The organism is Microbulbifer mixtoriginis (SeqCode), assembly GCF_052466715.1.
In genome coordinates, this window is sequence record NZ_CP174288.1 from 3,305,515 (window position 1) to 3,363,185 (window position 57,671).

General features: G+C 51.2%; 52 protein-coding genes and 3 tRNA genes (2 of these 55 only partly in view). 31 read left to right on the forward strand and 24 right to left on the reverse strand.

The window, feature by feature from the left end:
- The 8 genes from ACJJH9_RS14650 to yjgA form a co-directional block, all read left to right on the forward strand.
- A protein-coding gene (locus ACJJH9_RS14650) for an RNA polymerase factor sigma-54 (protein WP_444923212.1) crosses the window boundary here: on the forward strand, positions 1-410 show its final stretch. Its footprint begins 1,036 nt before the window's first position; only the last 410 of its 1,446 coding nucleotides appear in the window; its start codon lies beyond the left edge, outside the window; its stop codon occupies positions 408-410.
- 181 nt (positions 411-591) lie between these two features.
- Complete coding sequence (gene hpf / locus ACJJH9_RS14655) at positions 592-882, forward strand: ribosome hibernation-promoting factor, HPF/YfiA family (protein WP_252083002.1); 291 nt, start codon at positions 592-594, stop codon at positions 880-882.
- 3 nt (positions 883-885) lie between these two features.
- Entirely contained in the window at positions 886-1,347 is a 462-nt protein-coding gene (gene ptsN, locus ACJJH9_RS14660; RefSeq protein WP_444884027.1) for a PTS IIA-like nitrogen regulatory protein PtsN, read from the forward strand.
- Between the two features lie 126 nt (positions 1,348-1,473).
- The gene (gene rapZ / locus ACJJH9_RS14665; protein WP_444923213.1) at positions 1,474-2,373 is read left to right on the forward strand and encodes an RNase adapter RapZ; all 900 of its coding nucleotides are present in this window, start codon (positions 1,474-1,476) and stop codon (positions 2,371-2,373) included.
- A gap of 124 nt (positions 2,374-2,497) precedes the next feature.
- The gene (locus ACJJH9_RS14670) at positions 2,498-3,466 is read left to right on the forward strand and encodes a class I SAM-dependent methyltransferase (protein WP_444923214.1); all 969 of its coding nucleotides are present in this window, start codon (positions 2,498-2,500) and stop codon (positions 3,464-3,466) included.
- Between the two features lie 469 nt (positions 3,467-3,935).
- Entirely contained in the window at positions 3,936-4,205 is a 270-nt protein-coding gene (locus tag ACJJH9_RS14675; protein ID WP_444923215.1) for an HPr family phosphocarrier protein, read from the forward strand.
- Between the two features lie 106 nt (positions 4,206-4,311).
- Positions 4,312-5,679 (forward strand): magnesium transporter, encoded by a 1,368-nt coding sequence (mgtE, locus tag ACJJH9_RS14680; protein ID WP_435583621.1) that lies wholly within the window; start codon positions 4,312-4,314, stop codon positions 5,677-5,679.
- 64 nt (positions 5,680-5,743) lie between these two features.
- Positions 5,744-6,253, forward strand: a complete 510-nt coding sequence (gene yjgA / locus ACJJH9_RS14685; RefSeq protein WP_444923216.1) for a ribosome biogenesis factor YjgA — start codon at positions 5,744-5,746, stop codon at positions 6,251-6,253.
- Between the two features lie 150 nt (positions 6,254-6,403).
- Here the strand turns inward: yjgA and msrB are convergent, their stop codons facing one another.
- The 7 genes from msrB to ACJJH9_RS14720 all read right to left on the reverse strand — a co-directional run bounded on the left by msrB (position 6,404) and on the right by ACJJH9_RS14720 (position 16,058).
- Positions 6,404-6,937 carry a peptide-methionine (R)-S-oxide reductase MsrB gene (gene msrB / locus ACJJH9_RS14690; protein WP_444923217.1) on the reverse strand — a complete coding sequence of 178 codons (534 nt, stop codon included), beginning with the start codon at positions 6,935-6,937 and terminating at the stop codon, positions 6,404-6,406.
- Between the two features lie 106 nt (positions 6,938-7,043).
- On the reverse strand, positions 7,044-11,315 hold the full coding sequence (locus ACJJH9_RS14695; protein ID WP_444923218.1) for a YhdP family protein: 4,272 nt from the start codon (positions 11,313-11,315) through the stop codon (positions 7,044-7,046).
- 78 nt (positions 11,316-11,393) lie between these two features.
- A complete protein-coding gene (rng, locus tag ACJJH9_RS14700; protein ID WP_444884024.1) occupies positions 11,394-12,881 on the reverse strand; it encodes a ribonuclease G in 1,488 nt (495 codons plus the stop codon).
- On the reverse strand, positions 12,878-13,489 hold the full coding sequence (locus tag ACJJH9_RS14705) for a Maf family protein (RefSeq protein ID WP_444923219.1): 612 nt from the start codon (positions 13,487-13,489) through the stop codon (positions 12,878-12,880). The genes rng and ACJJH9_RS14705 overlap by 4 nt, the downstream gene beginning before the upstream one ends.
- 96 nt (positions 13,490-13,585) lie before the next feature.
- Positions 13,586-14,065 carry a rod shape-determining protein MreD gene (gene mreD, locus ACJJH9_RS14710; RefSeq protein WP_252083011.1) on the reverse strand — a complete coding sequence of 160 codons (480 nt, stop codon included), beginning with the start codon at positions 14,063-14,065 and terminating at the stop codon, positions 13,586-13,588.
- A complete protein-coding gene (gene mreC, locus ACJJH9_RS14715; protein ID WP_444923220.1) occupies positions 14,052-14,894 on the reverse strand; it encodes a rod shape-determining protein MreC in 843 nt (280 codons plus the stop codon). Before mreC ends, mreD begins: the two co-directional genes overlap by 14 nt.
- A gap of 129 nt (positions 14,895-15,023) precedes the next feature.
- On the reverse strand, positions 15,024-16,058 hold the full coding sequence (locus ACJJH9_RS14720; RefSeq protein ID WP_020412569.1) for a rod shape-determining protein: 1,035 nt from the start codon (positions 16,056-16,058) through the stop codon (positions 15,024-15,026).
- 355 nt (positions 16,059-16,413) lie between these two features.
- On the opposite strand from ACJJH9_RS14720, the gene gatC reads away from it, so the two are divergent.
- From gatC to ACJJH9_RS14750, 6 genes are all read left to right on the forward strand, one after another.
- A complete protein-coding gene (gene gatC / locus ACJJH9_RS14725; RefSeq protein WP_444884020.1) occupies positions 16,414-16,701 on the forward strand; it encodes an Asp-tRNA(Asn)/Glu-tRNA(Gln) amidotransferase subunit GatC in 288 nt (95 codons plus the stop codon).
- A 71-nt stretch (positions 16,702-16,772) separates the two neighbouring features.
- A complete protein-coding gene (gene gatA / locus ACJJH9_RS14730) occupies positions 16,773-18,218 on the forward strand; it encodes an Asp-tRNA(Asn)/Glu-tRNA(Gln) amidotransferase subunit GatA (protein WP_444923221.1) in 1,446 nt (481 codons plus the stop codon).
- Positions 18,219-18,229: 11 nt separating this feature from the next.
- Entirely contained in the window at positions 18,230-19,681 is a 1,452-nt protein-coding gene (gene gatB, locus ACJJH9_RS14735) for an Asp-tRNA(Asn)/Glu-tRNA(Gln) amidotransferase subunit GatB (RefSeq protein WP_444923222.1), read from the forward strand.
- A 64-nt stretch (positions 19,682-19,745) separates the two neighbouring features.
- Complete coding sequence (locus ACJJH9_RS14740; RefSeq protein WP_252083016.1) at positions 19,746-20,045, forward strand: PA4642 family protein; 300 nt, start codon at positions 19,746-19,748, stop codon at positions 20,043-20,045.
- Positions 20,046-20,077: 32 nt separating this feature from the next.
- A complete protein-coding gene (gene cysZ, locus ACJJH9_RS14745; protein WP_252083017.1) occupies positions 20,078-20,911 on the forward strand; it encodes a sulfate transporter CysZ in 834 nt (277 codons plus the stop codon).
- A gap of 148 nt (positions 20,912-21,059) precedes the next feature.
- Positions 21,060-22,163, forward strand: coding sequence for a glycosyltransferase family 4 protein (locus tag ACJJH9_RS14750; protein ID WP_444923223.1), 1,104 nt, complete (start codon positions 21,060-21,062; stop codon positions 22,161-22,163).
- Positions 22,164-22,200: 37 nt separating this feature from the next.
- Here ACJJH9_RS14750 and ACJJH9_RS14755 read toward each other — a convergent pair whose 3' ends face one another.
- The 3 genes from ACJJH9_RS14755 to ACJJH9_RS14765 all read right to left on the reverse strand — a co-directional run bounded on the left by ACJJH9_RS14755 (position 22,201) and on the right by ACJJH9_RS14765 (position 25,796).
- A complete protein-coding gene (locus ACJJH9_RS14755; protein ID WP_444923224.1) occupies positions 22,201-23,331 on the reverse strand; it encodes a hypothetical protein in 1,131 nt (376 codons plus the stop codon).
- Between the two features lie 265 nt (positions 23,332-23,596).
- Positions 23,597-25,129 (reverse strand): ATP-dependent RNA helicase RhlB, encoded by a 1,533-nt coding sequence (gene rhlB / locus ACJJH9_RS14760; RefSeq protein ID WP_444923225.1) that lies wholly within the window; start codon positions 25,127-25,129, stop codon positions 23,597-23,599.
- Positions 25,130-25,178: 49 nt separating this feature from the next.
- Positions 25,179-25,796: an HvfX family Cu-binding RiPP maturation protein gene (locus ACJJH9_RS14765; RefSeq protein ID WP_252083021.1), complete on the reverse strand. Its 618-nt coding sequence runs from the start codon at positions 25,794-25,796 to the stop codon at positions 25,179-25,181.
- A 126-nt stretch (positions 25,797-25,922) separates the two neighbouring features.
- Between ACJJH9_RS14765 and ACJJH9_RS14770 the strand changes: the two genes are divergently transcribed.
- The 3 genes from ACJJH9_RS14770 (at position 25,923) to ACJJH9_RS14780 (ending at position 29,833) form a co-directional block, all read left to right on the forward strand.
- On the forward strand, positions 25,923-26,636 hold the full coding sequence (locus ACJJH9_RS14770; protein ID WP_444923226.1) for an alpha/beta fold hydrolase: 714 nt from the start codon (positions 25,923-25,925) through the stop codon (positions 26,634-26,636).
- A 216-nt stretch (positions 26,637-26,852) separates the two neighbouring features.
- Positions 26,853-28,244, forward strand: coding sequence for an MATE family efflux transporter (locus ACJJH9_RS14775; protein WP_444910311.1), 1,392 nt, complete (start codon positions 26,853-26,855; stop codon positions 28,242-28,244).
- Positions 28,245-28,330: 86 nt separating this feature from the next.
- Positions 28,331-29,833, forward strand: coding sequence for a succinylglutamate desuccinylase/aspartoacylase family protein (locus ACJJH9_RS14780; RefSeq protein ID WP_444923227.1), 1,503 nt, complete (start codon positions 28,331-28,333; stop codon positions 29,831-29,833).
- A gap of 4 nt (positions 29,834-29,837) precedes the next feature.
- Here the strand turns inward: ACJJH9_RS14780 and ACJJH9_RS14785 are convergent, their stop codons facing one another.
- The 4 genes from ACJJH9_RS14785 to hemA are packed head-to-tail and all read right to left on the reverse strand — an operon-like array spanning position 29,838 to position 34,008.
- Positions 29,838-30,743: a cation diffusion facilitator family transporter gene (locus tag ACJJH9_RS14785; protein WP_444886984.1), complete on the reverse strand. Its 906-nt coding sequence runs from the start codon at positions 30,741-30,743 to the stop codon at positions 29,838-29,840.
- A 39-nt stretch (positions 30,744-30,782) separates the two neighbouring features.
- A complete protein-coding gene (gene prmC, locus ACJJH9_RS14790; protein ID WP_444923228.1) occupies positions 30,783-31,613 on the reverse strand; it encodes a peptide chain release factor N(5)-glutamine methyltransferase in 831 nt (276 codons plus the stop codon).
- Positions 31,614-31,651: 38 nt separating this feature from the next.
- Positions 31,652-32,734, reverse strand: coding sequence for a peptide chain release factor 1 (gene prfA, locus ACJJH9_RS14795; protein ID WP_252083027.1), 1,083 nt, complete (start codon positions 32,732-32,734; stop codon positions 31,652-31,654).
- Positions 32,731-34,008 (reverse strand): glutamyl-tRNA reductase, encoded by a 1,278-nt coding sequence (gene hemA, locus ACJJH9_RS14800; RefSeq protein WP_444884013.1) that lies wholly within the window; start codon positions 34,006-34,008, stop codon positions 32,731-32,733. The genes prfA and hemA overlap by 4 nt, the downstream gene beginning before the upstream one ends.
- Before the next feature lie 234 nt (positions 34,009-34,242).
- Between hemA and ACJJH9_RS14805 the strand changes: the two genes are divergently transcribed.
- From ACJJH9_RS14805 to ACJJH9_RS14855, 11 genes are all read left to right on the forward strand, one after another.
- Positions 34,243-36,051 (forward strand): tetratricopeptide repeat protein, encoded by a 1,809-nt coding sequence (locus ACJJH9_RS14805; RefSeq protein WP_444923229.1) that lies wholly within the window; start codon positions 34,243-34,245, stop codon positions 36,049-36,051.
- The gene (gene lolB / locus ACJJH9_RS14810; RefSeq protein WP_252083030.1) at positions 36,035-36,673 is read left to right on the forward strand and encodes a lipoprotein insertase outer membrane protein LolB; all 639 of its coding nucleotides are present in this window, start codon (positions 36,035-36,037) and stop codon (positions 36,671-36,673) included. The genes ACJJH9_RS14805 and lolB overlap by 17 nt, the downstream gene beginning before the upstream one ends.
- 64 nt (positions 36,674-36,737) lie before the next feature.
- The gene (ispE, locus tag ACJJH9_RS14815) at positions 36,738-37,640 is read left to right on the forward strand and encodes a 4-(cytidine 5'-diphospho)-2-C-methyl-D-erythritol kinase (RefSeq protein WP_444923230.1); all 903 of its coding nucleotides are present in this window, start codon (positions 36,738-36,740) and stop codon (positions 37,638-37,640) included.
- 10 nt (positions 37,641-37,650) lie between these two features.
- Positions 37,651-37,725 (forward strand) — tRNA-Gln (locus tag ACJJH9_RS14820).
- A gap of 363 nt (positions 37,726-38,088) precedes the next feature.
- Positions 38,089-39,018 carry a ribose-phosphate pyrophosphokinase gene (locus ACJJH9_RS14825; RefSeq protein WP_286037025.1) on the forward strand — a complete coding sequence of 310 codons (930 nt, stop codon included), beginning with the start codon at positions 38,089-38,091 and terminating at the stop codon, positions 39,016-39,018.
- Between the two features lie 188 nt (positions 39,019-39,206).
- A complete protein-coding gene (locus ACJJH9_RS14830) occupies positions 39,207-39,830 on the forward strand; it encodes a 50S ribosomal protein L25/general stress protein Ctc (protein ID WP_252083033.1) in 624 nt (207 codons plus the stop codon).
- 5 nt (positions 39,831-39,835) lie between these two features.
- On the forward strand, positions 39,836-40,432 hold the full coding sequence (pth, locus tag ACJJH9_RS14835; RefSeq protein ID WP_444884009.1) for an aminoacyl-tRNA hydrolase: 597 nt from the start codon (positions 39,836-39,838) through the stop codon (positions 40,430-40,432).
- Positions 40,433-40,637: 205 nt separating this feature from the next.
- The gene (gene ychF / locus ACJJH9_RS14840) at positions 40,638-41,729 is read left to right on the forward strand and encodes a redox-regulated ATPase YchF (protein ID WP_252083035.1); all 1,092 of its coding nucleotides are present in this window, start codon (positions 40,638-40,640) and stop codon (positions 41,727-41,729) included.
- Positions 41,730-41,792: 63 nt separating this feature from the next.
- Positions 41,793-42,749 (forward strand): DMT family transporter, encoded by a 957-nt coding sequence (locus ACJJH9_RS14845; RefSeq protein WP_444923231.1) that lies wholly within the window; start codon positions 41,793-41,795, stop codon positions 42,747-42,749.
- 87 nt (positions 42,750-42,836) lie between these two features.
- Positions 42,837-42,913 (forward strand) — tRNA-Met (locus ACJJH9_RS14850).
- Between the two features lie 39 nt (positions 42,914-42,952).
- A tRNA-Gln gene (locus ACJJH9_RS14855) sits at positions 42,953-43,027 on the forward strand.
- Between the two features lie 138 nt (positions 43,028-43,165).
- On the opposite strand, the gene ACJJH9_RS14860 is transcribed toward ACJJH9_RS14855, so the two are convergent.
- From ACJJH9_RS14860 to ACJJH9_RS14880, 5 genes are all read right to left on the reverse strand, one after another.
- The gene (locus ACJJH9_RS14860; protein WP_444923232.1) at positions 43,166-44,233 is read right to left on the reverse strand and encodes a sulfite exporter TauE/SafE family protein; all 1,068 of its coding nucleotides are present in this window, start codon (positions 44,231-44,233) and stop codon (positions 43,166-43,168) included.
- A gap of 151 nt (positions 44,234-44,384) precedes the next feature.
- Positions 44,385-45,092 carry a SapC family protein gene (locus ACJJH9_RS14865; protein ID WP_444884007.1) on the reverse strand — a complete coding sequence of 236 codons (708 nt, stop codon included), beginning with the start codon at positions 45,090-45,092 and terminating at the stop codon, positions 44,385-44,387.
- A gap of 414 nt (positions 45,093-45,506) precedes the next feature.
- Positions 45,507-46,889, reverse strand: a complete 1,383-nt coding sequence (locus ACJJH9_RS14870) for a S41 family peptidase (protein ID WP_444923233.1) — start codon at positions 46,887-46,889, stop codon at positions 45,507-45,509.
- 126 nt (positions 46,890-47,015) lie between these two features.
- Positions 47,016-47,828: an alpha/beta fold hydrolase gene (locus ACJJH9_RS14875; RefSeq protein WP_444923234.1), complete on the reverse strand. Its 813-nt coding sequence runs from the start codon at positions 47,826-47,828 to the stop codon at positions 47,016-47,018.
- Between the two features lie 43 nt (positions 47,829-47,871).
- A complete protein-coding gene (locus ACJJH9_RS14880; protein WP_444886992.1) occupies positions 47,872-49,053 on the reverse strand; it encodes an MFS transporter in 1,182 nt (393 codons plus the stop codon).
- A gap of 406 nt (positions 49,054-49,459) precedes the next feature.
- On the opposite strand from ACJJH9_RS14880, the gene ACJJH9_RS14885 reads away from it, so the two are divergent.
- Entirely contained in the window at positions 49,460-50,479 is a 1,020-nt protein-coding gene (locus tag ACJJH9_RS14885) for a Vgb family protein (protein WP_444923235.1), read from the forward strand.
- A gap of 989 nt (positions 50,480-51,468) precedes the next feature.
- On the opposite strand, the gene ACJJH9_RS14890 is transcribed toward ACJJH9_RS14885, so the two are convergent.
- Complete coding sequence (locus ACJJH9_RS14890; RefSeq protein ID WP_252083044.1) at positions 51,469-52,218, reverse strand: zinc metalloprotease; 750 nt, start codon at positions 52,216-52,218, stop codon at positions 51,469-51,471.
- Positions 52,219-52,246: 28 nt separating this feature from the next.
- Here ACJJH9_RS14890 and ACJJH9_RS14895 point away from each other — a divergent pair, with 28 nt between their 5' ends.
- Together ACJJH9_RS14895 and ACJJH9_RS14900 are read left to right on the forward strand one after the other, a co-directional pair.
- The gene (locus tag ACJJH9_RS14895) at positions 52,247-52,393 is read left to right on the forward strand and encodes a hypothetical protein (protein ID WP_444923236.1); all 147 of its coding nucleotides are present in this window, start codon (positions 52,247-52,249) and stop codon (positions 52,391-52,393) included.
- A 454-nt stretch (positions 52,394-52,847) separates the two neighbouring features.
- Positions 52,848-53,411, forward strand: coding sequence for an MAPEG family protein (locus ACJJH9_RS14900; protein ID WP_444923237.1), 564 nt, complete (start codon positions 52,848-52,850; stop codon positions 53,409-53,411).
- A 461-nt stretch (positions 53,412-53,872) separates the two neighbouring features.
- Here ACJJH9_RS14900 and ACJJH9_RS14905 read toward each other — a convergent pair whose 3' ends face one another.
- The 4 genes from ACJJH9_RS14905 to ACJJH9_RS14920 all read right to left on the reverse strand — a co-directional run.
- Positions 53,873-54,529: a hypothetical protein gene (locus ACJJH9_RS14905; protein WP_444923238.1), complete on the reverse strand. Its 657-nt coding sequence runs from the start codon at positions 54,527-54,529 to the stop codon at positions 53,873-53,875.
- A gap of 864 nt (positions 54,530-55,393) precedes the next feature.
- A complete protein-coding gene (locus ACJJH9_RS21200; RefSeq protein WP_507021898.1) occupies positions 55,394-56,092 on the reverse strand; it encodes a hypothetical protein in 699 nt (232 codons plus the stop codon).
- Positions 56,093-56,203: 111 nt separating this feature from the next.
- The gene (locus tag ACJJH9_RS14915) at positions 56,204-56,425 is read right to left on the reverse strand and encodes a hypothetical protein (RefSeq protein ID WP_444923240.1); all 222 of its coding nucleotides are present in this window, start codon (positions 56,423-56,425) and stop codon (positions 56,204-56,206) included.
- A gap of 395 nt (positions 56,426-56,820) precedes the next feature.
- Positions 56,821-57,671 carry the 3' end of an RHS repeat-associated core domain-containing protein gene (locus ACJJH9_RS14920; RefSeq protein WP_444923241.1) on the reverse strand. It continues 4,297 nt past the right edge of the window, so only the last 851 of its 5,148 coding nucleotides appear in the window; the start codon falls outside the window, past its right edge — the gene reads right to left on this strand; the stop codon is at positions 56,821-56,823.

The window sequence follows — 57,671 nt, forward strand, 5'->3', positions numbered from 1 at the left end:
AAGTAGCCAACTGTATTGTCGAAAAGCAGCAAGGTTTTTTTGAAGAAGGCCCGGAAGCCATGCGACCTATGGTGCTGGCAGATGTTGCTGAATCTATTGGCATGCATGAATCGACCATATCCAGGGTGACCACCCAGAAATACATGCTCACGCCTCGCGGCGTGTTTGAGCTCAAGTATTTCTTTTCGAGCCACGTCAGCACAGACTCCGGTGAGGATGCCTCTTCAACCGCTATCCGCGCACTGATCCGCAAGCTGATTGACGCAGAGACCCCTCGCAAGCCGCTCTCAGATAACAAAATTACCCTAGAACTCGATAAACAGGGTATTAAAGTAGCCCGCCGCACTGTGGCGAAATACCGCGAGTCAATGGGAATTCCCTCCTCCAGCGAGCGAAAACGCTTGGTCTAAAGGGGCCGCTTGGGTTTCGACTCATGAGGTAGGCCAAGTCATAACCTGGCACCAATTACTACACTTTCGCAACCGAACTCCAAACTTTGAGTGTATCCTTCCATTCTGGGCCACTTCCTAGTAGGGTTGCGACCCGAAAGGAGGCTCGCCGTAATGTGATGCACCTGGTAAGGAGAAATCCATGCAGATCAATATTAGTGGTCACCACGTCGACGTTACCTCGCCAATGCGCAGCTACTGTGAGAACAAGCTGGAAAAGCTCTCAAGGCATTATGACAATATAACCAACGCGCAAGTCATCCTATCCATAGACAAGCTGATCCAGAAAGCCGAAGCCCGAGTACATATCAATGGTCACGATCTTTGCGCGGGTTCGGAAGACAAGGACATGTATGCGGCCATTGATTCGCTTACAGACAAACTGGACCGCCAACTGAAGAAACACAAAGAGAAGTTGCAGAACCACCGCTGAACTATGACACTGGAAGCTTTACTCTCTCCCCGCCTCAGCCTTTGCCATCTGGCGGGGAGCAGCAAAAAAAAATTGCTGCTCAATATCGCCCAGGCTGTAGCCGAACAATATCCACAGCATGACTCTGACACCATATTCAACCAACTGATTGCACGCGAGCGTCTAGGCTCCACAGGAATTGGCGAAGGTGTGGCTATCCCCCACTGCCGTCTTCCTGGATGTGAGCACCCCATTGGCGTGCTCTGCACTACAGAACCCGCCATAGATTTCGACGCTATCGACCGACAGCCTGTCGATCTGCTCTTTGTCTTGCTGGTCCCTGAAGATTCGGAACAACAACATCTAGATACACTGGCAGAAATCGCTGCGCTCTTCTCTAACACCCAGGTCCGGGACAAGTTGAGGCAGGCTGACACTAGCGACGCACTCTACGCCCTAGCTATAGATTCAGCCGCAGCGGCCTGATTCTTGCTTTGCGCCCATACCTGGTAATCCGATTCCGGAGTCACGACTTATAAATTACCGCCAGGAATATAAATACCATTTAATTAACTATTAAATGATATAAAGAGCTAAAAAGAGGGGGTCCCCATGCGCTTGATTATCATCAGCGGCCGCTCCGGCTCTGGTAAAAGCTCCGCACTTCAACTACTCGAAGATGCGGGCTTTAACTGCATCGACAATCTGCCGATTAGCCTGCTACCCGAACTCATCAAGCGGGCTGAGCAACAAACGACTAAAGGGGATACCCCCCTTGCCCTGGGAATAGACGCTCGCAACCTCTGGCAGGATATCAAACAGGCCCCCCGTGTTATTGAAGCCCTGCGCAGTACCGGCGTAGAGTGTGATGTAATCTACCTGGACGCCCGCGAACCTGTACTGGTACAGCGCTTCAGCGAGACCCGCCGCAAACACCCCCTAAGTAATGATTGCACCCACCTGCTCGAAGCCTTGAAACAAGAAAGAGAGCTACTAACACCCGTCTCAGCCATGGCGGATATGGTGATAGATACCAGTAGCCTCGGTTTGCACGAGTTACGGGAGCTGATTAGAAGCCGCGTAGTGGGCGGACATTCGGAAGGGATGGCAATACTTTTCCAGTCTTTCGGCTTTAAATATGGGGTGCCAGTGGATGCCGACCTGATGTTCGACTTGCGCTGCTTACCAAACCCCTACTGGGAGCCCAATCTTAGGAAAAAAACCGGATTGGACCATGAAGTAGCCGAATTTTTACGCTCCCACCCCAAAACTAACAAGATGGAAGCAGATATCACCGGTTTCCTTGAGAGCTGGCTACCCTCTTTCCAGGAGAGCAATCGCAGCTACACCTGCATCTCCATTGGCTGCACCGGAGGGAGACACCGCTCAGTTTATATGGTTGAACAACTGGCACGCACTTTTCTCCACAAATTTGGCAATATTCAAGTCCGTCACCGCGAACAACAAAAGAATAACTTTCAAACACTAAACAACATATCAGGTATGAAATAGCAGTAAAGCATTAAGAGCACAGCATTAAAAAATACGATAAACAGCCCTTGATAAACAATAGAGAGATTGATTACTTTGATAATAATTGGCACGATAGCAAACCTCAATATACGGAGGTACGCATATGGAAAACCTAGAACAGTGGTCTAGATTCTGGCAACAAGGTTACCCAACCTCTTTCTCTCAAGAACTTCCTGATAGCTATTGTGGAGCTATAGGCCTCTACTGGAGAAGCTTGGCATCCAAGCTTGAAACTCAAGCTCACATCTTGGATATTGCATCCGGCAATGGAGCAATCGCCATTTTAATAGCCCAAGAGGCCTTAGAAAACAAACGACACATCATTGTCCACGCCGCTGATGCAGCTATGATTAATCCACAAGAGACAAACAAAAATCCCCGACACAAAGATATTCTTGAAACAATAAAATTTCACCCAGAAATGCCTATAGAAAAAATCCACTTACTAAATGAACAGTTTGATTTGATAACCTCCCAGTATGGCCTTGAATATTCCAACATAGAAAAAAGCGCCCCAAGCATAGCGCACTGCCTTAAAGTTGGCGGAACGCTCAAAGCGATCTGCCACAGCAAGGACTCAGAACTTTCAAAAAGTAGCGAAGAAGAGCTTTCAGCATATTATGAATCCAAAGAAAAGCTGAAAATTTTAGATCAGACCAAATTATTCCTTGAACATATTGGCACCATTCACTCTATTCAGCAGCTCGAAAGAAAAATTGTATCCACTTCAACCAAATTAGAAAGCCTAGTAAACTGCATCGAAGAGTTAATCAAAAGGCATCCAAAAGCTGCTATTACAAGCTTCCTTAGAAACTCCATCAACAATTTTTTTTCAACGAGACTAATCTCTGACTCAACAACCAAAGAAAAATTCATATCTTTCCTTGAGTCTGAGCTCGACGCCTCAGCAGCCCGCTCCAAAGACCAACAAAAAGCAGCCCTAACAGCAGGAGAAATGAACGATGTATTAGGCATCTTTTCAAAAAATAGATTTAAAACCTTAAAATTTCAATCATTTAATGACGACCATAACAAAAATATTGGGTGGTTGATTGAACTCGAAAGACTCTAAGAACCCCAACTATTTATACTCATTATTTTGACAGCTTTATTTAGGGCAAAGATCAGCTGTCTAGCTTAAGGTATAGCAGGAATTCATCAACCTTAATACCAAAAAGTAGAAAAGGAAAGGGTAAAACAAGCGGGTATTTGACTGCGTTTATAAAGTATATTATGAGCTTTACAAGCAAATTACAGAAAGACCCTCATTTAAATTACTAAGCACTTAAAGGAGGTCAAGAAACAGCTATTGCTAAGAGCTCCAGGCAAAATCATTATTGTTTACTCACTTAAAGCTCCTATCTTACAATTAAATATACCGACCCACCTGCACAATGATAAAATCCACAGTCTATTGCAACATTTGATAAATCCTACTCAGGTAAGGCCGAATACCTAATATATAGTTTCAAAAGTAGATTACTAATCTCAATTAAAATTCTTGCTAAAATTAATTAGCTTTCCCTTGTGGGTGGCACGTAATGCAAAAAAAGCACCTTACCATCATTAACAAGCTCGGGCTGCACGCCCGCGCAGCCAGTAAGTTTGCCCAAACCTCTGCCCGCTTTTCCTCCAACATCAAAGTGCACTGTGGCGATAGATCGGTGGATGGCAAGAGCGTTATGGCGCTTATGTTACTCGCCGCCGGGCAGGGTACAGAATTGGAGCTGGAGATTGAGGGCCGTGATGAGAGTGATGCACTCGGAGCTATCTGTACTCTCGTCTCAGAGCGCTTCGGTGAAGCCGAGTAATTTGCAAAGGCGAGCGGCTCTGGATAGAGTCCGCCATGGCGTAATAACGCCGCGACTTTCTTATGGTCTCTACTCCCTAAACACCGCTGAGCAGTAAGGATTTATCGTGTCCAGCCCACCCCAAGCCGAAATCAAGTTCCGCGCGCAAAACCAGCTCAGCGAGTTGTTCGCCGCCCTCGATAGTGGCACCGGGCAGGAAGTCCGGCGCATGCTCAAAACCCTGACCCCGCAGAGTATTGCACAGCTATTGGAAAGCTCCCCCCCGCGTATTCGCCAGGTTCTGTGGAACCTGATTGATCGCGATGTCGAAGGTGAAGTACTGCAAGAGCTCACCGATGAAGTGCGCAGCCAAATCCTCGATACCATGGATACCGAGGAGATGGTGGAGATTATGGAGGGGCTGGATGCGGACGATATCGCCGATATCCTTCAGCAGCTCCCCGAACGCGTCGTCTCTGAAGTCCTCTCAGCAATGAGCGAAACCGACCGCCTGCGGGTGGAAAGCGTACTCGCTTACGATGAGAATACCGCTGGCGGCTTGATGGACACCGATACTATCTCGGTGCGCCCCAACTTAAGCCTGGATGTGGTGCTGCGCTACCTGCGCCGCCATGAGCAGCTGCCGGAATCCACCGATAGCTTATTTGTAGTCAACCGACGTGGCCAATATATCGGGCTGCTACCGCTTTCAAAGCTTCTCACCACAGACCCCTCTGTCACGGTACGCGAGGTCGTCAATACTGATGTGGAGCCAATTCCCGCGGATATGCGCGATACAGAGGTAGCCCGGCTGTTTGAAAAGTACGACTGGATCACCGCACCAGTAGTGGATGAACACAACCGCCTGCTGGGTCGAATTACAATCGACGATATCGTCGATGTTATCCGCGAAGACGCCGACCACTCCCTGATGAGTATGGCGGGCCTCGATGAAGAAGAGGACACCTTTGCTCCGGTAAGGCGCACTGCGCGCAGGCGCGCCCTCTGGCTCGGTATCAATCTGCTCACAGCCCTTCTGGCCTCATGGGTAATCAGTCTGTTCCAGAATACGCTGGAAAAGGTCGTTGCCCTGGCGGTATTGATGCCGATTGTCGCAAGTATGGGGGGTGTGGCCGGCAGCCAGACACTCACCGTGGTGATCAGGGGTATGGCTCTGGGCCAGATAGGCAAAAGTAACCTCAGTTGGCTACTCTCGCGGGAGCTCGGCTCTGCATGCCTTAATGCCCTGCTTTGGTCTCTGGTGATGGGGCTAATCGCTGCACTCTGGTTTGACGACATTACCATTGCGGTCATTATTGTTGCGGCCATGGTAATCAATTTGATTGTGGCAGCGATGGCAGGAGCAATCTTACCGGTTGTATTGCGGGCAATAAAAATCGATCCGGCATTAGCCGGTAGTGTCGCACTGACAACCGTCACCGATGTGGTGGGGTTCATGTCCTTCCTTGGCCTCGCCACCTGGTATTTTGGCTGAAAGGCAATACACTCCCCGCTCAAACAGAGCCGGTACGATCCGGAACTTTTATACGGAACTGAAGATGTACGAATACGACGATGAAGACCTGCCCAAGAGCAAGACGCAGGTAAAACAGGAGATGCACGAGCTGCAGGCCCTGGGGAAGCAATTAACCGAACTATCTAAAGCCCAGCTCGCCGAGGTGCCCATTGATGAGGATATGCGCGAGGCAATAGACACCTTGGGGCGAATCAAGTCCAACGAGGCTCGCCGTCGCCAAATGCAGTATATTGGCAAGCTGATGCGCAGTGCAGATCACGAAGCGATAGCAGCCGTGCTGAATAAATTTAAAGAGCGAGACCAGCAGCACCTGCGCTTCGATAAAATGGCCGAAGACTGGCGCAGACGCCTACTCGAAGAAGGTAATAGTGCCCAGGGTACCTTTTTTGACCAGTACCCCCAGGTAGACCACCAGCATTTACGGCAGTTGGTACGCGACTCCCTGCGTGAGATCAAAAACAGCAAACCACCCAGCAATCAGCGCAAGCTGTTCCGCTACCTGCGTGATTTCTTTATTCAGGCATCACAGTAGTTCTCATTCACCCACCGCATGTCACACGGGCGGTTCTGCTCCGCCCATAAACTCCATTGAGTTATACCAAAGCCAAATTGCATCAATTAAAACTACAGAAGAGTCTCGCTCAAACCAAAAATCAGACAAAGATAGTATGAGATCTAGCGATTATTGTTTGACATCCCCGGCCGGCTCAAAATCTAAGGCCAGCGAGTTCAAGCAATACCGCAGGTTTGTCGGTGGTGGACCATCCTTAAACACATGCCCCAGGTGCTCTCCGCATTTGGACAATACCTCTGTGCGCCTGAGCCCCCAACTGAAATCATCCTTTAATACGATATTCTGCGGAAAGGCCACATCCCAAAAGCTGGGCCAACCAGTACCCGATTTAAACTTGTGTTTTGAACTAAAAACCGGCAGACGGCAGCCTGCGGTGACATAAACACCTTCTTTTTCGTTGTATAACAATTTGCCACTAAAAGCCCGCTCCGTATCTCCCTGCCAGAGAACCTTGTAACGGTCCTCGGGGAGTAGCTGCTTCCATACCGACTTGGGGATCTGCTCTAGCCCTCTGCCTTCAGCTATACGTGATTTGGCTTCCGCCACTGTCATATTCTGGATTCTTTGGTCATCAGCCTCAGAGCAGGCCGATAGAATCAGGGCAAACACCAACAGGGGCCATAAGGCCGGGGACCTCACCATCTTGCAAACTCCTGTCCTCACTCAGTTATACCTACCTAATAGGATAGAGAACTAGATGCACATGCAGTTGAGCTCTTTCTGGAAATGTATCCTCCCAATAAGCAGGCTAAGAGCCCGCTTCATCCGCCAAAGGAGGCGTTGGTGCACGACTGATTCCCTGATCCGGTTTTGCCTGTTTCCCAGCAGCCTCAGAGGCGGCCCCCTGACGCTCGGCACCATCTCCATCAAAGAGTCTCTCAAAACGCATTTGAGGGTCAGCCCAGTCACCGCTGATGCGATAACTTACACTGGCCATCTTCTTCACCTGCTTTTTAAACGCTTTACTAATGAGATAAACGCCTGCCGCAGCCGGCAATCCCCCAGCAAGAGCGGCAACCAGGGCTAGGTTGTTACTTACTGGCAAAGTCGCCACCAGGGTCAAATCCAAATCTTCCCGCAATAAATTGACCCTTCCCGCCATCTGCAGCTCACTGGTTGGCCCCTCAACCTGAATAGGCACTGCAATCAACAACTGCCCATCCCCTTCGAACACGACCTCTCCACGCACTCGGTCGAAAGCCATACCACTCTTATAAAGGTCGGAGAAATCCAATCGCAAGCGGCGCGCCCAGGTATCGAAATTAAACAGCGATAACAAGCGCAAGACCGTTGAGCCAGCAGTACCGGTGGAACGAAGGAAGCGGCCATCGCGAATATCTATTTTCAAATCTCCCGAGAGCAAACTACCCTTGGCCATGGCCGGAGACCCATCCCAGCGCAAGGCTGTATCAAAGGTCGCAGACTTACTTTCAATAAGCGGTTCATGCCCCATCTCACGCTGAATATCAGCGAGATCATCGGCTGCCAGGCGCCCAATAAATTGAGAGGAATTATTGCCCTCCGCATCACGCATCCACATCAATTGCGCTCCCAAGGCTTTTTCACCACCACCACGCCCCTGCAGGTGAAACCCGCGGACACTACCGCGAATATCGCTTAGAACCAGGCGGTCTTCGGATGGCCGAACGTCAAAAGACCAGCGCCCGAGCTCCTCATCCCCCACTCGCAGACTTTCCGTACTGAAATCCAGGGCTGGCAACGTCTGAAAATTAAAATCGGCCCAGGGGTCCAACAACTCTTCCGCAAAGGGCTGCTCAGCCAATGTAGCGCCGGAAATAGTCTGCCTCTCTTCAGGAGCAGGAAGGCGTAAATGCGCCAACTTTAAACGCAGAGGTTTTTGCCCACCGAGCATTCCCGAAAGTCTTCCCGCCGCCATTTCACTATCAAAATCTAACTGCCACTTTGAACCCGCTCCTCCGCCAGTGACATGAATATGCTCAATAGCCACTGTTCCCAATTGCAGGCTATCTGTGCTTAGGTCGAGACTAATCGGCAGTGGACTGGAAACATTGTCAGTTGTCTGTCCACTTTGGGGAAGTGCAGTCAGGCCATCCAGGTTGCCTGCTTGCACCTTATGAATCAGTGATGGTGCTTGTTCGGGCCGAGCGGATGACTCTTCGAGAACCGATAAGTCATCTCGGTAAACGCCCAGTAGCTTTTCCCAGCGGGGTAAATCAACATTGGAAATGTCGCCAAGGATACTCACCCCTCTTTCTTCAGGTAATTTCGCCTCGGCATTGAGCGCAATAGCCGCTCGCTCAAGAGCTCCGTCCACCAGCCAAAACTGCCCTTGCAGGTGCTCACCGTAATTCAGGTGAAATAAGCTGCCCTGATCACCAATGGGGGCACGCAATACAAAATTCGTTTTACTTTCAGAGGGCTTAGCCAGGGGCTCCGGAAGGTTTACCGCCACACCAGCAAGATTTGAGGTCAGCTCGAAAACTGCAGCATAGGGAGCCTCTTTAGATTTTGCTGGGATGGTAATAAATGCCTGATAACCCATGGTACCTTCAAGCCATCTCAGCTCGGGACGCTGGCTCCAGCTGTAGATCGACTCAGTACTGGCACTGCCATCCACGACCACCTGCGTATCGCGCACATCGGCATCACCTATATGACGGATGCTCGCATTTATTGGCCGCCCCCAGAGCTGACCTTTCAGCTTAGTACCTTCGAGTCCTGTATCGCTGTCAAAAATGACATCACCAGCCAGAGCCTCAGCATGCAAGCGCAGATTTTGCAGCTGTAAATCACCACGACTCAACTGCAATTCAACTCTTTGAGCTGGTGATACTGAAGCGCCACCCAGGGGCTGAGTGAGGTTCAGCTGCCCGCGAATATCTCCCGACAACAACCACTCATCAAAAGCATTGCCGAGCTGTTTGCGCAAAGGGGATTCGCGCAACAAGCGCAAACCATCAGCAGCCGGCCCCTGAAGCTGGGCGGTCACATCCAGACGTGAGCCTTTATCTTTCAGTGGGGTTACTTCCACTAATACTTTATGCGCATCCACTCCCCAAACACGGGCCTTGTCTGCGCTGACAGAAACATTGCCATCATCCAGCCTGAGTAGGCCATCAACAGACTGAACCTTAGGCCATTCGTCGGCATACTTAAGATTGGCGCCAGAAAAGTCTGCAGCCAACTGTACTGTTTGACGCTTATTGTGAGCCCCCAGCGCACGTAATGACTCATCCTTGCCATTTTTGCGATAACTGCTGCCACGGTAAATAAATGCGGCAGTCTCAACCCGACCAGGATTTCCGTTGCCCAGCCCCTCATTCAACCAACTGCGCAAGTCTTCACTGACATTTGTCGGCACCAGCTTCTCTTGAACGCCAACATCCGCATCACGCAGAGAAAGCGACAGGAGTAAATCCGTTGGACGACTCTGAGGATGGAAAGGCAGGGACAACAAAAACTGCCCGCGAACTTCGCCCAGATTTCCATCTAATAGCAAAGGGCCAGAGAAGACATTGATTTCATTCGAATCCTTACTAAGGCTCCAGGCCAAAGTACCGCTGGCTTGCTCAAAAGAGAATGCCTCGGAGTAAAGATTTGGAAACCCTGCTTGCAAGTTCGAGCCATCCAATTCCACCCGGCCATCGTTACCGGCAAACTCCATGTAGCCACTCAAGCCGGCCACTGATGGCGCACCGCGGAATGCCTGTGTGCTGATATTGTGCAAATTGGCACTCAGGCTCACCGCACCTTGCGCTTCTTTGCGCAGCTGCACGCGTCGCAACTGGCCAGAAGGCTTCAGGGACGTCAACCACTCGCCTGCAGCACCCTGCAAAACATCCAGCCGAGTGAGAATATCGCTCCATCCCGCTAAATCGATCACATCTGCGGACAGTGCTACTCCCCGAAGGTCGTTACTAACCTGCAGGTTTAGCGGCGGCATCTGCAAGCCCTGCCAATCGATTTGGGTATCCTGTAAAGCCAAACGCCAATGTTCACCGGGCAGCCAGCGACCAGAAATATCTCCAGAAAGCGCCCGTAAAGGTGCCATTATGTGATCTCTGTTTTGTACCAGATCACTACTTTCATGCTGACTTTTGCCCTGGCTGCTTTTCTTCGGCGCCTCTTCTGGCTGATCCAAGTTTGATACCTGAGCAAGGTCTACTCGTCCGACCAACCGATAACCACTGCTCGCATCGCTGTGCAGCCACAGGCGTCCATCCGCCCACTTACGCCCACTCCAATGAAATCGGTCGGGTAGCGGGGTCAACTGATGGAGTAGTGACACAATATCCTGGTCCAACAGCAGCTCATTGAGCTGCATATAACCTCGCAGTGAAAATTGTTTTTTATTGCGCGGGTTACCACGCCCCTCCAACACCAGGCGGAGAGTCTCAGTGTTGCTAGCCTGCTCTTCGCCTTCGCGGGAGATAAAAGCGCGGGCCGTAAGACGATGAAAATCACCTCGGTTTTCCAGAGAGATTTGTGGCAAGTTGAGCTCGGCAACCTGCTCATCAGGCAGCCTGACAGTGATTGCCGCATCGCTGATCCAGACCTTGGGGCTCAACTGGAAAAGTCGTGCCGGGTCCGCTGCCTTGGGATTGGACACAACCCTGCCGTCAGGCTTTAGGGAGATATCGGGGAAGCCGTCCAGACGCCACTCGCCCTGCTCATCCCGGCTGAGTCCAGCAGTAAAGGCGTGCATTTGCAGGTCTTTCCACACCAGCTCACGATTCCATAGGCTGGCGAGCAAATCCAGTTGGAACAGGCCGTGCCCCATACGCAACTCGCCCTTCTGCCCCAGGCGCAGTCCGTCGAGCTGTAATGAGACTTGCAGTGCTTCCCAGCGCAGGGAGATACGGTCCATCTGCACCGGAACTCCCAACTGGCCGCTGAGCCAACGGCTGATCTGCGGGCGATATTCCTCAACTTGAGGCGATAGCAGGCGTCCGGTTTGTACAAGGATCGCCAGGGCAATCACCAAGCTTACCGATAACAACCAGAACTTTCGCGCAAGCCAGCGCAATAGGATCATCATCACCCCCACTCTTCCATGGTGCTGTCGCAGGCATCGCAACGACCAACATCGAAAAACTGCGAGGAGGCTAATAATGATTTACACAAGAACAATGTCGTACTGCTCCTGGTTGTAAATGGGCTCTACTTGGAACTGTATGGGCCTGCGAATAAATTCCTCCAGATCGGCGACATTCGCCGACTCTTCATCCAGCAGCAGATCGATTACCACCTGACTGGCCAAAACCATGATTTTTTCACTATCGTAGGCGCGCGCCTCACGGATAATTTCCCGGAAGATCTCAAAGCAAACTGTTTCCGCACTCTTTAAGGTGCCGCGCCCCTCACACACAGGGCAGGGCTCGCACAGGATTTGCCCTAGAGATTCCCGCGTACGTTTGCGGGTCATCTCTACCAAACCGAGTTCGGAAACCCCGGTAATACTCGACTTAGCGTGATCCCGTTCAAGGGCCTTCTCCAGGGTGCGCAATACCTGACGTTGATGCTCAGGGTCTTTCATGTCGATAAAATCGATAATGATGATTCCCCCGAGGTTGCGCAGGCGCAGCTGGCGGGCGATTGCCGTTGCCGCCTCCAAATTCGTCTTGAAGATAGTCTCTTCCAGGTTGCGGTGACCTACAAATGCGCCGGTATTGACGTCAATTGTACTCATCGCCTCGGTTTGCTCGACAATCAGATACCCCCCGGACTTTAGCGTCACCTTATGCTGTAGGGCGCGGCGGATTTCCTCCTCAACCCCATACAGATCAAACAGGGGGCGCTCACCGGGGTAGTGCTCGAGTCGTCCAGCTATTTCTGGTGCATACTTGCCTGCAAATTCTGCCGCGCGACCGTGCGCCTCGCGGGAGTCTATACGAATCTTCTCGGTATAAGGGCGCGCAAGATCACGTAGGGCACGCATAAATAGCGGCAAATCCTCGTAAATTACGGAGGGCACTGCCCGCTCCTTGATGCGCTGCTCCAACTCCCCCCAAAGTTTGTAAAGAAAGGGGATATCCCGTAACAACTCCTCCTCGCTAACACCCTCAGCCACGGTGCGTAAAATAAAGCCTCCATCAGCGGAAAGGCCATCTTCGGCGAGACGTGACGAGGCGGCCTCCACCAGCTGACGCAAGCGCTCACGCTCGCCCTCATCCTCGATGCGATTGGAGATCCCGATATGACGAGTTTGCGGCATATAGACGAGATAGCGGGCAGATACTGACAAGTGGGTGGTCAGTCTCGCGCCTTTACTGCTAATAGGATCTTTTACTACCTGAACGACCAGGGGCTGCCCCTCCCGCACAAGAGCACGAATATCTGCAACTTCAGCATCCCTGGACTCCATCCCATCATCATCCAGGGGGGCGATATCAGAGGCATGGATAAACCCGGCGCGCTCCAGGCCAATATCCACAAAAGCCGCCTGCATCCCCGGTAATACCCGAATCACCTTGCCCTTATAGATATTGCCAACAATGCCCCGACGTGCACTGCGCTCCAGGTAGACCTCCTGTAGCACACCATTTTCTACCAGTGCCACTCGGGTCTCTGTTGGGGCAACATTGATCAGCAATTCTTCACTCAAGACTTGGCCTCCTGCCAGTAAGAAATCCCGGCCTGTTCCAGCATCGGAACTAACGCCTCCAAGGGCAGGCCAACCACATTGCTATAACTGCCGCTGATAGACTCCACTAACGCGGCTCCCATTCCCTGAATACCGTATCCTCCAGCTTTATCGGCGGGCTCACCGGTGTGCCAGTAGCCTTGAATACTCTGGACTGATAATTGGCGAAAGCGCACCCGGGTTTCCACCAGACAGCTGAATTGCCTGTGCTGACTGCGAAGACAAATCGCAGTCAGCACAGAATGCTCTCTGCCCGATAGGGCCGACATCATGGACTCAAAGTCAGTAAAATCCCGCGGTTTCTCCAGGAGACGCTCACCACAAAGTACGACTGTATCGGCCCCCAGGGCCCAGAGCCCGGCCTGTTCTGGTGTCGCCAATAACCCGGCCACAGATTTTTCCTGCGCCAAGCGCTGAATATATTCTTGGGGAGTCTCTGAAGCTTCTTTCTGCTCAGGCACCCAGGGCGGGCATTGGGAAAACACAACGCCTATTTGCTCCAGCAATTCGGCTCGACGTGGCGACCCCGAAGCAAGAAGAAGGCGATTCGAAGAGGTGATATTTGTCACTGTACTACATATTCCCTGTGGGCCAGCGGCTGATTATAGCGATACTGATCGAAAAATGATCAGAATTTTACATTGATTTACAGACTGACGAGACGCTCAACGAACCTGCAGCCGACTGCAGAGACGATGCAATAGCGGAGCAACCCAAGGCCATAGCAGGGCCGTGGTGAGTGCCGGCCATAAGAAAGTCAGGCCGGGAACGGTTTTTCCCTCCAAACCATGTACCCAGTTACCCACAACCTGGTGGATACCCACCAAAACGAACACCCATAGAAGCTGCTGAGCTGGATTAAAGGCCCTGGTACGCTGGTAGGTTAACAGGCTGAAATAGGCCAAAACTGCCAGAGCCAATGCATGGGTACCGAGACTGGCTCCGCTGATCAGATCTTCCAGGATACCCACCAGCCAGGCAAAACCAACGCCCAAGGCCTGAGGCATACGAGTAACCCAGAAAATAACCAATAGCGCCGGAAACGCGGGGCGGAACCACAGCCACTGCTGTGGTAAGGGCATAACCACAAGTAACATCGAGAGAAAGAGCGTGAGCGTGATAAACCAGCGATTATTCGCTTGCAAGGCCCTGCCCCCCACTCCCGATTACCGCCAAAACAAAGCGGCTGCGACTCATACGCCCGCGCGGGAGCACTTCCGCCTCGGCAAATGGTTGACCCGGGTCTCGGGAGACCGACATAACCTCGCCCACCGGGTAGCCTGCGGGAAAACGTCCACCGAGACCGGAACTGAGTAGCAGATCACCCTCGCGGATATCGCTGGTATTCGCAAGATGCCTGAGCTTGAGGCGATAGAGGTCACCGGTGCCCTCAACGACGGCACGCATACTGTTGCGTAACACTTGGACAGGAATTGCGTGGCTGGAATCAGTGATCAGGAGAATCCGGCTGAACGCATCCCCAGCCTCAATCACCTGCCCGAGCAAACCACTCGCATCCATCACCGGTGTGCCCACATCAATACCATGATCGCGCCCCTTATCGATCAACAGCACATGCTCAAGGGGGTCCGGTGAGACACCGATAACCTGGGCCACCAGCACCCGGTCATCAACCATTTCTGCCGAATTCATCAGCTCCTTCAAACGCGTATTTTCCGCCTTAACCGCAGCCAATAATTGGCTACGCTGCTCCAACAGCAATACTTGACGCTTGAGACGGTCATTTTCTTCAAGCAGCTCCTCGCGAGAGCGAAACTGCTCTCCAGCCCAATCGCCAACACGCTCTGGAGCACCAGTGATCCAGTAAAGAGGCGCTGTAACACCAGAAAGACGCTCGCGAGTAGACTGGAACCAATTGGTGTAGTGGTCTGCAACAATCAAGGCGATTGCTAGCGGCACCAATAATAGAAGGCGGAACTCAGGGGAGGGGCCGCGGGTAAAAAGCGGTTTCAAGGGCAGCCACCTTTGTACAGGTCAATGATTATTGATCTCACAATATATCGGATGTCACTGAAACGTGAAACTAACCGCCGGCAGGGCTACCTCATTAATTGTTAGGAAAACCCGCCAGCTTCAATCCACTCAGTTGGACATCAGGTACAAACGGCTACGATCCAACATATCCAGGGCCTTGCCGCCACCGCGGGCAACACAGGTAAGGGGGTCATCAGCAACGATCACTGGCAGACCTGACTCTTCCATCAGCAGGCGATCCAGGTCCCGCAGCAAGGCTCCACCACCGGTTAATACCATGCCGCGCTCAGCGATATCCGAAGCCAGCTCGGGGGGAGATTGCTCTAGGGCACTTTTCACCGCTTGTACAATACCAGTTAGCGGCTCTTGTAAGGCCTCAAGAATTTCATCGGAATTCAGAGTAAAACTACGGGGCACCCCTTCCGCCAAGTTGCGGCCGCGTACATCGATCTCACGAACTTCACTGCCCGCGTAGGCACAGCCTATTTCTTCTTTAATACGCTCAGCAGTGGCATCACCGATTACGCTGCCGTAGTTGCGGCGTACATAGTTGACGATGGCTTCATCAAAGCGGTCGCCACCAATGCGCACAGAGTCGGAGTAGACCACGCCATTGAGGGAGATAATGGCAATTTCAGTCGTACCACCACCGATATCCACCACCATAGAGCCGCTGGCCTCCTCCACGTTCAGGCCAGCACCAATCGCCGCCGCCATCGGCTCTTCGATCAGAGATACTTCGCGGGCGCCGGCACCCAGAGCAGATTCACGAATCGCACGACGCTCCACCTCGGTGGACTGACAGGGTACGCATACCAGCACACGGGGGCTTGGGCGCATCCAGCTGTTTTCATGCACTTTCTTGATAAAGTGCTGCAACATTTTTTCAGTCACTTGGAAATCGGCAATCACCCCGTCCTTCAGTGGGCGAATCGCTGTGATATTACCGGGGGTGCGGCCGAGCATACGTTTGGCTTCCACTCCAACTGCCTCAACGATTTTCTGGCCATTGTAGTGGCGGATCGCGACGACAGAAGGCTCGTCGAGTACTACGCCGCGATCGCGAACGTAAATCAGCGTATTGGCGGTTCCCAGGTCAATGGAGAGGTCACTGGAGAACATGCCCCGCAAACGTTTAAACATGGAATTCGATTACCTTGTACTAATTGTCAGCCCCCAGATCGGGCACTGCGGGCGCGGCTTATTTTATGGATACAAATCCTAGTTAGTCCGCGCAAATAATTCTGAGTTCCGAGCCGCATTTCGAATCGGAATTTACGCAATACGCCGGAGTCTCTGAGCGCCCGGCAGGATTGGGCAAACTCTAACAACGGCACCGGTTCAGGGCAAGGCTGAAGCCCGGCTAATCGATTGCAGATTTCCCCCTACAGCTGAGCCGGTGAGAATAGCGGCCTATTGTGCTAAATTTGCCGGCCCTGCCCCGTCCTTATACGGAGCAACCCAGATTCGCAACTGAAGCCGGAGGAGCTCTATTGCCATGGCTGTGGATACGCAAACCGTAGAGAAGCTGGCGGAACTCGCTCGCATCGCCATATCCGAAGAAACCATTGAGGAAGTCAGCGGCCGCCTCGGCGATATTCTTCAACTGGTGGACCAGTTACAGGCCGTCAACACCGATGGGGTCGCACCCATGGCGCACCCACTTGATGAAGTGCAGACCCTGCGAGCCGACAAGGTAACAGAGACTGACCAGCACCAGAGTTTCCTGAACTTGGCCCCCCAATCTGAAGAAGGGCTTTATCTAGTCCCCAAAGTCATCGACTGAACAGGCCCCCAGGCAAGCACCCAATTATTCGATTTCGCCCTGAGCCCGCCCAAAGCCTTTAAGGGAATAACATGCACCAGCTTACTATCGCCGAGATGATCCGCGGCCTGCAGAGCAAGGCATTCTCCAGTATGGAGTTAACTCGCCATCTACTTGCACGAATCCAACAACTAGACAGCAGCTATAACAGCTTTATTACCGTAACCGAAGAACTCGCCATATCGCAGGCCGAAGCCGCCGATCAACGTATTGCCAAAGGCGAAGCACCCACCCTGTGCGGAGTGCCAGTTGCTCATAAAGACATCATCTGCACCAATGGCATACGCACCAGTTGTGCTTCAAAGATGTTGGACAATTTTATTCCGCCTTACGATGCCACCATAGTGGAAAACCTCAACGGCGCCGGCACCGTAACTCTGGGCAAAACCAATATGGATGAGTTCGCCATGGGCTCCTCCAACGAAAGCAGCTATTACGGCCCAGTAAAAAACCCCTGGAATACCCGTTGTGTACCGGGCGGCTCATCCGGAGGTTCCGCTGCAGCAGTAGCGGCGCTGCTAGTACCTGGAGCCACGGCCACAGATACCGGCGGCTCCATTCGACAACCCGCCGCGTTGACCAATACCACCGGCCTTAAACCTACATACGGCCGTGTATCCCGCTGGGGTATTGTCGCCTATGCTTCCAGCTTGGATCAGGCAGGCCCTATTGCGCGCAATGCGGAGGATGCCGCTTATCTGTTGTCTGCTATGGTCAGCCACGACCCAAAAGATTCCACCAGCCTGAACCGTCCGCATGAAGACTTCACCGCGGGACTGAGCGACTCTATCGCCGGCCTCAAAATCGGAGTCCCTAAAGAGTACTTTGGGGAAGGCTTGAATGCTGAAACAGCCGCCCGCGTACAAGATGCCCTTAAGGAGTTTGAAAAACTCGGAGCTGAGCTGGTGGATATCAGTCTGCCACATACTGAGTTGGCTATTCCCGCTTACTACGTCATAGCCCCAGCCGAGGCCTCCGCCAACCTATCCCGCTTCGATGGGGTGCGCTATGGCCATCGCTGTGAAAACCCCAAAGATTTGCGAGATTTATATATGCGCTCCCGCGGTGAGGGCTTTGGCGAAGAAGTCCAGCGCCGCATTCTGGTTGGCTCCTACGCGCTATCCGCTGGCTATTACGATGCTTATTACAATAAGGCCCAGCAGGTGCGCCGACTGATCAAGCAGGATTTTGTACAGGCCTTTGAAAAAGTCGACGTAATTATGGGGCCCACCACACCCTCCCCAGCGTTTGAGTTGGGAGCCAAGGGGGCTGATCCGGTAGCCATGTACCTGGAAGATATCTATACCATCGCCACCAATTTGGCGGGCCTACCAGGCATGTCTATCCCCTGTGGATTGGTAAACAATTTGCCTGTAGGGCTTCAGATTACCGGTAACTATCTGGACGAATCCCGCATGCTCAATGTTGCGCATCAATACCAACAGGTTACCGACTGGCACCAAGCCAGCGCCGTATAAGGAGATCTATCGTGGAATGGGAAATCGTTATCGGGCTGGAAATTCACGTGCAGTTATCCACCCAATCCAAACTTTTTTCTGGCGCTAGTACCCGTTTCGGTGCGGCACCGAATAGCCAGGCCTGCGCCGTAGACTTGGCCATGCCCGGTACCCTGCCTGTCCCTAATGAGGAAGCCTTTCGCTACGCGGTTATGTTTGGCCTGGCGATGAATGCGGATATTGGTAAACGCTCTGTTTTTGAGCGTAAAAACTATTTTTACCCAGATCTCCCCAAAGGCTACCAGACAACCCAGTTGGAGCAACCTATCGTTGGGGCTGGCGAAGTTGAAATTCATCTAGAGGATGGCAGTAGTAAAAAAGTACGCTTGCACCACGCCCACCTAGAAGAAGATGCGGGCAAATCCTTGCATGAAGACTTCCACGGCATGTCTGGAATCGATTTAAACCGCGCGGGCACACCACTGATAGAAATTGTCTCAGAGCCCGATATGCACAGCGCCGCCGAAGCGGTTGCCTACCTGAAAAAAATCCACAGTATCGTCACCTATTTGGGCATCTCCGATGGAGATATGTCTCAAGGCTCTCTCCGCTGTGATGCCAACGTCTCTGTGCGATTAAAGGGAGAGGAAAAGCTGGGCACTCGCACCGAGCTTAAAAACATCAACTCCTTCCGCTTTGTTGAGCGAGCTATCAAGGTTGAAGCCGAGCGTCAGATCGATATTCTCGAAGATGGTGGCAGCATAGTGCAGGAAACCCGACTGTACGACGCAGATAAAAATGAAACCCGCTCCATGCGCAGTAAAGAAGTTGCCAATGACTATCGCTATTTCCCCTGCCCAGACCTACTACCCGTAGTGCTCACCGATAACTATGTCGAGCAACTGCGTGAACTACTTCCTGAGCTGCCCGATGCCAAAGCCGAGCGCTTCCAGTCAGAGTACAGCTTATCTGCCTACGACGCTGATCAACTCACTCAGGAGCGCGCCAGCGCCGACTACTTTGAAACAGTATGTAAATCCTGTGGGGAACCCAAACTGACCGCTAACTGGATTACCGGTGAGTTAGCCGCACTGCTGAACCGTCAGGAAATCTCTATACAGGAATCCCCGGTTAGCGCCCAGCAACTCGCCGGGTTAATCATGCGTATCAAAGACAACACCATCTCCAGCAAGATTGCCAAACAGGTTTTTGAAGCTATGGCACAGGGAGAGGGTAGTGCGGATGAGGTTATCGAAAAGCGTGGTCTCAAGCAGGTATCTGATACCGGCGCCATAGAAAAGATGGTAGAGGCAGTTATTGCTGCAAGCAGCGTACAAGTAGATAACTACTGCAAAGCCGACGAATCCAAGCGGCCCAAGATGATGGGCTATTTTGTCGGCCAAATCATGAAAGCCTCGAAGGGCCAGGCGAATCCACAGATGATCAACAAGATCCTCAAGGATAAGCTCGACGCTCTCCTTTAAACCTTTTTAACATGCGGCCAGGTTCAACCTACCTGGCTTTTTTCACAGAACTAAGGAAAAGATTTTGAGCCTAAAAAAAGACAAACAAAAAGTCCTCGGTGAAGTATTCGACGAGGAGCGAATTGCCGGCTTCCTGGTGGGAGAAGCACCAAAAAATACCAACCGGGATTTCCATTTGCTTGAGCGCGCCTACCGCAGTATGAAAGCGGAGAGTTTTGCCACTTTTGTACAACTATTTCTCGCCGAAGGTCACGACCTCAACAGTATGGATCCGGATGGAAAAACCTTATTAACCCGCATTAGTGAACACCGCCAGAGCAGCGAGTACATAGAAATACTAAAAGCCGCCGGTGCTAAACACTGATTGGCCGCCGCGCACCTGCGAGAGGTAACTTTATGACTTCAAATCCAGTCCATGGTATTGACGCGCTAATGCGCGGCGCCCGCCTATTAACCAAGCGTGAACTACGCCCCTTTATCCTGGTTCCCCTGCTGATCAACCTAGTGTTATTTATCGTGATCAGCGGCATCATGATTACCCAACTCGGTGGTCTCAGTGAGTTTATCAGCAGCCTGCTGTCACACACCCCAGTGGACACTACCAATATGTCCTGGTGGGAAGCCGTGATGGCCAAAGGTGCCGCCTGGACCGCCAGCGTTTTTCGTTGGCTCGCCTGGATCATTGCAATTTTGGTGCTGTTTTTATTTTTCCTCGCCTATGGCTATTTGTTTGGGATAATCACCAATATTATTGCGGCCCCTTTTAATGGCCTACTGGCCGAGAAAGTTGAAGAACTTCTCACCGGTAAAGCACCTCCTGCAGAACCAATGATACAGATGGTATGGCGCACACTGGGACGGGAACTGCGCAAGTTAGGTTATTTTATTTTCTGGGGAGTGATCATTTTTCTGATATCCACAGTAACCAGCTGGACCATAATTATCCCTGCCGTATTAGCTGCAGTTTGGGGTGCCTGGTGTATGGCAATACAATATGTTGACTACCCTCTCGATAACCACCAGCGTCCTTTTGACGAACTAAAGAGCGTACTACGCAGGCGCAAACTAACCAGCCTCGCCTTTGGTGGAAGCGTAATGCTGGCCAAGATGGTGCCCATTTTGAATATCTTCGTAATGCCTGCGGCAGTGGCAGGGGGTACCGCACTCTGGGTAGAGCGACTGCGCAGGGAGGGAGATCCTGGCACAAACTCTCACCAATACCCGGCCTAGATAGGAACAAGGTAATTGTCTGTCTCTTGATCTCTAGATGAATGTTTCTTTAACTCCAGTGAGTGGCAGAATGAGTCTGCTTCTCACTAAAAATGCATCACACTGGCTAGGCAGTTACTCACCCACCTAATTATTAGTACAAGCGTTAATGAATATCCTAATGGTTACCAATGAATTCCCACCCTCCATCGGTGGGGTTCAGACTCATGTGCTCGAACTCTCTAGAGCGCTTGCCAAGCTTAATCACTCAGTACACGTACTGACCAGAAAGCCTTATGAGAACACTCCCGAAACTGACTGTTTTGACGATGTAACTGTTGAGCGCCTGAAGTTGCCAGACAGTCACCTACTCTACGACTGGCTATTACGCAGAAAAATTCGCCAACAAGTACGTGAACGTAAAGTTGACATTGTGCATGTGCACGGCATGCGTCCTTTAAATGCCTGCAAGGGGCTAGATGTTCCCGTTATTTTCACCAATCACACCTCCTCATTTGTCAAAAGAGCACAAAAAGGGAAGAAAGCGCTCAAGAAGATGCGCAAACAATTGGATATTACTTCTAGCATACTTGCTGTCAGTGAAACCCTTATTGCCAACACTAGAGAAACGGGTTACCAAAAACCGATAAGCTTTACCTGTAATGGTGTAGATACTTCTGTATTTCATCCGGGAGAATCCTCCCTCAGAGAACAATTATCGATTCCAGAAAGTGCTTATGTTATTGCTATCGGCTGCCGACTCGAACGGGTAAAAGGTGTGCGTTTTTTGGCTGCGGCAGTTGCAGCGATTGATGACCCTCAACTGTATCTGGTTGTTGCTGGTGAAGGTAAAGAGTCAGCAGAAATTAAAGAGTTACTAAAAGATAAAATAAGCTCAGGACACGCACACTTTCTCGGTAATGTCAGCAACAAGGAGATGTCAAACATTTACCGCGCCGCAAACGCCTCTTCGCTACCTTCTTTTATGGAGGGAATGAGTATCGCCGGCCTCGAGGCAATGGCCTCGGGACTCCCCCTGATAGCCTCAAATGTTGGCGGCACGCCTTATATTGTCAACGATGGCATTACAGGCATTTTGACAAGGCCTGGCTCTGTGGAGGATCTACAAGGAGCCATTAAGCAACTAATGAGTGACCGAAATTTGAGTAATCGCATGGGGAATGCCGCACTTGCCGTGGTACAAGAGAAATTCAGCTGGGAGAAAGTTGCCTACCAAGTACTCGCTCACTACAAACAGTTGACTCGCAAATAGAAAACCAGCTGGTATAAGAGAGCACTTTTAGTAGAAATCAGCTGCGAAGAGACCACAACCGGGGCACATCAACTGGCTTATCCTTAATAACGGGGGACAAGCATCTCACAATTCCTTCAAGCTCACGTAATAGCAATGGGTTTTCGAGGTACTCTCCCATCAGGCTTTGCAGAGATTCTCTTAACAGAGCATCGCGCAACTGATGGGGATGCCTCACACCGGCAGATAGAATCTGCGGTAACCAAGAGGATAAATCCTGCAGGGTTAAATAGTCATTTCCCTCTTCGGGATATCCAGAAAAATCATCACTAAATGCCAAACCTGAAGAATGTTTGAGGAAATGACTGTTAAGCGATTTATTACAGCACTCAAATCGTCTAAAGAAGCGCTCTGCCTCAACTTTTGCAGGGAAAGGCTCCGAAACTTCCAACCTCATCATCGGCTTGAGTTTTTTAATCTCCGACTTAGAAACGCCAAGCTCTATTAACTTATTAGTTAACAGAAATTCCTTTCGACCGACTCCCTCATTCACACGAACAGATGGGATGCAAAAATTCACTCCAAGCAATGAGCAAAAATCACTAACTACATCGCCTTCACGCAAGAGTTCAGCAGAGAAATCCCGCACATTCAGGGCAGCTTCCCCAAAAACTGCAGACCATATTTTTAACTTTGAAAAATAGTCAAAATACATCATTAAGTCAGTATTGAGATGTGAGAAAGCACCTTCGCAATGCCCAAATAACAAGCTGGAGGGACTGACATCAGGTGCTGCCGCCCGTGCAGCCTGTCTTTTAAATGAGAATGCCTGTAAATCCTGCCGTCGCAAATAAACAACGACTTGGCAGCGGTCGAAAAATTTTCGACACTCCTTGTAGAGACTATCAATATCTTCAAAAGTATGCAGAAAACACAGGTGCTCCGCAGACACAACGACATTATCACCGCGACTTGATGCCAGTAAGTCACTAAGCCGCCGGTTCAGACGATAGGACATTCGACCATTTTTTTTCTGGAAATCGACAGTACGAGAGGAACTCCCCTTTTTCCCCAAGGAAAGAAACTCTATACCTTTTGAACTTAATAATTTGGTGGATTGTTTTAGAGCAAGCTGCAGTGCACTAGAGCCAGTTTTATGAAAACCGATATGTAGGAAGAGAGTTCGCATTCGAATACTTTTTGATTTTACATAGGTAAAAAAACATCCGAATTCAAGGCTGTGTCAAACACCTGAACAAATGGGGCAGCCCACGGAGTGAAAATCCCAACAACAGGAAAAATCTATATCAGTGTAGTTCAAGGAGAGAAAAGGGAGGTCAGAAGAGGGAAAAAGGCAAAAACTGATGCACTCATTACTTATTAAGTAGATAAGGTATGTTTCCAATTACTAGAAACGCCAATAGGCCTTTAGCGGCCTATTAGCTTAGATGGAGTCAATGACGAGAACGCCCCCGGCCACCACCGCGACGGTTACCGTGCCCTCCACGATGGTCCCTATCACCACCACTGCGACGCACTTCGACTCTCGGGGGTTCCTGTAGTAGCTCTTCCGGTGGGACTTCACATTTGAGCTTCTGCCCCAGTAACTGCTCGATCGGCTCCAGACGCATAGCATCATCCTCACAGGCAAAGCTGATCGATGTTCCAGTCTTGCCAGCACGACCGGTGCGGCCGATGCGATGAACGTAATCCTCAGGCTCTTCGGGAAGCGTGAAGTTCACCACATGACTAATGCCGTCGATATGGATACCGCGCCCGGCGACATCCGTGGCTACCAACACCTTGGTTTTACCCGACTTGAAGTCGTCGAGAGTGCGTACACGCTTGTTCTGTGCTACTTCGCCGGAGAGTAGACCGGCGGAAATGCCGTGGGCGAGCAGGTGTTCATGCAAGCGGCGACACTGGTCACGGCGGTTGGCGAAGACAATCAGACTGTCCACCTCATCTCGCTGCAAAATATTGTAGAGGAGTGCGTACTTCTCCTCACTAGCGGCCAGATAGACATGCTGCTCGACGGAATCAGTGGCAACCCGTTCAGGTTCGATTTCTACCACTACCGGCTCTTCGGTCCATTGCTCCACTAAGTCATCAACTTCGGGGGTGAAGGTGGCAGAGAAAAACATGGTTTGGCGATGAGTCTTGCGAGGTGTCTGACGTACAATCCTACGAACCTGGGGAATAAAGCCCATATCCAGCATGCGGTCGGCCTCGTCGATCACCAGCACTTCCACTTGATCCAGGAAGCAATCGCGGTTGCCGACAAAATCCAATAGGCGCCCCGGTGTCGCCACTAGAATATCCACTAATCGCTCATTCAGATTGCGCTGTTGCTTATCGTAATCCATCCCCCCCACCAGGGTATGGATTTCCAAGTCGGTGTATTTGCACAACGCCTTGGCATCATCGGCGATCTGCATTACCAACTCGCGAGTGGGAGCGATGATCAGGGCGCGGGCTTCACCGGCGTAACGCTCACCATCAAAGGGATGACGCAACAGATCATCAATGACGGTAATTAGGAAAGCTGCGGTCTTGCCAGTGCCTGTCTGGGCCTTGCCCACCAAGTCGTGGCCATTCAGGGTGTGAGGTAGAGAATGGCCCTGGATTGGCGAGCAGTACTGGAAACCCAGGTCGTGAATACCACGCATTAACTCCGGCGGCAGGCCCAGGTCATGGAAGCGGACCTTGCCCTCTTGCTCTGGAACCTTGAAATCACCCAAGGACCAGGGCGTTGCCGGGGCCTCCGCCTTAGGAGAGCGAGAACGCTGACGTCCCCTCTGGGAACTTTTGCCGCCGCTCCGGCGCGAACCTCCCTCGCTCTGGCCAAATTTCCCCTCGGCTTTTTGGCCCCCACGAGGCTTTTTAGAGGGATTCTGGCCACTTTTACGCTGCTGGGAGTGCTCGTCTCCCTGGCGGGGAGTCTTCTCCTCAGAGGAGGAGGAACGGCGGAACAACTTTCCTATCAAGTGAAATACTCGCTCAAATGTTCAAATAATCGGCGAGTATACCACCACTCTAGGTGGATTCTCGCCCACTACAGTGGCGGCACAGCCAATAATCAATACTAAAAAAGCGCCCCGCCCCACTACATAACAGTGCCAACAACATAATGAAGTAGGTCGCAGAAAACTCTATGCCGTTCTTCAGAACAGTAAAGCTACCCTTCTCGGATAACCACTCATAGTTGCCGTGCTCTTTTAAGAGTTCTATAGCCTTCTCTTTGCGAGTGATGGCTTCATCAATCAGGTCCTCGCGCCACTCCCAAGGAGCAACCAGAGTTTTATCCGGCAGGGCTGACCATCCATTCTCCCAGTGTGCTGTAAACGCCGCCACCGCCATCACAAACATTAAGGGGATCGCCACCAACCTAGTGGCAAACCCCAGTAGGATGGCAATACCACCAAAAAACTCCGTCAATGCCGCTGCCCAAGCCATAAACAGTGGTGCCGGCAGGCCAAGACCCCAGTCGGGGTTACCAAACCAAGCGGCCACACTATTGATATCCCCCATTTTATTGAGGCCCGCCAAAATAAAAATCGGCGCCAAATAAATCCGTAGTGCCAGAGGCCCGAGCCAGTCGATTTTCTGCACCCAATGCACAAAGCAGCCATACCAACGACCCAGGGTATTCATAACAGAACCATCCTTTTCACTCTCTTTTCAGTATATGTGTTCACTTTAGTCGAGCGGCCCAGGCATCTCTTACACTGCCTCCAACTAAGCTTGTTCTTCCAAATCGCGGAATGGAGTAAATGCATAGTGAATACCTACGTACTGGTTCATGGCCTATTTCTCGGGGGATGGTGCTGGGGCCCCGTAGCCAGGCTGCTGACTGCCAACGGACACCGGGTATTCACCCCCACCCAGACAGGCCTGGGAGAGAGACGTCATTTACTTTCACCCACAATAGGTATGGATACCTTTATCCAAGACCTGGTGAACGTAATCGAATTCGAGGAATTAAACCGAGTGATTTTAGTGGGGCACAGCTTTGGGGGCATGGCGGCCGCCGGCACCGCTGACGCACTTCCCGAGCGCATTCGCCATCTCGTTTACCTGGATGGTGCCATTCCCAATCCCGATCACGCTTTTGCCGAACAACTACCGCAAGATATCCTCACACAACGCCTGGCAGAGGCAAAAGAAATTCACGGCACCCGCTGTTTTTTACCGATAGATCCGGCGCAAATGGGGATTAAGAAGCAGGATGTTCAAAATTGGCTGCGCCGGCGTATGACCCCTCACCCCGTGAAAACTTACTTGGATCCCATCCAAATGAGACTCCCCCCCGAGCAAGGACCGAGCTGTACTTTTATTCGCTGCACCAAGCCCTACTACCCCCCAGCCAATGTAAGCGGTGAGCGCGCGCAAAAGATTCCCGGCTGGCACTACAGAGAAGTTGCCGTCAGCCACGGTTGTATCTTTCTCACACCGCACAAAGTCGCCAGATTATTGCAGGAAATTCCTCTGTAGCCGCTGGGAGAAAACATGATTTAGCCGTAGAATATTCCGCCTTTATGGCGACGGGAAATTCTTGCTGTCAGCTCCCATCCAGCTCCCCCGCTTTGCTTTAAAGATCATTTGGCACAACCGACTGCCTCAATAACATTTTCTGCCCAGCCCCGGCTGAACTTGGCTGATATACCAAAATCATCGACAGGCTCTGCCTTAATAAACTTGGTTTTTCCCTTGCTCAAGATTTACCGACGCGCCATCTCCACCGAACTCTCCCACCTCACCACACTGGGGGGCCCCTTAGTAGTCAGTAACTTGGCAGTGGTGAGCATGGGCGTTGTGGATACCATTGTCGCCGGTAACGCCGGGGAGGTAGACCTGGCCGGCTTGGCGCTGGGCTCAAGTATTTGGGCTGTATGCGCAGTTACCCTGATCGGCCTGCTCGCTGCAGTATCCCCGGTTGTTGCCCACTTGCGCGGAAGTCGCGATGAGGAAGGTTGTGCTGCCCAGTTAAACCAAGCTCTCTGGATTGGCTTGATCGGCGGCATATTAGTGCTACTTGCCCTGCTCGCGGTGCCAGTGTGGAGCCAGTGGATCAAAACCGAGGAGCCTGTTCGACAGGTTTTACAAGGTTATATCCTGGCACTCACGGTAGGCACCCTACCCTTTGCCCTCGGAACCGCACTGCGCGGCTATTGTGAGGGTATGGGACAGGTGCGCCCAGTCATGCGTATTTATCTGGCCGCCGCCCTGCTCAATATCCCCCTGGATATTCTCTTTGTATTTGGCGCCGGCCCTATACCAGCTATGGGCGGTGCCGGCTGTGGCTGGGCAACCGCAGCGGTAAGTACCCTGATTGCTATCGCCCTGTTTTGGCATGCCGCCACAGATCCTGTATACCACCAACTCAAGCTAAAGCTGATACCACCCAGGCCCAACTGGCCCATTTTGAAACATCTTTTGGCTGTAGGACTGCCGGTATGTGTCGGCGCTGCCAGTGAGGTCACATTTTTTGCCAGCTTGACGATTCTGCTCGCTCCCTATGGCGCAGCCATAGTGGCAGCACATCAAATCGGCATGAGTATCGGCTCGATTTTTTACCTGGTAGCCCTGGCGCTAGCCCAGGCCCTGAGCATCCGCACAGCACACTTACTCGGCCAGAAGCGCCCCAAGCGGGCACTGTTTGCCGGCAAGGTGGGGATTGGCAGTGGCGTCGTGTATGCCCTCGGAACAGGTGTACTACTGATCACCTTTCGCCATCTGTTTGTACAGGCTTATACCAACAATGCGGAAATTATTGCAGTGGCAAGCAACCTACTACTGCTCTGTGCCGCCTACCAATTGGTAGACGCCGCTCAAGCCATGGCCTGGGGAGCACTGCGAGGTTACAAAGACACCCGCGTTCCCATGTATATACAGCTGTTCTCTTACTGGCTGGTAGGGCTCTCCAGCGCCTATTGGCTGGGCGAAAATTTCTGGGGCGTTTATGGCTACTGGACTGGTGTTTGTATCGGCCTGGGCACCGCCTCGATCCTATTGGCGCTTCGACTGCGCCGAACCAGCCGCAAAGCCATTGCCAAAACCTGGGGAATACAGGTTGGTTCACATTCCCAGGGAACGCTTTGACTATACTGGCGCTCCAAGTCCCCAAGCGTGCCGGGCAACAACAATAACCGGCACCGCCCGCACAAGCAGTTAATCGGAGTTACCCAATGATCCCGCGCCTTTTTCCCAACGGGCCTCGGCGCCTGTTGAGCCTTGCCCTGATTTTGGCCTCAGCCCAGAACTGGGCAGTGAGTGCCACCACCGGCGAGCAAGAAAAACCCAGCGTGAAGGCACAGGAAAAAGAGCAGGAAGGCGCCACCTCAAAGGCGGAAAACTTGCAATTGGACCAGCCGGTGATTACCGAGCTGGGCCCACCCAGTGGCGCCGCGGAACCAATTATTGATACGCAGGCCAATGGGGAAGCCCCCCCTCAGAAATCACTGCCCCAGGCGGAAAATCTGCAGTTAGACCAACCCATCAATGAACTGGAAGCACCGCCTTCAAATAAAGAGCCGCAAACCAGGCCTACAGTAGATACATCCACTCAGCCAGAATCATCCCCTACCGGCAATATTTCTATAGAAGTGGAAAAGGCCAAGCCCCTGCGCTTGCTCGGTGCCGAGGTAACCCCGGCAACCTCCACCCGCCTGGCCTGGTCTCCCAGTCAACACTTTGAGGGTGTCTACAGCCCCACCGCCGTCCTGGTTGTCAACGGTGCCAAACCGGGACCGGTACTCTGCCTGACCGCAGCGGTCCATGGAGATGAATTAAACGGCGTAGAAACGGTGCGCAGGGTCATGTACGACCTCGATGCTGAACAGTTAAGTGGCGCGGTAATCGGCGTGCCTATCGTTAATCTGCAGGGCTTCCACCGCAGCTCACGCTACCTCACCGACCGCCGCGACCTGAACAGGCACTTCCCCGGAGACCCTAATGGCTCTTCTGCCTCACGGATTGCCAACTCCTTTTTCCACGAAGTCATCAGCCGCTGCAATGCAGTGGTAGACCTGCACACAGGCTCTTTTTACCGCACCAACCTGCCGCAGTTACGCGGCGACCTCACCAACCCCAGAATCGTGAAAATGACCAAAGGTTTCGGCTCCACTGTGGTACTCCACAGCGCCGGGGCCAAAGGCACCCTGCGTCGCGCCGCGGTGGATGCGGGTATCCCCACTGTAACTCTGGAGGCTGGCGCGCCGATGGTGCTGGACGAGCGCTCCGTTAGCCACAGTGTGAAAGGGATTCGCACCCTGCTTAACCAACTGGGTATGGTGAGCAAGTTCCGCCTATGGGGTGATCCCGAGCCCGTGTACTACAACTCCACCTGGCAGCGGGCTTCCACTGGCGGCATTATTTTTAGTGGGGTTCAGTTGGGAGAGTTTGTGCGCAAGGGAGATCTACTGGGCACAGTGACCAATCCCATCACCAATGTGCGCACAGAAATTCGCTCGCAGCACAACGGCCGTATTCTCGGCATGGCGCTGGATCAGGTGGTGCAACCTGGCTTCGCCGCCTACCACATCGGTATCCAGGCTCCGCAGGAACAAATCAGCCCGCCCGAAGAGGTCATCCCAGAAGAGGCAGCTGCACAAAAAACCCAATCTCCAGATACCCAAAAAACAAGAGTATCCGACAATAGCGCCGCGGACCTCCAAGGGGACGAGGACTAGCCCGCTACTGCGGGCCACTCACTTTATCGATAATCCTGGGGCTGGGCTGCTCCAGGGGCTCCGGTTGCAAAGTGATATGCTCGATATCAAAGCGCTTGGTCAGGGTCCTCCTCAAGCGCTCCAACACCGCGGGCCAAGCACTTAAATCATCCACCACAATGTGTGCCGACAGAGAGATGGTGCTGGAATCCAGACGCCAAATATGCAGGTCGTGTACTGAGCGCACACCTACCTCCGCGGCCAGGGCTTCCCCCACAACTGGCAGGCTCAATTCCCGGGGAACACGCTCCATTAGCACATCCACCGCATCACGCAGCAGACGCACACAAGAAATCAAAATCAGAAAACAGATCAACAGCGATAACAGCGGATCAATCGGCACCCAGCCAGTAAAGTAAATCACCGCACCCGAAGCCAGGGCGGCTACCGAGCCGAGCATATCCCCCATCACATGAAGCAATGCGCCGCGAATATTGAGCGTGCGCTCGCCACGCAGTAGCACCCAAGCCGCCAGAATATTGATCAACAGGCCCGCTGCAGCTATCAACATCACCGTACTGCCGTGCACCGGTTGGGGGCTGCGCAGGCGGTTGATCGCCATAAAGGAGATTCCCACAACAATCAGCAACATAATCAGGCCATTCGTCACTGCTGCCAATACTTCCGCACGCCCCCAGCCAAACGACAATTCACGGTCTGCGGGCTTTTTTGCCAGCACCGCAGCAATAGCACCCAGTGCCAGGGCAAAAGTATCCGTGAGCATGTGGGCGGCATCCCCGAGTAGCGCCAAGGAGCCCGACAGCCATCCACCGATGGCCTCCACAATTGAAAAACTAAGCGTCAGAATCAGAGCGATAATTAACGGGCGGAGGGCGCCATTTCCATTGCGATGGTGAACGTGGTCGTGCATGAGTTCCCTCCCTTTAAATTCCTAGCAATAACCACCCGACTAGTTTTTGCGCCCCAGGGTTATGCGCTCCCAGCCGGAATAGTCTTTGCGACTCTCTACCGCTCTGTAACCGGCAGCAATAAAAATTTCCCGTACGGATTCTGCCTGCTGCCATCCATGTTCTACCATCAGCCAGCCGCCGTCTTGCAGAAAACTTCCCGCGCGATTGGCGATTTCTTCAATATCCGCCAGCCCATGGCGCTCAGCCACCAGCGCAGAGTGTGGCTCGAAACGCACATCGCCCTGGGCCAGATGAGGATCCGCTGCATCGATATAGGGGGGATTACTGACGATCAAGCCAAATTGTTGGGGCGGCAACTGGGCAAACCAATCACTTTCCAGGATCTGCACATTGGTGAAACCGAGGCGCCTGCGGTTATCCTCCGCTAACGCCAGGGCAACGGGAGACTTCTCCGCCGCAATAATCTGCCATCCCGGTTTTTCCGAGGCCAATGCCAGGGCAATTGCCCCACTACCAGTTCCCAGGTCGAGTGCGCGCAATTTCTCTTGAGGGCAGAGTTCCAGCGCGGCTTCCACCAGCAGTTCAGTATCCGGGCGGGGAATTAATGTAGAGGCATCGACCCTCAAGGTGAGAGACCAGAACTCCCGCTCACCGGTCAGGTGAGCCACAGGTTCACCCTCTTTACGACGCGTCAGCAGTCCATCGAACTCACTCTGCTCACTCGTGCTCAGCTCGTACTCGGGCCAGGTATACAGCCAGCTGCGCTCACGGCCGAGAATATGTGCCAACAGGACCTCTACGTCGAGTCGCGCTGACTCACTGTCGATAAGTTCAATACTGCGGGCGAGATTATCCTTCACACTGCTCATAGGAAAACGCTACCCAATATCGCCACACAACACGGCAACTACTGCCCCATCGCCGCCAGCTGATCCGCCTGGTGTTCGGTACGCAGCGGCTCAATCACCTCTTCCAGGGCACCCTGCATCACTTCATCGAGCTTGTACAAGGTCAGACCGATACGGTGATCGGTTACACGCCCCTGGGGGTAGTTGTAGGTGCGAATGCGCTCGGAACGATCGCCGCTACCCACCAGGCTACGACGGGCATCAGAGATCTCCTGTGCAGCAGCCGCCTCTTGCTCGCTGGAAAGCTTGGCCTGTAATAGTGCCATCGCCTTGGCCTTGTTTTTATGCTGGGACCGCTCGTCCTGACACTCCACCACGATGCCGGTGGGTAGGTGCGTCAGGCGCACAGCGGAGTCGGTTTTGTTGACGTGCTGACCACCAGCTCCCGAAGCGCGGTAGGTATCCACACGCAGATCGGCCTTATTGATCTCGATCGCATCGCGCTCGTCTGGCTCCGGCATTACCGCCACGGTACAGGCGGAAGTGTGAATACGCCCCTGGGATTCGGTTTCCGGCACCCGCTGCACACGGTGTGCACCAGATTCAAACTTCAGCCTGGCGTAAACATCTTCACCGGCCACACGGGTGATAATCTCTTTGTAGCCGCCATGCTCACCAGCATTCTCACTGACAATTTCGATACGCCAGCCCTGTTTTTCGGCGTAACGCGAGTACATACGGAAAAGATCGCCGGAAAAGATCGCCGCTTCGTCACCGCCTGTGCCGGCGCGAATTTCCAGGAAGACATTCTTGCGGTCATTGGGGTCCCGGGGCAGCAGCAGGGTTTGCAGCTCGCGCTCCATGGGCTCCACCTGGACCTCTGCCTCACGCAGCTCTTCCTGGGCCATTTCACGCATCTCTGGGTCGCTCTCGCCGAGCATTTCCCGCGCCGCAGCCATATCCTCTTTCAGCTGTTTGTAACGGCCGTAACACTTGACCACTTCTTCCAGCTCGGAGTACTCCCGCGATAGCTCGCGGAACTGATCCTGATCGGAAATTATGCTGGCGTCACCAAGCAGCGCGGAAACTTCTTCGTGGCGCTCCTGCAGATTCTCCAGCTTGTTCAATAGGGATTCTTTCATTTCTGTTTTTTCTCTAATTCGGTATCGGCGAGGTCATCGAGCCCCACCACTTCGCGGGCGATACGCAGCCGCTCCAGATCGCCATCCGCAGTCGCTTTTTTCAGGCTGATCGTGGGAGCATGGATCAATTTGTTGGTCAGTGAACGGGCCAGCTGCTCCAGCAGACGCCTGGGGTCATCGCCCTTATCGAGCTGCAGCAGTACCCGCTCAAGTTCGGTGCCACTTATCTGCTGTGCGCGCTGGCGGTAGCTGCGAATCGTGTCCACCGCTCCGAGAGCACGGCCCTCTTTGGTAAATTCCGCTGCAGCGCTATCTACAATCTCCCCGGCGGCCTCGGCGGCGCGTTCGCGGGAGCGCATCCCCTCATCGATCACGCCGCGCAGATCGTCAACACTGTACAGGTAGACATCGTCCAGTTCGCCGACCTCGGTTTCAATATCCCGTGGCACCGCGATATCCACCATAAACATGGGGCTGTGACGGCGCTTGCGCAGCGCGGATTCCACCGCCCCCTTACCTAAAATCGGTAGCTGACTGGCGGTGGAGCTGATCACGATATCGGCGCGGGACAAGTGCTCGGGAATATCTGCCAACAGTATTGCTTCAGCACCAAAATTTTCCGCCAAAGACTGCGCGCGACTCAGAGTCCGATTAGCCACAATCAGCTGCTTAATGCCCTGATCTAACAGGTGGCGCGCCACCAGTTCCACCGTCTCACCGGCACCGATCAGCAGCGCAGTTTGTTGCTTCAGGTCGGTAAAAATACGCGAAGCCAAGGATACTGCCGCATAGGCAACAGAGACGGGGTTTTCACCAATCGCCGTCTCTGTGCGCACCTTTTTCGCCACGGTAAATACCCGTTGGAAAACCCGGTGCAACTCACTGCCGACACTGCCAGACTCCCGCGCTACCGCATAGGCGGACTTGATCTGGCCAAGAATTTGCGGCTCTCCAAGGACCAGTGAATCGAGCCCACAGGCGACGCGCATCATATGGCGCACCGCCGCCTCACCACTGTGGATATAGCTGCAACCTCGCAGCTGCTCCAGCGGTACCTGATGATACTCGGCCAGCCACTGCAGCAGCGGCTCCGCCTCCACATTGCCGTAGATTTCGGTGCGATTACAGGTGGAAAGAATGGCGAGTTCCCGGCAGTCGAGCGCCTTGCGCGCATCCCCCAGGGCACCGGACATCACCTCGGGCGCAAAAGCGACCCGTTCGCGCACCTCGATTGGCGCACTGTCGTGGTTGATCCCCAGGGTAACAATTGGCATAGAATTCCGTTGGCTAAATCTAGAGGCGCGTCATCCGCATTCGGGGCGCATTTTCACGGGCCACCGCTTTGCTTGCAAGCTGATGAGGCGGTTTAATTATGCGCTGATTTGAATAACCGGCCCAGGGCCCGCGCTCCAGAAGCGGATTCACGGCTAGAATTATATGGCGATAAACGTTTAAAACACGCCACTCTGACACTGCATCCCAGTAGCAGCCATGTATGGATACGATCTATGCTTCCACCCCGTCGTCCGCTCCCCCTCCTCAAAAACCAAACTCTATCACTCGGTGCGCTCTGCCTATCCCTCGCCTATCTACTGAGTGCCTGCGCCCAAATGCCGCCTGAAACGGCAACCAATGAGGAAACCGAGCCTTCAGCTCGGGAGCAGCACCGCGATGAAGGGGCGGCCGCCGCCGGGGAGGATGCATCGCGCAGCTTCCCCATAGATACGTTTTACACACTGTTGGTAGCCGAAGTCGCCGGTATTCGCGAACAGTACGATGTGGCCCTGGCCAACTACTACCACCAGGCTGAAGTTACTAAAGATGCGGGCGTGGCAGCGCGTGCAACCCGCATCGCGCGCTTTCTCAATGCGCGTCAGGCCGCACTGCGTTCGGCACAGTTGTGGGCTGAGCTGGAGCCGGACAATGCGGATGCCCAACTGGCACTGACCGCAGAGCTCACCTTGTCTGGAGAGTTTTTAGAGGCCATGAAACACGCTGAGAGAGCGCTCGCTCTCGGCGGCAAAGCACCGATGCAATCTCTCGCCGCCACCGCCATCGGCCATCAACAACTCGATGAACAACTTCGTGCTGAATTTGCCCGGCTGGCTGAGGTTTACCCCAATAACGATGAAGTCGTTATGGCCTATGCCATGGTATTGCGTGATGCGAAGCAGTACAGGCGCGCCCTCGCACTGGTACGCCACATTCAGGAACAACACCCCGAACAAATCGATGCACCACTGCTACAAAGCCATCTTTTGGTGGACTTGGATAGGCGCAACGAAGCCATTCAATTATTGGAAAATTTAGTCAAAATTTATCCAGAGGAAACCCGCCTGCGCCTACAATACGCGCGCCTGCTTATTCGCGAAGACCTCAATCTTGCTCGCCAACAATTCGCCGAATTAGTTAAACAGCGTCCAGAGGACGGCAACCTGATTTTATCCCTGGCGTTGATTCACTATGAAACCAACCAGCTCGGTGAAGCCAAACCCCTGCTCGACCGTCTACTGGAACTAAAACAACACGAATCGGCGGCACACTTTTACCTGGGCGGCCTCGCGCAGAAGCGGGGGAACAACGACACTGCCGCCGCTCACTTCCAACAAGTGCAGCCCGGCAACGATTACGTGGAAGCCATCACCAAGGGCACCAAGCTACTCGCAGCCAGCGGTAAACACCGTGAGAACAGCCTGTGGTTTGCCAAGTTGCGAGAGCGGCACCCCGGACAGGTAGAACATTTTTTCCTGATGGAGGTCGAACTGCTGCGCAGGAATGGTGAGCCACAGATGGCCCTACAAGTGGCAGACCAGGCCATTTCTAAACTGAATAACAGCGGCCGCCTGATGTATAGCCGCGCCCTGCTCAACGACCAGCTGGGCAATGCCGCAGCGTTTGAGAAGGACCTGCGTACACTACTGGAACGCGACCCGGATAACGCCACGGTATTAAATGCACTGGGCTACAAACTGATCGACGATGAGACCCGCCGCCAGGAAGCCCTGCAACTTATCAGCCGGGCTCTGGAGCTGGAACCGGAGGATCCAGCCATTATCGACAGTATGGGCTGGGTGCAGTACCGTCTGGGGAATTATCGCGACGCGGAAAAATATTTGCGCAAAGCCCTGGAAAAACTGCCGGATCACGAAATCTCTGCCCACTTGGGTGAGGTGCTCTGGGTCCAGGGGGATCGCGAAGCGGCCCTCAAAGTCTGGAACGATGGGCTGGCCGCCAATCCAGAGAGCAAAATTATTCCGGCTGCGATGAAACGACTGCAAATCAAAGAAACACTGGAACAACATGTATCCGACAACTGACGCCGCTACCCGTAAGTTTTATTTACTCCTGGCAACAGCATTGACTCTGCTGATCTCCGCCTGTGCTGGCCAAAAGACCAAAGAGCCCGTTGCTCAGGAGCCCCCCGGCGAAACTGCAGCTCCCACCTCGGTAGCCCAACTCAAGCAGTGGACTATCAAAGGAAAACTCGGAGTGCGCTCTCCGGCAGATAACGGCAGTGCCAATTTGACCTGGCAACAGAGTGGCCCGCAAAATTTTCGTATTCACCTAAGCGGCCCCTTGGGTGCTGGTACCACGATAATTTCCGGTTCCGCTGGCGGTGTCAGCCTGGTGCGCGGCAATGAAGCGCCGGTAGTCGCCCGCGATGCCGCCCAACTCACTCAGCAAACTCTGGGCTGGCCGCTGCCGGCTAGGGAAATGTTCTACTGGGTACGCGGTCTTCCCGCGCCTGGGCCAAGAGGCGCTGAAAAACACAACGGCCAGGGCGAGCTACAGAGCCTGCAACAATCCGGCTGGTCCTTGCGGTTCAGCGATTATCGCCAAAACGGCCCTTACTTACTTCCCACACGTATTAAAGCCCAGACCAACGGTGCCGCCGGGCCGGTACAAGTCACTCTGGTAATTAAGGACTGGGCTTTTTAAATGCCGAAGCCCCGGCATGCGGGTATGATGCGCCCAACAGAATTAACCGGCCCAACATTCCCGCATGCTGACCTTACCCGCCCCCGCAAAACTCAACCTGATTCTGCGTATACTCGGCCGTCGCCCCGACGGTTACCATGAACTACAAACTCTCTTTCAAATACTCGATTATGGCGACAGTCTTGAGTTCTCCCTGCGGGACGACGGCATTATCCGTGTGGATGCAGGCGCTTTGGATGTTCCCGAGCAGGACAACCTGGTCTATCGCGCAGCTCTGCTGCTGCGTCAAAATATGCAGTGGCAGAATAAATCGCTTCCCGGTGCAGATATCCGCCTGAGTAAAAAGTTGCCACACGGTGGCGGTATCGGCGGCGGCAGTAGCGACGCAGCCACTACTCTGCTCGGTCTCAACTATCTGTGGCAGTGCAATCTATCCATCGATACCCTCGCAGAGCTTGGCCGGCAACTCGGCGCAGATATTCCAGTATTTGTGCGAGGGCACACCGCCTGGGCCGAAGGTGTTGGAGAAAAACTCACACCACTTTGCACAGAAAAACGCCACTATTTAGTCCTTGCTCCCGGTTGCCAGGTGAGTACCGCAAAAATTTTTTCCGATTCCCGTTTGACAAGAGATTCCGACGCAATTACATTAGCGGCCCTTCGCGAGGGGCAGCTCAATGAAACGCCACTCAGCAGTAAAAAGCTGGAAGCTTTTTCCGGTAACGACTGCCAGGAACTTGTTGAGAGTCTCTACCCTGAAGTTCGCGATGCCCGAGAGTGGCTGCAGCAATTTGCGCCAGCACAACTCACCGGCACCGGAGGTTGCGTTTTTGCCGCCTTCGAAACTGAGCAAGCAGCCCGATCGGCACTTGCCAGGCTACCGCGAAAATGGCAGGGTTTTGTTGCGACCGGTGTACAGACTTCACCGACACATCAGCAGCTCGCGAAATTAACCTCAAGCAATTGAGGAAAGATACTGGGGCGTAGCCAAGCGGTAAGGCAGCGGGTTTTGATCCCGTCATGCGAAGGTTCGAATCCTTCCGCCCCAGCCATTTTCCTTTTATACAGTGGCACCAGCAAAAACCGGTTCCGACATGTTTCAGTCGACACTGACCCAACCGGCCGAGGCCACTCGTAGCGGGCTACAAAAAGCCTATCCCCGAATTCTAAAGAATAATGTCGAAGGCAGTTTTGCATGCAACTCCCTGCCGTCGACCCGGAGGCTTTCCGAATATCAAAGCAACCACCTGGGTGACCAGGAGCCACGGCCAGCACATTTAACAGCTTCGCTATCCGCTCTATCGCCCCCTATAAAAAGTGGTGCTATCGCATCCTAACTGCTAGCAAATTATGCCGGCATCTACACTTCAACTCACTTCAAGACAGAATTAAAGGAACTCGCAGTGGCTGACTTAATGGTCTTCACCGGCAACGCAAACCCGGAACTGGCGCAGAAAATTGTCGACCATATGGCGATCCCCCTGGGCGAAGCCACGGTCAAGCGCTTCTCCGACGGCGAGATTGCAGTTGAAATTACCGACAACGTACGCGGTCGCGACGTTTTCGTAGTGCAATCCACCTGCCAGCCCACCAATCGAAACCTGATGGAGCTAATCCTACTGGTTGACGCCCTGCGCCGCGCCTCAGCCGGCCGCGTTACCGCAGTGGTTCCCTACTTCGGCTACGCCCGCCAGGACCGTCGCGTGCGCTCCCAGCGTGTACCAATTTCCGCAAAAGTGGTTGCCGATATGATGGTGAGCGTGGGTATCGACCGCGTACTGACTGTCGATCTGCACGCCGAGCAGATTCAGGGCTTCTTCGATGTGCCTGTGGATAACGTTTACGGCTCTTCCGTGTTGCTCGACGATATCGAGCGCCAGAAGTACCAGAACCTGGTTGTGGTATCCCCCGATATTGGCGGTGTTGTTCGTGCCCGCGCCGTGGCCAAGAGCCTCGACTGCGACCTAGCCATCATCGACAAACGCCGCCCCGCCGCCAACGTTGCCGAAGTGATGAACATCATCGGTGAAGTTAGTGGCCGCACCTGCCTGCTGGTAGACGATATGGTCGACACCGCTGGCACTTTGTGCAACGCCGCCAACGCCCTGAAAGAGCACGGCGCCGAGAAAGTTGTCGCCTACTGTACCCACCCAGTACTTTCCGGCAATGCCATCAGCAACCTGAACAACTCCGTTCTGGATGAGCTGGTGGTTACCGACTCCATCCCGCTGGGTGACAAAATGGAAAAGGCTCCAAAAATTCGCCAGCTGACCTTATCTGCCATGCTGGCCGAGTCCATGCGCCGTATCAGCAATGAGGAATCCCTCTCTGCGATGTTCCGCTAAGGACTCCATCGGCAAATAGAAAAGTGCCCCGCAGCAGCGGGGCACTTTGCGTTTGGGACTGATTCCCGTAGAATACGCGCCCGCCTGGCACTGCCGGGCTATTACTTCTGGGCAAGCGCCCAATTTACACTAACGCCAGAGCGGTCCGGTCGCAGGTCTCTCTGGACAGACAACCCGAGGTTTTACCCATGTCTGATATCAAACTGAACGCCATTGCCCGCAGCGATGAAGGGAAAGGTGCGAGCCGCCGCCTGCGTCGCCTGGAAGGCCGTGTACCCGGCATCGTTTACGGTGGCGAAGTTGAGCCGCAGTCTGTATCCCTACTGCAAAAGGACCTGTTCAAGGCCCTGGAAAACGAAGCTTTCTTCTCCTCCATGCTGACCATCGACGTCGACGGCAAAGAAGAGAAAGTTATTCTGCGCGATCTGCAACGTCACCCTGCAAAGCAGCTGCTTCTGCACATTGACTTCCAGCGCGTTTCCGCCAGCACCAAAGTACACGTGAAAGTGCCACTGCACTTCCTCAACGAAGAAACCTGTAAAGGCGTTAAGGCCGGCGGTATCGTTTCTCACACCCTGACCGAGCTGGAAGTCAATGCTCCTGCCGGTAAACTGCCCGAGTTCATCGAAGTAGACCTGGCGGACCTGGAACTGGATGGCATCCTGCACATCTCCGACCTGAAACTGCCGGAAGGTGTTGAGTCTGCGGATCTGAGCCACGGCGAAGACCACAACCTGGTTGTAGCTTCTATTCACAAGCCTCGCGGCGCTGTTGAAGCTGAAGCCGAAGAAGCTGGCGAAGGCGAAGAGTAATCACCTTGGCTGCGGCACCGGATACTCCGATCCAGTTGATTGTCGGCCTGGGCAACCCCGGGCCGGAATACGACCGGACAAGACATAACGCCGGTGCCGACTTTGTTGTCGAACTGGCACGCCGCCACGGCACTCAGCTCAGCTCCGACAGCAAATACCACGGCCTCACCGGCCGTGTGCGGATCGGCAACCGGGAAGTCCGGCTGCTGATTCCCACCACCTATATGAATCGCAGTGGCCAGGCTGTAGGCCCGCTGGCGAACTTCTTCAAAATTCCCCCGGAAGCCATATTGGTCGCTCACGATGAGCTGGACCTGGCCCCCGGTATCGCGCGCCTGAAAGCTGGCGGTGGTCACGGCGGACACAATGGCTTGCGGGATATTATTGCCGCTCTGGGCAACAACCGGGACTTTATGCGCCTGCGACTCGGCATCGGCCACCCCGGTAGCGCTAGCGAGGTGGCGCGCTTTGTCCTTCAGCGCGCCCCCAGGGCGGAACAGGAAACTCTGGCTGACGCCATCGATCACTCGATCGACGTGCTGCCCACCGCCGCCAGCGGCGACTGGGGCGCAGCCATGAAAACGCTGCACACCGCCAAATAGATCCCACCGGGCGGCTTGCCTTTTGCCCCGGAAATCTCGATAGTGTGCTGCGCCAAATTGCCGGTATTTTCCCGGCTGGCCCGGATCATTCGGAGGCCGCGCTACCCAGCCCGCCCAGACTCCCGCCAGCGTAATCACTACCGGACTTCAAACGCAATTAGCAGAGCGCGCGCTACGCGCCTCAGGCAAACGGAAAAATATCACCATGGGTTTTACTTGCGGTATTGTCGGCCTGCCTAACGTGGGCAAATCCACCCTCTTCAACGCACTGACCAAGGCGGGAATCGACGCAGAAAACTTCCCCTTCTGCACCATTGAGCCGAATGCCGGTGTGGTACCTGTGCCGGATCCCCGCCTCGACAAGCTGGCGGAGATCGTCAAGCCCCAGAAAGTGATTCCAACCACCATGGAATTCACCGATATCGCTGGGCTCGTTGCAGGTGCCTCTAAAGGCGAAGGTCTGGGCAACAAATTCCTCGCCAACATCCGCGAAACCGACGCCATCGCCCATGTCGTGCGCTGCTTCGAAGACGACAACGTTATCCACGTTGCCAACCAGGTACACCCGGTATCCGACATTGAGGTGATCAACACCGAGCTGGCCCTCGCCGACCTGGACACCGTAGAGAAAGCTCTGCAACGTTTTACCCGCGCCGCCAAGGGGCAGGACAAGCACGCCATCAAGATGAAAGCGCTGCTGGAAAAAATCCTGCCACACCTGAACGAAGCCAAGCCGCTGCGCTCCTTTGGCCTGTCCGAAGATGAACTGACGGACCTGCGTGAACTGAGCCTGCTCACGGTGAAACCCACCATGTACATTGCCAACGTGCACGAAGACGGCTTCGAAAATAATCCGCACCTGGACGCCGTTGCCGCCATTGCCGCTGAAGAGAACGCTGTACTGGTACCCATCTGCAACAAGCTTGAAGCGGAAATTGCCGAACTGGACGACGATGAGAAGCAAGAATTCCTGGAAGAACTGGGTATGGAAGAGCCGGGCCTGAACCGGGTAATCCGCGCCGGTTACCAACTGCTTGGCCTGCACACCTACTTTACCGCCGGCGTGAAGGAAGTGCGCGCCTGGACCATCCCGCTGGGAGCCACCGCACCCAATGCCGCCGGCAAGATCCATACGGACTTTGAGAAAGGCTTTATCCGCGCCGAAGTGATTAGCTACAGTGACTTTGTCGATCACAATGGCGAGGCTGGGGCCAAAGACGCAGGCAAGTGGCGCCTGGAGGGTAAAGATTATGTTGTCGCTGATGGTGACGTAATTCACTTCCGCTTCAACGTCTAATCCCCCTGCTATCTATCCTTCGCCTCCCCACCCCGGGGAGGCTGTCTCTGCGGCGTAAGATCCATGGCGCAATCAAACTGGAAAGTCGGCCTGCCTTTGGCATTGACCACCGTCTTTATGTGGGCAGCCCTGCCCATCGCCCTCAAAGGCCTTTTGGAACACATCAGCCCTGAGACCGCCACCTGGTATCGTTTTGCTGGCGCGGCGTTGTTGGCGGGACTCTACTACGGGCGTGCACGGCAATTGAAATTAAAGGCACTGTTCAGCCGCAGCCTGCTGCTGTTCACCCTACTCGCCGTGGCCGGGCTGCTGTTGAATTACCTCACCTATGCCAGCGGCCTAAATCACATCACCCCTGGTGCGGCACAGATCGTGATCCAGCTGGCCCCGCTACTACTGCTGATCTCCAGTGTTCTGTGGCTTAATGAACGCTTTTCTCCGAGACAGTGGGCCGGTGTGGCCCTAGTGGTGATGGGGCTACTGTTATTTTTCAACCAGCGCCTCGCCGAGCTGGGGAGCGGCGCCGATAGTGATTACCTGCTGGGGCTCGGATTGATCCTGATCGCCGCGGTATCCTGGGCGGTATATGGCTTTTTCCAGAAGAAAATCCTCAGCCGCGCCACACCCCAGGACTTGCTGGTATTGATTTATATTGCTGGCACCCTGTGCTTCCTACCCATGGCAGATCCACTGGATGTCGCCCATCTGGGCTGGCTGGACTGGCTGCTACTTGCATTTCTTACCGCCAACACACTGATCGCCTATGGCGCCTTTAGCAAGGCCCTGGCGCACTGGGAAGCCTCCAGTGTCAGTGCCACTCTGTCACTGGTACCAGTAATCACGCTGCTGTTCAGCACCCTGGTGAGCAGTATCTGGCCCGATTACATCGCGGTGGAGCCGCTTAACTGGATCAGCTGGAGTGGTGCCGCTGCGGTGGTGTTGGGTTCCGCCCTCGCCGCTATCCGTTCCGGGCATCGCGCCAAGGGCTCTACGGCTCCAGATGAAAAAATCGCTAACTAACTGAAAAGAATACAAAAAAGTGTTGACACACCCAGCCCATCGATTAATAATGCGCGCCCTCGGGACAGCCGAGACAACAAAAGAAATGGCAAGGTAGCTCAGCCGGTTAGAGCGCAGCACTCATAATGCTGAGGTCGGGAGTTCGAGTCTCCCCCTTGCTACCATTTCAAATCACAGAGACTATTCTTTGTGAACCTTGAAACTGGGGCGTAGCCAAGCGGTAAGGCAGCGGGTTTTGATCCCGTCATGCGAAGGTTCGAATCCTTCCGCCCCAGCCATCCTCCAGAATTTATCCCGCAGGCCCGAATCAGGGCAGCACTCAAAGCCAGATTACTTAGCAGCTGATATTTTTTATCGCAAAACATCTAGTCTTTGCCGCCGGCGCGCAGTCGCGCGCCAGCACTCGCCAAGCTCCCTTATTTAACCCCCGGTATCAAACTCTCCTCTATCGCAACTGCCTTAATCTCTGCACCAGACCCATTTGCTGCCGCGCCACGGCTGAGCTCTCGGCGCAACCCCAATACCCGCAGCCACTCGAATCCCAGTAAGCACAGCAATAACGCCAATAGCACTAGAGGTCCTCCCAGGCCGCTTAGGGCTTGCCGTTCCGACGCACAGGTCCACACAAGCTGTACAACACACAGTAGAGCCACAATTAGCAGGGTGGGTTTGCGCCCCAGCAAGCTCACAACAAAAACACCAAGGGGTGCCCCCAAGGCCACCACCGGCGCCGCTGCCAGCCAGTTGCCAAAAACCCCTGGCTGCCAGTCGCCGGCCAGCGACTTCACCAGCACACCGAGTACAGAGCAGAAGGCCATGATCACTACCGAGGTGGGAATCGCTACCTTCAGGTCCACACGGCTCAGCAGCACCAAAGCCGCGTACACCAGCATATCCACACCAACCCCGGTTACCGAGACCACACAGAAGCCTGCAAAAGCCCCAAGCAGAAGACCTACACGAAAATCCGTTGGGCACTGCGGATCACCCTTGTGCTCACAGTCGGTGATCTCGGAGAGCCGATACAAATGAAATATCCCAAAGCTGCCCCAAAGCACCGCGAAAGAGAGCTTCACCCACAGCTCGGAAATCATCGGCGCAAACAGCAATATGCCCGCAGGAGTGGCCAATAAAGAACCGAGCAAGGCGCCGCGTAGCATCGACCAGGCTAACGGCTGCTGCCGACAAAGAATAAACAGGCTGGCACTAACCATACCGATCGACTGCACCGCAAAACTGAAGTCGCGGCCGAGACTGGCAGGCATATCAAATAAGAGCACCAACACGGGGAAGCCCACCGTGCCTCCACCCATGGGCGTGGAACCGGCGGCATAGCTGCCGAGCGCCATTGCAAGCGCCATGGACCAATGCTCCAGTGCTAGGGCCAAGTTATCGCCCTGCATAACGAGAAACAGCCAAACTCCGTAAAATAACGCCAACCAGGCAAACCAGTAGCGGAGAGAGAGCCGCGCTAGGTATTTCATTTTATTATTCGCGAACTTAAACGTCAGAGGGGCTAATAGTGGTACGAGTGCAAGGCGGGATCAAGGAGGGATAATGACTGCTGATAACTGCATCTCGTAATACTGATGCGCGCAGGCAGCCCGGCAACCGCAATTGCCGGGCTGTACAGGATTAGTTCAGACGCTTCTTGCGAATCAGATTCTGAACCTGCATGGAGGACATCATGGAAGCGTAGATCGCCGGCAGAGCGCCACGCTTGCGCAGTTCCAGGAAGTCTTCATCGGACAGCTTGTTCAGCTTCTCTTCGTCAATCACGTAGAAACCAGTCAGATCGTAGGGCTTATCTTCTTCGGTAATACGCAGAGTCAGCTTCTTCTGGGTCAGCAGGTCTTTGGATACCAGGAATTCGATAAACGACTCGGTAACAGATACGCGCTGGGCAGTTTCTACCACCGCCTGAGCGCGGTTTTTCAGGTAGTCAGTCTGCTCGCCCTCACCGTCAAACAGAGCCTCGCCTGCGGACTCACTCAACATACTGGAGTCTTCATCGATACACAGTACCGCCTGATCAGTGTTCTCTGGGTTCTTCACCAGCACGAATGGGTAGGTGCGAACCTGCAGAGGAATGTAGCTGCCATTCCAGCCCTCAGCGCCAGAGAACAGGTTTTCACCGGGACGCAGGCCTGTAAGAGCCACCACTTTAAACTGCTCAGTATTCTGGTCTTTTACGAACAGGATCGGATAGCTCTGGGCCGCCTGAACAATTTCCTGAACCACCAGCGGCAAAATATGATTGCTGCTCACATGGTCAAAAGTGATGTCCTGGGTGAGTTTCAGGTTGGCGTGTGCCTTTTTATCCAAAGCTTTGATCTGTGCCATAAGTACAACTCCTAGCTACTTTTATAGTTACTTAATTTTCAGAGATACCCTAACGTACCACTTAATTGGCTTATAAACGATGACAAGCGCTTTCCTGTAGTCGCCGGAAACCAAAGTCAGCATTAAACAGGTAAGCGGGCCAACAGGCAAACAAAGCCTGTTGTAAATGCCAAAAACCAAATTTAGTGGATTATAAGGAAAACTTTCAAGCAGGCCGCAACAACTTGTTTGAAAGAAAGTCATTGAGGAGATACGAAAGGACCCAGTGACGCGTTTAGATAAATATTGCAACCCCACTAACGAATAACTTCCAGGCACGCTAATGATAAGGTGCTACCAAGTTATATAAGCATAGGCCGACAACTTGTTATTAATTTCCCATAGCACAAGTTGCCGACGGGACTGCAGCTCTACCTACAGGTTTAACTTAGCTTTCAGCTCACTGACCGCTCTATTGAGTACAATATCCGTACCGCTACGGACACCATCCACTGTACGCTCGACCAAAATATCCGGCTTAACTCCATAGCCAACAAATTCACGCCCATCTGGATAGGTATCCCGCTTGGTACAAACCCTAAAAGAACCACCTCCAGGAAGATCGAAAAATACTGGCTGGCCTGTACTACCATTTGTTGGCTCACCAACAATGGTAAAGTGCTCAAGTGAGTCAGCATAAATTAAGAAGTCTTCCGCTGCCGATGCCGTATTTCTTCCAATTAGCACATAAGTAGGCACTATGTGATTATTATCCAGTTTAGCCTTAAGCTTTTCTGAAGGGTCCCCACCGACTTCCCAAGCATTCCCCTCCCCATAAGGGCGATATTTTTCCATCTCCTCAAACTGGTCAGCGAAAGCGCCCCAAGCTTTATAGGCTGCGATATGCTTGGGAGTCTTCCAGACAGAGCCTGGTAAATCCCGGTCAGCCAAATAAGAGATAATCTCTCCTGCGTGACTGGTACTGCCGCCACCATTAAAGCGTAAATCTATTATCAACCCTTTTGATTTAGCAATATCTTCATAATGAGATTTAAACTGCTCAACAACCGCCTGTTTCCCAAAAGTATTTAAAGCTACATAGGCTATATCATCATCAAGCCACTTAAGCTCAAATGGCTCACCATTCGACTGAGGTTGTGCAATAGAGGTGTAATCAATCTCCCTCCCACGCGCATCTCGCTCAACTTGTACTTTTTTAATTTCACCTTTGGGGGTTTCTATAGTGAGCTCAACTTTGGAACCCGGAACGCCGTCTAACAGATCTCGCACAGCTATACCCCATAAAACGTGTTTGGTAGAGCTGGCGATATAAGGCATCACCTGTTCCTTCATGTATTCCTGCACACCCTGGCCATCTACAGTAACAATGGTTGACCCCAAAGGAATTTCAGGTGCTAAGCTCCTCTCCACCCCGATTATCACCGGCTGCTGGTCAGCTTCCTTTAGGCGAATAGGCGGCCATCCGACATACTTAGCAGGCATATCTTTGGGGAAATAAACATTGGTGTGACCATCCTCAAGCAATGCGTTAAAGCGACTTAACTCACGATAGTATTCATAGCTGTTTTCTGTAGCTAAAACTCGAGGAATAAATTCGCGATACTTCGCATCAAAGTCAAGATCTGGAACCTGATCGAAGAAAGCAAAATTGTAACTGACCTCTTTCCAAAACAAAGAAAGACCGTATAACTTTTCTTCATCAGATAAGTTATCAGGCACTACATCAATGCTATCTGCATAGGTAGTGCTCGCTGAGGCCGCCACAATAGAAAATGCTAGAATTATTTTTTTTAACATAATATACGTCCTAAAACCAAGGTGCCTCATGCTACAGATTTAAATGAGGTAGATAGCTCAGCTCACCTTAAAAAAAGAACATTTCATCGTGAAAAGTAGATAGTCTAAAGCGTAGCTTCTTTACTTTCATTCTTGTGGATAAGCCTTTAACGTGAGTGCCAAAATCTCTTTCACCACCATTTCTGGCTCATCATTTTGAGGATAGTGATAGCTCTTCTCAGTCAAAACAACCCGCCCCTGTGGAAATGCATGGGCCCAATTTGAATGTAACTCCCCCCATCTATCCCGGGCCTCATCAGTAAAGAAAAGAAGAGGAGGATTGTCATACTTTTTAATTGAAGCAATTACTGTGACGGGTATATCTGGGATTTGAGGATAGTCAGGTAAAGGGCGTTTAGACCAAAAATCCAGGTACTGATTCGACATGCCGTTCTTCATATCATCCAGTTTTACCTGAGCAATTTGCTCTTCGGCCAATTCCAAATTCAGAGATCGCATAATATCCACATCATGCTCAGAAGAAGGCTCTATCAGCATCAACGCTGCCATTCTTTCAGGGTACTGGGCGGCAAACGTTCGGGCTACATGAGCGCCATAGGAGTGCGCAATATAAGTAATTTTCTCTTTAACCCCCAAAGCCTCCAATAAGGCCTTGGCCCCTTGAGCATAATCCTCAGAGCTAAAATGTTTCTTGATGGCTGTAGAATTACCATTGCCAACACGCGAGTAACGTATAACTCGTGCATGCTCTGCTAACCTATCATAGATTGGATTCCAGTCAGACATGCCAGCCGAGCCCCCCGCTTCTAAAAACAGGATAGCCTTACCAGATCCTTTGATCTCATATTCAATACGGTACTCACCCACAGGAATCTGTTCCGGCGACGCAAAAGCATATAGCGGAAGTGCAAGCACTATGAGTAGGAGGATTTGATGCATATACAACCCATAATAACGATCAAAGAATCCAAACTTAAAAACACTATGTGGCAGCAACACCCTGCCCTAAGCGCGCTTCATTGCCTGGTCCGGGGTGTTCCGGTACCAGCTGAGCCAATCCCAAAGAAACCAAAGCCATCAAAGATCCAGCAAAGAAAACCATCGCTGGAGAGGTGAGCCATAGCAAACCAAACAAAACGGGGATAATAACCGCCGCGATATGATTAATGGTAAAGCTGACACCTGCAGAGGCTGCGATGTCACGTTCATCCACGATCTTTTGGAAATAGGTCTTGATGGCAATGGCCATAGAGAAAAACAGATGATCGATAATATAAAGCGCAGCTGCCATCATCGCGCTCTCCACCAATGCATAACCAGCAAAGACTAGTGCTAAACCAATATATTCCAGAGTGAGGATTCGGCGCTCACCAAAGCGAACAATAAACTGGCCAATTTTCGGGGCAATATATAAATTCAACAGGTGGTTTACGGTATAAAGTGCAGCAACTTCTCCTACGCTATAACCAAACTTCTCAACCATCAAAAAACCAGCAAAAACAATAAAGATCTGCCGACGTGCACCGCTCATCATTGTCAGAGCGTAGTAAAGCCAATAACGTTTGCGTACAACCAACTGCTTTCTCTGGCTATGGGGCTGGGGAAATTGAGGAAAAAGTATCCAGGCCACCAGGGCAATAATAACTGTGCTCCCTCCTCCAATCAGGTAAACCCAGGAATAGTCCAACCCGCCAAAATCCATCAAGCCCCAAACTAGCCCATAGGCCAATAATGCGGCAAAAGAGCCAGCTGCAGCCATTCGCCCCATCCAGATTGCCGAAGTCTTCTTTGGAAACCACTGCAAAGCCAGAGAGGTTTGCAGGGTTTCATAGAAGTGAAAACCGATCGACATCAATAATGTCGTGAGTAATAAACCTGTGAGAGATGGAAAAAAACCGGTCAGCATCACACCAATCCCGGTTGCTACAAGTGAGAGAAGCGCCAACCGCTGCTCACGAATAAGCAGCAAAACAAAGATCACTGTAAAGGCAAGGAAACCTGGGATTTCCCGCACACTTTGCAGCAAGCCAATATCAGCCCCAGTAAATGAGGCTTTGGCTATCACAAAGTTATTAAGGAGGGTATTCCAGACAGAAAAAGAAAGTGGCATTGAGGCTGCAAGGATCAACAGCAGAATTTCCGGTCGACGGAGGCGTTGTAACATAGCGGGACTCCTACACTGAGGACAGCAATATACGCTATACAACGCTGGCGTGTAAATTGAGCTTAAGATGACTGCCAATCACCACCAAACCGGCTATTAATTCTGCCTTGTAGTAAAGACAAGGCTCTTCTCATTTAAACCCCACTGGGTCAGTTAGAACTTACACAAATAGAGTTCTGAGACTTCAGTGTCTCTCTCGTAAATATGATCAAGTGCCCCAATGAGATTCTTAATCGCTACATAGCAGTTTGCAATCACTCTTCGGCGAAACATTGACCCTGTAAACCATTTTCAATATGCATCAATTATCACCTATGCTTTGACCAGGACTCAGATCACCCATTTTCCCATACTACGGCATATACGTATAAATTCTCCTTGACGGCTTAATCACTGGAATTGGCAAATGAACATCTCCCCAAAACTTCCTGCGCTGTCACTAAAACTCACTATCTGCGTCATATATTTCTTATCGACGCCATTAAATACTGCGGCACAAGAAAATAAACTGCCAGACGGACTCAAATTAAACGAATGGAAGGTCCCCTGGCAGGGACTGCCCAGAGACCCCCATGTGGATAACAGGCAGCAAGTTTGGTTCTGTGGGCAGGCCGGCAACTACATCGGTCGATTTTCTCCGTCTGATCAGACGTTTAAAAAATTTGAGGTCCTTGAAGGAACCCACCCTCACAACTTGATAGTAGATAAGCAGAGCATGGTTTGGTATGCGGGCAACCGCAATGCTCATATTGGGCGTATGGATGCAGAGACCGGTAAAATCACTCAATACCCAATGCCTAAAGGTGTAAATGATCCACATACACTGGTATTCAACCGTGAGGGCAATATTTGGTTTACAGCCCAACAGAGCAATCGCATAGGTATTTTGGATGTAAATAATGGAGAGGTGAAAGTAGCTACACCACAAACTGCCAACGCACGCCCTTATGGAATCAAGGTAGACTCACAAGATCGCCCCTGGGTTGCTCTATTTGGCACGAATAAACTAGCTTGGGTAGACCCTAAAACCATGGTGGTAAACGAAATCTCAATTCCCCGACCAAGCGCTCGGCCTCGCAGGCTGGAAATCGATACATCTAACAATATCTGGTATGTGGACTATCCAGAGGGCTATCTTGGCAGATATAAGCCCAGTACAAAAGAATTCAAAGAATGGAAGCTCCCCACTGAAAATCCACGCCCTTACGGAACCGCAATGGATAACAAAGGCCGGCTATGGGTAGCAGACACCGGTGATATTCCTAACATCATCTTTGCTTTTGATACAGAAGCACAAAAGTTTGTCAGTCAAACGACTGTACCCAGCGGAGGCAACATTCGATATATGTATTTTGACAATAAAGATGGAAGCTTTTGGTTCGGTGTCGATTCTGGATTTCTAGATCAGGGAATACCAAAAAAATGAGTCTTTTAAAAAATTACAGATAAATTTATAAAAGGAACTCCCAGCAGGAAACACCAAGGGCAGCCTGCTAAAACTGGAGTCTATCTAACGACCTCAACATAGTGTTTTAGCCCAAGCGATGCTCACATCCTTCTTTTTTCTCAGAAGGAAGTATACAGATAGTAATAGCCACATGTTCATTTTTATATTCAAGCAAGGGGTTGAACTTGAGGACTACTCAGTTAGCTCCAGCAACCCATATCGAGAATACATTTACAAGGTAGATGTAGATCTTAGCGCAAATATAAATGCAGAAAATTCTGCACGAAGAAAGAAATCAATTAATTGATGAGAACTCCAGCAATAGAATCCTCTTAAATAATCCCCCCAACAAACGCCTCTCAATATAGGAGCAGGCTTCCGAAACTTATTGAGGGGTTACTTTTCCACGACTTGTAACCTTTAATTTAAAAATCACCAACCATCAGAGAAGATTTCTTTGACTTAATTAGGGGGGCACTAAAAATTTAGTTAAATCTTGATTACACATAAAGTAAGAATACAGGCACCTACTCTGGCCGAGGCTGCCAATTGATCACAGTGGGATAGGCCTTATTCTCGCACAACCAAATTACTGCTCGAATCCCAGGCCTAAGTTCTGCTTGCGAATCAGTAACCTTTCCCCAGTCACTCTCCAGAAACGCTTTCCCTTGTAAACGGAACTGACCGAGAAGTGCTTTCCAGCTAGGCATCGTCAATTCTAATGATTCTTTGGTGTCGTAATCAGTGGAAATCCATACTTTAATACTGTTTCCTGTCCGCACTAATTTTGTCACCTCTCCCTGCCAGGAAGTCAGCTGGTTCCTATTACAAGCCACATAGCCTGGCACAGCGAGCCTCTGGGCAGTTACGTTAGCCGTATTTATAGATATCAGAGTAAATAGGATAAAAAATCGGATACTTTTCATAATTATCAGTGTATTGGGGGGAGTAATCCCCCCAAAAAATTATTATAGACCGCGGTAGGTACTGCTTTGCTCATCTGCGCGAGTAGCCTGCCCCTCTGTGAATTCGTACATACAGCTATCGTCTGTGTAATCCATAAAGTTTGTAATCGGATCAAGACCGGCTGCGTTCCGCCCCCTAGTACAGGAATCCCTACCTACTGGACACCCATAAGCCGGCGACCTCTCGGCAGGAGTATCGGAAACATAATCACCATTTCCACCACAGCCGCCCTGGAAGGTATGATACAAACCTAACCAGTGGCCAACCTCATGAGTAAGAGTATCGCCCTCGTTGTAAGGTGCTGCATCGCCACCAGGCACAGAACCGGTTAAAATAACTACCCCGTCATCCAGCGGATCTGAAGAATAGCTGCTTGGGAAAGTTGCCCACCCAAGTAGACCACCGCCGATATCAGCCACATAGATATTCAGGTCTCCCGCATCACCAACACGCAATGAACTTTTCATAGCGCGCTCTGCGGAGGAACCATATCCAACGTTATACCAAGAATTATTAGCCGTTACTGAAGTTGAAACCAGATTAAAGGTAAATGGTGTACTCGCATAAGCATCATTAAGTACTGCCATTTGCGCATTAATTACATTGCTGGGTAGCGACCCATTATTGGCGTTATCAGTAATAACATGGAAATATACATCAATAGTTACAGAACCCGCTGGACGTAGCGTATGAGTTCCACTGCTTATACTACGAGACTGTCCGCGCAGCGCAGTAAAATGCTGCTCTTTCAAAGCAGCCTCCTGAATAGAGGGGTGATTAGTGCCGCAACGTTTAAATTTAGCGTTGTCATTAGCACGCTCAAGTAAAGAATCACTTTCAGCAAAACTGATAGCAGGTGATATTAGCAAACACAAAGATAATGCAGTTTTTATTGAAGTTGAAAGATTAGCTTTTCTCATAACCTGAACCTTAATTATTTTATTAAATTGATAACCCCAGACAGCCCGCCCACCTTCCATGCTGAAGACAACTACTGTCAATAGTACCAACTCTCAAAATAGTAATAATGACATTGGTTTCTTTAATGAGGCGGCAAGTTCAACCAAATGGCATAAAAAGAATTAAATTCAAGGAATACTTCAAATGAAGGCTCCACACCAGAAACACAATAAAGACAGGAAAAATAGCTTCACAGGTAATCATTTCTGGTGAAAAAATATTAAAAAATGCTTTTCACACCTTAAAAACATTGCCTTACGACGAGTCAATATCCAAAAATTCTTTTTAAAAAATAGTTGTTAGCTACTATAACTTCCCTCCCTTACAGAAATTTCAAACATGACCTAAGCCCCCTGACGCACTCGATACAAGCCAATCAATCTGATAACAACAGAGATTAATAATCTAGGAGAAATAAAGAATGGAACTCGATCAAAAGCAAAGAAAAGCAATAAAATTAGTTACCATCTATCCATTTGCCTTATTCATTATTTCAACCTTTATTAACTTACCCCTTGCGGATATAGGATCGACCAAAGTCAGCCTGCCTTCTGTATCACACTTACACATAATAATTATTTCGGCTCTGATATTGACAGGAAACCACAGCCTGCTAATGACATCGACGGAGATCACTAGAGTGAAATTTAAAATGTACTCCACACCAGAGGAATGGCAAGAAAGCGGCAATAACAGGGAAGTAACATCTGAATTAGCAATTAGTGAGCTTAAGCGAAATCATAATGCACACAGAAACCTAACTGAAAACACTTGTATCTTCACTGTGCTCGCGATTCCTTTTCTATTAATTTCTCCGCCATTAATAATCACCTCTATCTGGATTATAGGTTTTGCTATGGGCAGGCTAGGTCATTCAATCGCCTATCTGGCAGGAAAAACTGGCTTGCGAGGTCTTTTTATGAGCATTAGCCTATTAGCTACGTATGGAATAGCTAGCTATCTTATATGCGCTTGGTTTATTTAGATTTATATTAGATTAAGTAGCTGTGTATTTACAGACTAGGCAAGATTATTCATAGTGGGACCAACAATCTCAGAAAACCAAATTAAGCTGCTCGATACGAGCAAGGATTTTTTTAGACCCTTGAATTGACAGAGATCTTCGTAGATAAAATCGCTCCATTGTCTTTGGAACCCTTAACATTAGCTGGTGCCTCTAAGGGTACAGGTGCATAAGATTCAGGAAAAACCTGAAGCAATTACCATATGTAACCGACCGTAGGGACCATATTCCTAGATGGGCACCTAGTTCCTGCGTGAATGCTATATAAACGATAAACATCCACACACCAACCAACCATTTTCACTTGGGAACTTAATCAGCAGACCTATAATCTACCCAAAACCTGGGAAATTATTTTTTATCTAATTTAGACTACAGCAAAACCTTCATAGCATCGGAAAGTTGTACTCATCAACCAAGCACTAGTAAAGTGACTTCTTTAATCGATAACCAAAGCTATTTTCCCGCCTTGTCCCTGTCAGCTTCCAGTCAGAATAATTAAAGATATGAATCCTACCTTCACCTGTCTTTGTTAAGCCTACCAACTTATCCAATAACTCCATATATTGAATTACCAATTGAGAGTTCAATATATCACCATCAATTCGCCCTTGCCTTCTTGGAAATAGATCCAAAAAAGCCTGAATATCCGTTAAAACTTCCCACCGAACTTTTGACATACTTAGTGGCCTAACCTGCTCATAGCCACTTTCAGGATCATCACTTCTAAACTTAGCACTTGGACCGCTAAATAAATTAATAGGCGACCACATAAAGCAATCCCTCAATGACTGCTGGGTTGATAATCCAATTGGGGCAGATCTAGCTGCATTGCTTAGTGGTCCTCCTGAGGCCACACTGCGCTGCAAAGAATCAACTTTAGATCCATCAAAAGCTGGATTTTTGATTATCATGCGCCCAATATCGAAAAACTCGCCCATTCCTTGTATATCAACAATATGATGCCTACTGAAACCTAGTAAATCTTTATCAAAACGCCCGATCAACTTTTCTGAAACCCCTTCCTTATGGATCTTTGGCCGGGAAGATGGCTTTGACATTTTAACTCTATTGCTCATGGTCAACTCTATGCAGTTTTTTAATACTAAAATTAAACAATTTAAAACTTAATAAATCAATAAAAATATATTATATGTAATGGCATGTACTTCTGTATAATTGAATTAGCTTTAACCAGCAAACCCATCAGAAAGTATTCTGCAATTCTAAGACACTTGGAAAACACAAGGTACTTATTACATTTTTAAAACCCACCAAAATTAGATGACTGGCACGGTACTAATGCATATAAAAATATAAGTGCCAATCAAAGTAATTTATTTAGATGATTGATAGAAAAGATCGCCCTTGATGGAAGAATCATTACTCCTGCCAGCAGCATCTACATCCATCAATGAACTTAATTTATTAAGCGATCAGATCAATTGTGGATATGATAGGCATCGAATCCACTAGAGTTGACTTTTGCGGTCAAGCATTCATTGAAATCATATCCATACTGACAGATCTCATTAAGTTCGATAGTAATGCAATTTACTTTATCCTCTACATTACAGCGGTATTACGAAGGCACGGGCTGATACGAATTTATCCTGACCTGTGCAATCGAAGCCACAATAGGTATTACAGTTTTGCTTGAAACCAAGGCCCTCCGTGAGGGGCACTCTAGGGCGCAGTAGTTACAATTGCAGGTTCTCATGCAGGTTGTCTTCTCTTTTGGCGATCTGGCCTGCTTTGTTGTATTGCTAGCTACGCTTCAGGATGGAGTCTGACTGAGTCGGATCTGATACCGGACCATTGGCCTTGCCCAGGCGCAGTTTTTTAAAGACGGCCCTGAGGATCGTAGTCTCTCTGGCTTTCCAGCCCATTGCCGAGCTGACGCTGGCTTTCCCTGCCCTGTTCATCGTGACTGATGCTGGTGATCAGATGATCGGTTTCGCTGCCCAGTGGCCGGCGGGGTTGAAGGCGAAGTCCAGTACTTCACCATCGGGTAATGTTGTGGCAATACGATTACCGACGGCATCGTATTGGTGGCTCAGTTTGTCTTTGCCCTGCCAATCGGCAACAATACGCCCATTGGCATCGTACTCCCAGCGCAGTTTGCGGTGGGTATTTTCCGCCTCAACTAATTGCTCACTGCGGTTGTAGCGGAAGTTGGTAATTCCATCCGGGGTCAATTCTTCTAACAAACGACCGAAGGGGTCACGCTTGAAGATGGTGTCGATACCCTTACCAGTATCAGTGTCGGTAACGGCTCTGGAACTGATCAGGTGGCCGGCGCGGTTGTAGGCATAGCGGGTCACGCGGCTATCGAAGCCGATCTCTTCAATTAATCGTTCGTTGAGATCGTATTTAAGCTGGTAGCGCTCTCCACTCTCGTTAGTGAGGCCAACTAAGTTGCGTTCGCCGTCGTAGTGATATTCAAGGCGGCTGCCGTCTGGGTTGGTGCGCGTCTTAACCTGGCTGAGGCCGTCGTAGGCGTAGCTGGTACTGCGACCTTCGGAGTTGCTAACTTCGGCCAGTAACCCCTGGGGGTTGTAAATGTATTGTGTGCGGGCACTATCTGGAGTAATTATCGCATAGATGCGATCCTGGGCATCGTATTCGTAGCCAGTGATCAGAAGCCTGGTTAAAGGTTAAGTAAACGACAATAGTTTACTCTGACCCCATTTATTCTATTTAGCAAAAAAAATATTACACAGTGTACGGCAAAACCACCAGAAACTATTTCTTTAGTGATATATGTCAATAAAACCACCTAAATATGGGCAAGCAACTAATAGCTCAAATTGTTCAAAATCCTCCCGTTGATTTCCAACCCCAGCTTCAACAGGGAAATAAAGCAACAAAACTCCTGTGCTGGATTTTTTGTTTTTATTCAACCCCCTAAACTGGTAGCCATTTTTTTGGAATATTAAAGTTATCCAGCAACTCACCACTCTTTGAATAAACATGGATTAGCGACCTGATATACTCACTTACGTATACCTTTTTAGATATCGCCGAATAAATAGCTCGAGCAATTGCTGGAAACTTAAGAACGACTTGTCGCCCTCCCTCGCCCCAAGACAAAACTGTTGAGGCGCCTCGATCTTTTCCTAGAAATAACGACAAGCTATTTATAAGATATCACCTTAGTAATTTTTCTCGAACGTCCCTCCAGAACATAGTCAACGACTATTGATTTGCAAAAGTAGAACTTATCCCAGAAATCTGGGTTTACACCCACCACATCTCTCACCCTTGAGTCAGTAAAAAGGCTGTATTCATTCCCTTTATCGTCGAAAAATAATAATTCCGAGCTATCAGCGGGAGAAACTTCCTTAAACTTTACCTTAGCCATAAGTATCTATTTCTTCGTACTAATTTTCTTTCTTGGCATTTTCTTTGGAGTTGAGAACGAAATTTTTCCAGCGTTTTCTGGCTGCCAAAATTCCGCAAACACCTGGGTGCCTCCCCCCCTATACTTTGTGCCTGCTTTTGAAACCTGAGGGGCAACCTCACCAATATAAAGAGTTGTCCCCTTCTCCATAGTTACAGAAGTATAATGTGTCATATCGTTATATGCTCCCCTACCAAAACTCTTAAGAGCAAGTAATTGTCTAGTCTCATACCTAGAAGAAGGCATATCACCTATTGCTACATATGGACCCGCTGGGTTTGAACCTCCTCCCGAAAAGCGGTGACCTTCCACTGTATCTAAAAGTTTAATCTTAACAGCTTTATCGCCAGTAAAACCCTGTCCTGGGCGGTCTACTTGTTCAATAATTTCATACGATCCCTCAGGTAAAGCCTGTAAGTGCTTTTCTAATAGTGGATCAACTTTGATAGGTCCATTTTTATTACAGTCGCCGGGTTTTGCTGAAAGACCAAACGGATCAATCCATTTAACCGGATTAGGCACATACTGGTAGTTATTTACACCACCTAAAAGTCCAATCGGGTCCTGCTGAGTAAACTCCCCAATCTGCGGATCATAGTACCTAAACCGGTTGTAATGTAGCCCGGTTTCTTCATCAAAGTACTGGCCTTGAAAACGTATCGGTTGCTCTATCTGATTTTCATGTGCTAAAGCAATATTACCGTAGCACTTATAAGCAACACTCCATACCACTTCACCGTCTTGGTTGGTAAGGGTATCTGGAGTTCCTAGATGATCCAGATGATAGTGATAAACCTGATTATCTTCTTTTAACCCAA

Coding starts and splice junctions, on each gene's coding strand:
- hpf (WP_252083002.1), top strand. CDS start 592: ATGCAGATCAATATTAGTGGTCACCACGTCGACGTTACCTCGCCAATG.
- ptsN (WP_444884027.1), top strand. CDS start 886: ATGACACTGGAAGCTTTACTCTCTCCCCGCCTCAGCCTTTGCCATCTG.
- rapZ (WP_444923213.1), top strand. CDS start 1,474: ATGCGCTTGATTATCATCAGCGGCCGCTCCGGCTCTGGTAAAAGCTCC.
- ACJJH9_RS14670 (WP_444923214.1), top strand. CDS start 2,498: ATGGAAAACCTAGAACAGTGGTCTAGATTCTGGCAACAAGGTTACCCA.
- ACJJH9_RS14675 (WP_444923215.1), top strand. CDS start 3,936: ATGCAAAAAAAGCACCTTACCATCATTAACAAGCTCGGGCTGCACGCC.
- yjgA (WP_444923216.1), top strand. CDS start 5,744: ATGTACGAATACGACGATGAAGACCTGCCCAAGAGCAAGACGCAGGTA.
- msrB (WP_444923217.1), bottom strand. CDS start 6,937: ATGGTGAGGTCCCCGGCCTTATGGCCCCTGTTGGTGTTTGCCCTGATT.
- ACJJH9_RS14695 (WP_444923218.1), bottom strand. CDS start 11,315: ATGATGATCCTATTGCGCTGGCTTGCGCGAAAGTTCTGGTTGTTATCG.
- ACJJH9_RS14720 (WP_020412569.1), bottom strand. CDS start 16,058: ATGTTTAAACGTTTGCGGGGCATGTTCTCCAGTGACCTCTCCATTGAC.
- gatC (WP_444884020.1), top strand. CDS start 16,414: ATGGCTGTGGATACGCAAACCGTAGAGAAGCTGGCGGAACTCGCTCGC.
- gatA (WP_444923221.1), top strand. CDS start 16,773: ATGCACCAGCTTACTATCGCCGAGATGATCCGCGGCCTGCAGAGCAAG.
- cysZ (WP_252083017.1), top strand. CDS start 20,078: ATGACTTCAAATCCAGTCCATGGTATTGACGCGCTAATGCGCGGCGCC.
- ACJJH9_RS14750 (WP_444923223.1), top strand. CDS start 21,060: ATGAATATCCTAATGGTTACCAATGAATTCCCACCCTCCATCGGTGGG.
- ACJJH9_RS14755 (WP_444923224.1), bottom strand. CDS start 23,331: ATGCGAACTCTCTTCCTACATATCGGTTTTCATAAAACTGGCTCTAGT.
- ACJJH9_RS14765 (WP_252083021.1), bottom strand. CDS start 25,796: ATGAATACCCTGGGTCGTTGGTATGGCTGCTTTGTGCATTGGGTGCAG.
- ACJJH9_RS14780 (WP_444923227.1), top strand. CDS start 28,331: ATGATCCCGCGCCTTTTTCCCAACGGGCCTCGGCGCCTGTTGAGCCTT.
- ACJJH9_RS14785 (WP_444886984.1), bottom strand. CDS start 30,743: ATGCACGACCACGTTCACCATCGCAATGGAAATGGCGCCCTCCGCCCG.
- prmC (WP_444923228.1), bottom strand. CDS start 31,613: ATGAGCAGTGTGAAGGATAATCTCGCCCGCAGTATTGAACTTATCGAC.
- prfA (WP_252083027.1), bottom strand. CDS start 32,734: ATGAAAGAATCCCTATTGAACAAGCTGGAGAATCTGCAGGAGCGCCAC.
- hemA (WP_444884013.1), bottom strand. CDS start 34,008: ATGCCAATTGTTACCCTGGGGATCAACCACGACAGTGCGCCAATCGAG.
- ACJJH9_RS14805 (WP_444923229.1), top strand. CDS start 34,243: ATGCTTCCACCCCGTCGTCCGCTCCCCCTCCTCAAAAACCAAACTCTA.
- lolB (WP_252083030.1), top strand. CDS start 36,035: ATGTATCCGACAACTGACGCCGCTACCCGTAAGTTTTATTTACTCCTG.
- ispE (WP_444923230.1), top strand. CDS start 36,738: ATGCTGACCTTACCCGCCCCCGCAAAACTCAACCTGATTCTGCGTATA.
- ACJJH9_RS14825 (WP_286037025.1), top strand. CDS start 38,089: ATGGTCTTCACCGGCAACGCAAACCCGGAACTGGCGCAGAAAATTGTC.
- ACJJH9_RS14830 (WP_252083033.1), top strand. CDS start 39,207: ATGTCTGATATCAAACTGAACGCCATTGCCCGCAGCGATGAAGGGAAA.
- ychF (WP_252083035.1), top strand. CDS start 40,638: ATGGGTTTTACTTGCGGTATTGTCGGCCTGCCTAACGTGGGCAAATCC.
- ACJJH9_RS14845 (WP_444923231.1), top strand. CDS start 41,793: ATGGCGCAATCAAACTGGAAAGTCGGCCTGCCTTTGGCATTGACCACC.
- ACJJH9_RS14860 (WP_444923232.1), bottom strand. CDS start 44,233: ATGAAATACCTAGCGCGGCTCTCTCTCCGCTACTGGTTTGCCTGGTTG.
- ACJJH9_RS14865 (WP_444884007.1), bottom strand. CDS start 45,092: ATGGCACAGATCAAAGCTTTGGATAAAAAGGCACACGCCAACCTGAAA.
- ACJJH9_RS14870 (WP_444923233.1), bottom strand. CDS start 46,889: ATGTTAAAAAAAATAATTCTAGCATTTTCTATTGTGGCGGCCTCAGCG.
- ACJJH9_RS14875 (WP_444923234.1), bottom strand. CDS start 47,828: ATGCATCAAATCCTCCTACTCATAGTGCTTGCACTTCCGCTATATGCT.
- ACJJH9_RS14880 (WP_444886992.1), bottom strand. CDS start 49,053: ATGTTACAACGCCTCCGTCGACCGGAAATTCTGCTGTTGATCCTTGCA.
- ACJJH9_RS14885 (WP_444923235.1), top strand. CDS start 49,460: ATGAACATCTCCCCAAAACTTCCTGCGCTGTCACTAAAACTCACTATC.
- ACJJH9_RS14900 (WP_444923237.1), top strand. CDS start 52,848: ATGGAACTCGATCAAAAGCAAAGAAAAGCAATAAAATTAGTTACCATC.
- ACJJH9_RS14905 (WP_444923238.1), bottom strand. CDS start 54,529: ATGAGCAATAGAGTTAAAATGTCAAAGCCATCTTCCCGGCCAAAGATC.
- ACJJH9_RS14915 (WP_444923240.1), bottom strand. CDS start 56,425: ATGTTTATTCAAAGAGTGGTGAGTTGCTGGATAACTTTAATATTCCAA.